The sequence below is a fragment of the Flavobacterium sp. genome (genome assembly GCF_036741995.1).
Lineage (GTDB): Bacteria > Bacteroidota > Bacteroidia > Flavobacteriales > Flavobacteriaceae > Flavobacterium.
Window position 1 is genome coordinate 1 of record NZ_DAINRG010000012.1, and the last position, 54,051, is coordinate 54,051.

Consider the following 54,051-nt stretch of genomic DNA (forward strand, 5'->3'; position numbering starts at 1 on the left):
CGATAGTGTATTTAGGGGCCAAACCTATTTTTATTGACAGTGAACTGGAGACTTGGAACATTTGTCCTACGGTACTTGAAGAAGCTATTAAGAACAGAATTGCCAATGGTAAAAAACCAAAAGCAATTATTGGTGTTCATCTTTACGGGATGCCTTTCCAAGTTGATGCTGTAAGAGCAGTTGCCGATAAGTATGAAATTCCATTGGTTGAAGATAGTGCCGAAGCTCTCGGAAGTACCTTTAAAAGTAAAAAATGTGGCACATTTGGCGATATTTCCATTTTGTCATTTAATGGAAATAAAATCATCACCACTTCAGGAGGTGGTGCTATCGTTACCAAAACCTTGGAGCAAAAAAATAAAGCAGTATTTCTGTCTACTCAGGCCAGAGATAATGCGCCACATTATCAGCACAGTGAAATAGGATACAATTACAGAATGAGTAATATCTGTGCCGGAATTGGAAGAGGTCAGATGGAAGTTTTGGACAAGCATATTGGTTTGAGAAGAAAAATGCACGAGTTTTATCTTGATTTATTCAAAGATATTCCGGGTGTAGCGGTTTTTAATGAGCCGAATGAGGATTATTTTTCGAATCATTGGTTAAGTTGCATTAGCATAGATTCAAGTAAGACTAACGGAGTTACAAGTGAGGTGATGCGATTGGCTTTTGAAAAGGAAAATATAGAATGCCGACCGTTATGGAAGCCTATGCACCTGCAGCCTGTTTTTAAAGATTGCCTGTATTTTGGTAACGATGTAGCCGAAAACCTATTTACAAACGGACTTTGTTTGCCTTCGGGTTCTAATTTGACAGATTTAGACAGAAATAGGATTTCAAATATGGTTAAAAGCTTGTTTGGGATATAGAATTTACTTTTTTTGGTTAATTTTACCAACCACAATAATTTTTTAAAATTGACAGTCATTACAAAAAATAAACTTTCCTCTGATTTAAAGAGTTTTTGGTCCAGAATGCAATTCGGTTTCAAACTTGAAAATCTGGGTTATTTGCCTAGATGGATGGTATTGTTTTTTGATGTTGTAATCCTCTTTTTAGCTGGATTCACCACGTATTTTTTCTTTAAAGGACTGAAACTCATTTATATAAAAAACGAACTGCTTCTTGTTTCGTCCATGATTTATTTTGTGGTTAACGTTTTTTTCTTTTGGGTGTTCAGAACCTATTCGGGCATTATTCGACATTCTTCGTATGTGGATGCTTTAAAGATATTCTTTGCTCAATTCTTTTCATTCGCCTTTTTATTGGTTATCAATTATTCCTGTATCTTTTTATTTGACAAGAAATTTTTCCTAACAACAGGCTTGATAATTAACGGTTGTTTATCATTTTCGTTTCTGTTTCTATATCGTGTAGTTGTTAAACAATCCTTTGAACGTTATTTTCACAATACCAATACCAATAAACTAACAAATGCTTTGATATTTGGTTCGGATGCGAATGCTATTGCTCTGGCAAATGCGTTGAAAGTAGAGCTTCCAAGACGGTTTAAAGTGACCGGATTTATTGATATTTCTGATCAAAACACTACTAAAAGATTACTGGATTTACCTATTTTTCATTATGAACAGAACATAGCTACCCTCTTTAATGATACTGAAACGGAAGCCTTGATTATTGCCGATAAGAACCTGTCTAAAGAAGAACGGTCTCAAATTGTGGAAGATTGTTTGGAGTATGATTTCAAAGTATATACTATTCCGCTTGTAGCAGATTTAGAAGGGCAAAACGAAATTTCAAAAACAATCAAAAACTTCGAAATTCTTGATTTGCTCGAACGAAAACCAATTGTTTTAGATACTAAAGCTATTTCGGGACAACTCAAAGGGAAAAGGGTTATGGTTACTGGTGCTGCAGGTTCTATTGGCAGTGAAATTGTTAGACAGATATTGTCGTTTGAACCTAAAAAGATAATTGTAGTTGATCAGGCAGAAACACCGTTACACCATCTTAGTTTGGAAATATTGAATGTAAATCCAAATGTAAGAATTGTTAATGTTATTTCTGATATCAGAATAAAAGACACCATTGAACAGGTATTTATTAAATACAAACCCGAAGTTGTTTACCATGCAGCGGCTTACAAACACGTTCCGTTGATGGAAGAAAATCCGGCTCAGGCTGTTTTTACCAATGTCATGGGAACTAAAAATATTGCCGATTTATCGTATCAATATGGTGTTGAAAGATTTGTCATGGTGTCCACGGATAAAGCTGTAAACCCAAGTAATGTTATGGGAGCCAGTAAGCGTATCGCTGAAAAATATGTTCAATCACTGGATTACAAACTCAAACTTCAAAACGATAATGCCAGAACGAAGTACATAACTACCAGGTTTGGAAATGTATTGGGTTCCAATGGCTCTGTGGTGCCTTTGTTTTCAAAACAAATACAAGAAGGTGGCCCTCTGACCATTACCCATCCTGAAATCATTAGGTATTTTATGACCATACCCGAAGCTTGTCAGCTTGTCTTAGAGGCAGGAATCATGGGGAATGGAGGAGAGATTTTTATTTTTGATATGGGGGAGCCGGTAAAAATTATCGATTTAGCCAAAAAAATGATACGATTAGCGGGTTACATACCCGATAAGGATATTAAGATAAAGATTATTGGACTTAGACCCGGAGAGAAATTATATGAAGAATTGCTCAACGACTCTTCTAAAAATTTGGCAACGCATCATGAAAAAATAATGATTGCGGAAGAAAATTACCATCACTTTGATGAAGTCAATAAATCGATAGATGAACTAATAGAAATTGCCAATTTAAAACGAATCACTCTATTGTTTCTAAAATGAAAAAAATAGTACCCGAATACAAAAGTTTAAATTCGGAATATCAAGCGCTGGACGTTTAATATGACTAGTAATCGCCATTACAAATATCTAATTAAATTCCTATAATCTTAATTAAAATACAAAATCAAATCGTAAATTTGCACTTTAAAAATAATGAATGCGACCGTATTCTTATTAATACTTTAAAAAATAAATGTACTAAAATGATAAAAAAGTTACTCCTTTTGATAATATTTTCCTTTATGATACAGTCATGTGCCAGCAAAAAGGATCTGCTATATTATCAAGATCTTCAAGACAACTCCCAAGATTCTATCAGCTATTTATCTAATTATGTTCAAATAAATGATATCTTATTTATCAAAGTATCCGCTTTAATTCCAGAGTCAGTAGAACCTTTTAATATTTTGGTTAATGCTTCTGGAAATATCAATATCGAAACCTATAAAGTACAAGGGTATTTGGTAGCACAAGACGGAACCATTGCATTTCCTGTTTTAGGCACCTTAAATGTTGCTGGTAAAACGATTCTTGATGTACAGAATATGATTGCCAAAACCTTAAACGATAACGGATATATTAAAAATCCAACGGTTAGTGTTAGAGTTATTAATAGCAAAGTGACTGTGTTGGGAGAAGTAAGAAGTCCCGGCACTTACAGCTTTTCAGAACAAAATATTTCACTAAACCAAGCTATCGGTTATGCTGGTGATTTGACCATCAACGGCGTTAGAAAAGATGTATTATTAATTAGAGAAATTAACGGAACTAGAACTTATATTCACCTTGATTTAACAGCTTCCACTTGGTTCAATGGGCCTTACTATTATGTGAAACAAAACGATGTAATCATCGTTAATCCGAACGGACCTAAAGTTATGTCTTCCGGTTATTTGAACAGTTTGGGTAGCATATTGGGTATAGTGTCATTTGGAATAACCTTGATTTTATTGTTAAAAAAGTAAATTAGTAATGGAAAATACACAAATTGACATTCAAGAAAACGATAATAATTTTAACATTTTCGAACAGATATACAGGTACCTACGCTATTGGCACTACTTTTTAATTTCGGTTCTGATTAGTTTTTTTGTGGTTAAAAATTATCTGAATCATACCATTTCTGTGTATGAATCTAAAACCAGAGTAAAAATTATTGATGACTCTAAGAATAGTTTTGCCTTGCCCAATAACGGAATTTCATTATTTGCGAGATCTAAAATTAATTTGGACAATGAAATTGAAGTCTTAAAATCGTACAGAATAAGTGAGCAAGTTTGTAAAAATTTAAATCTCAACACCCAATATTATAACGTTGGGTACTTCAATAATTTAGAGATTTGGAAGAACAGGCCTTTTACCATAGAGTGGTTAAATCCATCCTTAAACATGGATAACCGATCCGTTTCATTTGAAATGGAAATCGTTAGCGGTGGCTATAAAATCACCAGTTTCAACGGCTCAGAAAAAAACATGGTGCTTCCCTTTAATTCAATTCAAAAAGTAAACGGGATATCGTATAAATTATCACTACAGGTTGGCACCAATTTGGATAAACTTTTAGGGAAAAAGTATCTGATAAAACACATTCCAGTAGAATCTGCTGTGCTAAGCCTTTCCAATAGCTTGAAAATTGTTAACAGCAATGAAAACTCAGATATCTTAAGCCTATTTTTAACTGGAGCCAATAGTGACAAATCAGAAGCCATCTTAAATGAAGTTGTCAAACAATTTGATGCCGATGGTTTAAACGACAGACGTTTGGTTTCTCAAAGGACAATTGATTTTGTTAATAGCAGATTCAAATCTCTGGAAAGAGAATTAGACTCTATTGAAACCAATAAAGCTACCTATAAGCGTAATAATGAACTAACTTTTATAGAAGCAGATGCCGCGACGGCTACTACTGGTAAAGTTACTGCCAAAAGCGATGTTTTTCAAATTGAAACTCAAATTGCATTGTCTAAAATATTAGATCAGACTATACGTGCAGACAGAAAGTTAAATTTGTTGCCAACCAATATTGGTGTTATCAATACTAATATTAATCAATATATTACCGATTTCAATACCATTGTATTGGAACGGGACAGACTTTTAGTCAGTGCAGGGGAAAACAATCCTAATGTCAAAATCATTAATAGCAAACTGGTCGATATTCAAAGGAATATTTTAGAATCTATTAAAGCGTATCAGCAAGAATTAGAGGTTTCTTTATCCCAAAATAATTTTATTAAAAAATCCTCCATTGAAAAATTCAGTGCCATTCCGAATGACGAGAAGATTTTAAGAGGTATTGAACGTCAACAAAACATAAAAGAATCACTTTATCTTTTACTATTGCAAAAGAGAGAAGAAGCCGCTGTTAATTTAGCCATAACTTCTTCTTCGATTAAAGTGGTTGATTATGCTTCAACAGACGGTAATCCTGTTGCGCCAAAGAGAAGCGCTTTCTACCTGGGCGCACTAATAGTGGGATTGCTAATACCATTTTTAATACTGTATGTTGGATTTCTGTTAGATGATAAATTGCATACCAAAGAGGATATGCTCAGATACACCCGAAACAAAATTATCCTTTCCGAGATTCCTCACATCGACTCCGAAGAAAGATTAACCGGAGTAAACGATAGGTCTTTACTAGGCGAATCCTTCAGGATCTTGAGAACCAATTTATCCTATGTTTTACCTTTAAAAACGGATCAATTAGGGCAAACCATTATGGTAACTTCTACCATAAAAGGAGAAGGGAAAACATTTACGGCTCTCAACCTATCCATATCATTCTCTTTAATGAATAAAAGAATCTTATTGATTGGGGCTGATTTGCGTAATCCACAGTTGCATAATTATTTAAATATCAAAAAGAACGAAATTGGTCTTCAGGATTATTTGCATGAAATTACGATTGACTGGAAAAATATTATCAAGAAAAACCAACTGGACAATCCTAACTTAGATATCATCTTGTCGGGTAATATTCCACCAAACCCGGCCGAATTATTATCCAACGGACGCTTGGAAAAACTGGTACAAGAAGCCAGACATGAATATGACTTTATCATTATTGATACAGCACCAACATTACTGGTAACGGATACATTGTTGATTTCTCAATTGGTTGACACTACACTTTATGTGGTTAGAGCCGGATTTACACCTAAGAAAATATTAGAATTTTCAGTTAACTTAAGCGATAGAAAGAAACTGAAAAACATGGTGTATGTTATCAATAATATAGGCATGAATTATGGGTATGGCTATAAATATGGCTACTCTTACCGATACAAATACAGTTATGCTTACGGCTATGGTTATGGCTACGGTTCAGAGACAAATGCCAAAAAATCGTTTGTAAAAAGAATATTTTCTGTATTTAAAAAGAGTAAATAAGACTTAAAAATCAAAGAAAGAATTGTTTTGAAAAAGCGATGAAAAGTGTTCATGGTTTTTCAAAACAATCTTTTTTTGCAGACACTCCAAATGTCGGATATGATGAACATCAGAACCAAGAAAGTCAATTAATCCTTTTTCTATTAAGACATCACTTATTTTAGAAACTCTTTCGCCATAGTATCCTACGGCTGACAAAAGATTTAATTGAAATAAGCATCCCACTTTTTTTAATTTTTTATAATCACTCAGCGAATGGTGGTAAAAATTATAGCGTTCCGGATGAGCCAAAACCGGCTGGTAACCGGCCACTTGAAGCTCAAATAAAATGTCATATAGTTGAATAGGCGGACTCAAATAGGAAATTTCAACAAGCACATAATTATCTTTCAACGTTAAAAGAGGCTCTCGGGTGAAAAGCTCTTTAAATTCTCCGTCAATCATATATTCTGCTGCCGCTTTAAATCGAGGTTCAATGTTTGGAATGGTTAGCGCAGCCACTGTGCTATGCTGTTTTTCTTCAATTTGAGTTCTTGAATTGTTCCAAACTTCCCCCATGACATGAGGCGTTGTGATGAATTTTTTAAAACCAACTTTTTCTAATCCTTTGATTAATTTGGATGTATCTTCAATGTTTTCTGCACCATCATCTATTCCGGGCATCAAATGAGAATGAATATCTATAAAGTCGTCAGGAATTAAATCGCGTAAAAAAGGCTTTTTCTTGAAAAAATGTATCAAAGCAATTGATTTTAATTTGTAAAATTAGTGAAATTAAAAGTATTTATTTCAAATAAAAATTGTTTGCTAAATAAATCAAGTTAACCTTTTTTGCACCTTTTCTAATTTATATATTTGCAAATAAGAAACTTAAATCAAATTAAAAGCAATAATGAAAAACAGTAGTCAATCTCAAGATTGGGATTTAGTTATTAAAGGTCATACCTCGCTTTTTGATTTAAAATTTAAAGACCTTTGGCACTATAGAGATTTGCTTCTTCTGCTTGTAAAAAGAGATTTTGTCAGCTTCTATAAACAAACGATTTTAGGACCACTTTGGTTCTTTATTCAACCCATTTTCACCACTATTGTCTTTACGTTCGTTTTCGGAACATTAGCCGGAATCAGTGCCGATGGTTTACCACACCAACTTTTTTATTTAGCCGGAATCACATCGTGGAATTATTTTTCCGATTGTTTGACCAAAACCAGCACTGTATTTAAAGACAACGCCAATATTTTCGGGAAAGTATACTTCCCCCGACTGATTATGCCGTTGAGTATAGTGGTGAGTAATCTGGTCCGATTCGGAGTTCAGTTGCTTTTGCTGCTGTTAATGATGCTTTATTTTTATTTTTCCCCAATACCCAATACCAGTTTTCACATAACTAACGGAATCTTTTTATTCCCGTTATTGGTGTTGTTAATGGCTTTGTTGGGTTTAGGCATGGGATTGATTATCACGGCAGCCACCACAAAATATAAAGATTTAACATTTCTGGTTACCTTTGGAGTACAATTGCTGATGTATGCAACCACAGTGATTTATCCCTTGAGTGCGGCGCCGGTGGCCTACAAAAAATACATTGAACTCAATCCAATGACTGGTATTATCGAAGCATTCCGCTATGCTTTTTTAGGCAAAGGAGAATTCACGGTTTGGAGTATCGGTTACTCCACTTTAGTTACCGTTGTAATTTTGTTTTTTGGCGTGATTATTTTTAACAGAACCGAAAAAAACTTTGTCGATACTATCTAATGAGCCATCCAATTATACAAGTAGAAGATTTATCAAAAGCCTATCAGATTGGGCAAATTGGAACCGGAACCATTTCCAGGGATATTGAGCGTTTTGTAATTACCAAAATTCTGGGGAAGGAAGATCCCTTTTTAAAAATTGGCGAAACCAATGACAGAAGCCTCAAAGGAGAAAGCGATATCGTTTGGTCCTTAAAAGACATCAATTTCGAAATTCAACAAGGAGAAGCTGTTGGAATTATCGGTAAAAATGGAGCTGGAAAAAGCACCTTGTTAAAATTACTTTCGCGGGTTACAAGTCCAACAACCGGACAAATAAAAGTGAAAGGAAGAATCGCCAGCCTGCTCGAAGTAGGAACCGGTTTTCACCCGGAATTGTCAGGAAGAGAAAATATTTACCTGAATGGCGCGATTCTGGGCATGCGCAAAAAAGAAATCACCCGTAAACTGGACGAAATCATCGATTTCTCAGGAGTTGAACGCTATATTGATACGCCTGTAAAAAGATATTCTTCCGGAATGTACGTTCGTTTAGCCTTTGCCGTTGCGGCGCACTTAGAAAGCGAAATTCTTATCGTTGATGAAGTGTTGGCTGTTGGTGATGCTGAGTTTCAAAAGAAATGCCTTGGTAAAATGGGCGATATCAGCAAAGGACAAGGCAGAACCGTTTTGTTTGTCAGCCACAATATGGCCGCTGTAAAAAGTTTATGTTCCCGTGGAATTGTTTTGGAAAACGGCTTAATCAAAAAAATTGATACCGTAGAAAATGCCGTGGGTTACTACCTGAGCGGTGATTCCGAAGCTCAAAACCAAATTACCTTTTCCAATGCTTACGACAAAAAGGAATTTACGTTGCATCAGATTAGCATCAATCCCGTGGGAAGTACTTCCGATACTGTTTTAGACGAATACCAGGAAATCGAAATCAATACGGCCATCACGCTGAAAGAAGTCGATAACAGCCTTCATTTTACGTATGTGCTGAACAATGAATTTGGCGAAGCTTTGTTTACGTTTTCTCATACAGGTAGCGGGCTTAAGCTGCATCCCGGACTGAATAAAGTAAAATGCGTTCTGCCCAAAGGATTCTTAAATATAGGCTCTTATTTCTTATCGTTTTATGTAATTGAAAATGCTAAAAAAACCATCTTTGTCGAAAAAGACATCATGACCTTCAACATTCAGGAAGGCGAGCGGGCAATAGGATCGTGGATGGGAAAAGAACCCGGATTTATCAAACCAATTTTTGATTGGTCAATCAAATAAACAATGAAAAAAACTGCCAAAAATATATTCTTCAAACTGACGGCCAAACTCTTTAGTAGTCTTGGGTATGAACGAAAAAGAGACTTAAAGACCTTAGATTTATATACCAAAACCTTATTGCTGCAAACGTTTTTCAATAACTTGAAAGCCATGGGTTTGTCACCAAAACACATAGTTGATGTAGGAGCCAATCACGGAACGTGGACCAGAGAAACCTTGACGTATTTCCCGGAAGCTCACTACACGCTGATTGAACCTCAGGAATGGCTGAAACCTTCTTTTCAGGACTTATTAGAGGCAAATTCCAAAATAGAATATTTGCCGGTTGGTGCCGGTTCGAAACCAGGTTCGTTTAAGTTTACCATTGTAGATAGAGATGATAGTTGTTCCTTCCGGTATACCGAAGAAGAAGCAAAGCAAATGGGCTTCAAACAAGTCGATATTCCCATCATCACACTGAATGATTTGGTGAAATCCGATAACAAACCTTTTCCTGATATTGTCAAAATTGATGCAGAAGGTCTGGATATTGATGTACTGCAAGGTGCCAGTGAACTTTTTGGCAAAACCGAAGTCTTCATGGTCGAAGCCGGTGTAGTAATTAAAGAGTTTGAAAATAGCTTTCTGAAAATGATTAACTTTATGGATGAAAAAGGCTATCGATTATTCGAAATAACGGATCTAAACCGTCCATTTACGCCCAACGTCTTATGGTTGGTAGAACTTGCCTTCGTTAAGAAAAACGGAATAATCGATTCTTATAAAATGTAATTGTTGAAATGATAAATGTAACCAAAGCTTTTTTGCCGCCCATAGCCGAATACCAAGCCCAAGTGCAACGCGCCTGGAACAACGTTTGGTTGACCAATCGTGGCGAATTAGTTCTGGAACTCGAAGAAAAACTCAAGAATTATTTATCCATTTCCAACATCATAACCACCAATAACGGAACCATTCCGTTGCAAATAGCGATGAAGTTGTTTGGCAACGGTGGCGAAATTATAACTACTCCATTTTCTTATGTAGCTACTACAGCAGCCATTGTTTGGGAAAACTGCACCCCGGTTTTTGTTGACATTCATCCGGATTATTTGACGATTGATGAAACCAAAATTGAAGCAGCCATAACTTCAAAAACTACAGCCATTCTGGCAACGCATGTTTTCGGAAATCCGTGCCATGTGGAAGCGATTGAAGCAATTGCCCAAAAACACAAACTAAAAGTAATTTATGATGCCGCACATTGTTTCGGCGTGACTTACAATAACCAATCGATTTTCGATTTTGGCGATATGAGCACTTGCAGTTTTCACGCGACCAAGTTGTTCCATACAGCCGAAGGGGGCGCCATGTTTTGCAACGATGAAAAATGGTTTAAGCAATTGTATTACAGCCATAATTTTGGTCACAAAACCGCTTTAGATTTTCATGGACTCGGTATCAATGGAAAAATTTCTGAGCTCCAGGCAGCTATGGGATTAGCAGTGTTGCCGTATATGGAAACGATTTTGGGAGAAAGAAAAAAAGTAGTCGATTATTATAATTCGAACATCGATTTTTCAAAATTGAAAGGACTTAAAATAAGAGAAAACACTCAGTGGAATAACAGCTATTATCCCATCATTTTTGAAACGGAAGCTGAGTTGTTGCTTATTGAACAAAAATTAAACGAACTCCAGATTTTCCCGAGAAGATACTTTTGTCCGTCTTTAAATACCATTGAATACACCAATGGAAAGCCCATGCCGGTTTCAGAAAGCATCGCTTCCCGAATTTTATGTTTGCCGCTATACGTTGGCTTAACCACTCCCGAATTAGATACTATTATTTCAACAATAAACACCAACCTATAATGAAACTGGCTGTCATGCAACCTTACCTGTTTCCTTATATTGGCTATTTTCAGTTGATTAATGCTGCGGATAAATTTGTGGTGTATGATGATGTAAACTTCATAAAACAAGGCTGGATTAACAGAAATTCCATTTTGGTTGGTGGCCAAGCTTTTCTTTTTACGGTTCCTTTAGAAAATCAGAGCTCTTTTCAGAAAATCAATGAAACCTTTTTAAACCAAAAATTCTATCCGTCGTGGGCTGATAAATTTTTAAAAACCATCGAGCAGAATTATAAAAAAGCACCGTTTTTTACTGATGTTTTTCCAATGCTGAAAAAAATATTGCAAACCGAAAATCAATCCATAGCCGGTTTGGCGGTTAGCAGCATAAAATCAGTGGCGGAATACATCGGAATTGCTACTGAATTTGTGGATTCTTCTGTAAACTATAACAACCAAAACCTGAGTGCCCAAACCCGGGTTTTAGATATTTGCACCCAGGAAAAAGCCAGCCAGTACATCAATCTTTCGGGTGGAATGGCCTTATATTCCAAATCTGATTTTTCAGAAAAAGGAATCGAACTGCAATTTATTCAAAGCGAAAGAATAGAGTATAGCCAATTTAATGATAATTTTGTTCCAAATTTGTCGATTATAGATATACTGATGTTCAATGAGGTGTCGAAAATAAAAGACTTTCTCAACCACTACAAATTACTATGACCATGGAAAAGATTATAATATTCGGCGTAAGCCAATTAGCCAGTTTAGCCCATTTTTATTTTGAACACGATTCGCCGCATGAAGTGGTAGCTTTCACGGTTGACAAAGATTATATAGAGGAAAAGGAATTCAGAGGCTTGCCGGTAGTGGCTTTTGAAGACATCGAAAAAAATTATCCGCCATCGGAATACAAGATGTTTTTGCCGATTAGTTTTAAGCAAATGAGTTATTTCCGCAAAGCCAAATACGAAGAAGCCAAAGCCAAAGGATACCAATGCGTAAGCTATGTTTCCTCAAAAGCCACGACCTGGCCCGATTTAAACATTGGTGAAAATTGTTTTATTTTTGAAGACAATACGATTCAGCCTTTCGTAGAAATTGGTAATAATTGCGTGCTATGGAGCGGCAATCACATTGGGCATCATACGACCATTAAAGACCATGTTTTCATTACCTCACACGTAGTGATTTCGGGTTGTTGTGAGATTGGAGAGAATTCTTTTTTTGGAGTCAATGCTACCGTTAGAGATGAAACGGTAATCGGCAGAGGTTCCTTAATCGGGATGGGAGCCATTATTACTAAAGACACACCGGAATTCAGCATTTGGCTTGGAGCTAAATCAACCATGCGGGAAGGAAAGAGTATTGATATCGACAGTATTTCGCATAAAACAAAAGGATAAGTATGTGGTCAAAAAAAGGAGTCCTATGGCATATTGACAATTATAACGATTGGATGATTTCGCATGCCTGCGTGCCAACAGCCTTGCAGGTTGATAAGGATACTATTCGAATTTACTACGCACCCCGCAACTGCAAAGGGAAAAGCATTCCTACCTATTTTGATGTGGATGCCAATAATCCCGGAACGGTTAAATACATACACGACAAACCCATTTTAGAACTAGGCGAATTAGGCACTTTTGACGATGACGGCATCATGCCTTGCTCGGTGGTCAGAGTGTCGGAAACTCAGATTTATTTGTATTATGTAGGCTGGAATCCCAGTGTTTCCGTGCCTTACAGAAATGCCATCGGATTAGCCATCAGCCACGATAACGGAAAAACGTTTGAAAGAGCTTTCAAAGGCGCCATAGTAGAGAGAAACAAATTTGAGCCTTTTTTTACTGCTTCACCGTATGTTATCAAAGAAGAAGGGAAATGGCATTTGTGGTACGCTTCGTCAACCGGTTTTGTGGTGGTGAATGGTAAACCGGAGCCATTATACGAAATCAAATACGCCCATTCCACTGACGGAATAGAGTGGGTGAGAACCAATATTACCTGTATTCCACCAGCTCAGAAATACCAATGTACGGCCAGGCCAACCGTCATCAAAGAAGAGGGTATTTACAAAATGTGGTTTACTTATAGAGGTTCGTTTGATTATCGCGATGGAAAAGAAAGTTACCGAATTGGCTATGCCGAATCAACAGATGCCGTTAATTGGGAAAGAAACGATGAAAAAAGTGGCATTGCGTTATCGGAATCGGGTTGGGATGCAACCATGCAAACCTATCCTTCGGTGATTCAGATTGGAACTAAAAAATACTTGTTTTATAACGGCAACGGATTCGGGAAAACCGGAATCGGATGGGCAGAATGGATTGTAAAATGAGAAAGAAAGTCAGTTGTCACGTCATTACTTATAATCAGAAAGATTATATCGCTCAATGCATTGAAGGAATTCTGATGCAGCAAGTTGATTTTCCTATCGAAATCATTATTGGCGATGACAAATCAACTGACGGAACCAGAGAAATCCTTTTGCAGTATGCCAAAGATTTTCCTGAAATCATAAAACTTAATCTAAGAGAAGTCAGAGGAACCGGAATTCCCGGAAAGGAAAATTTTGTGTCCACGCTCGAAATGTGCCACGGCGAATACATTTCGCTTTGCGACGGCGATGATTACTGGACAGACCCATTAAAACTCCAAAAGCAAGTTGATTTTTTAGAAAAAAATAAAGACTATGTGTTGTGTTTTCACCAAGTGAAAATTCTGCAACCAGCCGGAACTATTGTTGATGATTTTATCACAGTGGTTCCTGAAAATTGCGAAACGATTGAAACCTTAGCGCGTCGCGGGAACTATATTCATACGCCTTCAGTGGTTTTTCGGAATGTGTTAAACGGACTTCCGCCAGAGTTTGAGCACGCGCCGATTGGTGATTTTTTTATGTATATGATGTTGGCCGAACACGGAAAATTGCACTATTTGCCTGAGCCAATGTCCGTTTACCGCTATGGCGTCGGCGTATATACCGGGGATTCCCATTTGCGAAACATAAAAAGCAATCTGAAACTGTTCACAGTATTGTTGTCTTATCTTAAAGATGACAGCATAAAAAAGATAATTTTAGAAAGACAATTGAGGTCGATTACGGTTTTAGAAACCTTTTTGCAAGGCGAAGCTAAAGTCTTTTTCTTTACCAAAAATCAGTATGCCCGGTTTTTCAAATTTCTGAAATTCAATTACAACAAGCCTTTCAAAATATTCCAGAAGGTATATCAAAAAGCAACTAAATAATCATGCTGGCCATTGTCATTCCATATTATAAACAGTCTTATTTTGAGAGCACTTTAGCTTCATTGAGCAGTCAGACGAATAAGAATTTTAAGGTTTATATTGGCGATGATGCCAGTCCTGAAAATCCGGATGTTCTACTCGAAAAGTACAGCGGAAAATTTGATTTTACTTATAAAAAATTTGATGAAAATCTGGGTTCCAAATCATTGACACAGCAATGGCAAAGGTGCCTTGATTTAGTGAAAGACGAATCATGGGTGATGATCCTCGGCGATGACGATGTGCTGGGAGAAAATGCTGTCGAATCCTTTTATAATGCTGCCGATGAAATTGCCAATAATAAGTGCAATGTAATTCGGTTTGCCACACAAAAAATCAACAAAGAAGGAGCTTTAATTTCGGAGATTTACAACCATCCTGTTATCGAAAAGGCTACTGCGTTTTTGGCCAGAATGTACTCCGGGAAAACCAGAAGTTCCCTTAGTGAATACATCTTCAACAAAAAGATATTGCTCGAAAAAGGTTTCGCCAACTTTCCTTTGGCTTGGCATTCCGATGTGGTTTTGGTTTTGGAAGTGTCCCATTTTAAGAAAGTATTTTCCATTAATCAGGCAGTTATAAAAGTGAGAATAGCCGAAAATAGCATCACGGGATCCGATAAATATAACAAACAGAAAAGCAAAGCCGATGAACGTTTTGGTATTTATTTGCTGAAACAATTGCCTAAGTTTGATAAAATGGAGCAAGAAATACTGATGGATAAGATTGAAAAATCCTATCTCAACAATAAGAAAGCGTTTGCTTTGGGATTTTCAGTTTTTTCATTTTATATCACTAAATTTAGACTCTCGGAGGCATTTGCTTTCGTATCTAAAATTGTAAAATCCATATAATCCAATGCGCCAAGGCATCAATCCTGAAAAAGAAAAAAACGAGAAGAATGTTTTAAAACCGCACCGGGTGGTGGTCGTTTTCTATGTGCCAGATGCAGATAATGAATTTTACAACGAATTGGATTTGGTGCTCGATAAATGCCTGGAGTCTTTAACCCAAACCATCAATCCGGAAACGACTTGCATCACGCTACTCAATAACAATTCTTCTAAAAAAGTAGAGACCATAGTGGAAAAGTACAAGCCACTTATTGACAAATACGTTTATTATACGGAAAATAAAGGGAAAGTATATGCTGTACTCAATGAAGTAAGAGGCGTTTACGAACCGTTTGTCACCATTGCCGATGCCGATATTTTATTCTACAGCGGCTGGGAAAAGGCGGTGTTTGAAATCTTCAAACAATTTCCGCAATCGGGTGTGGTGAGTCCGATGCCGTTACCATATCTGACGTTTCATTACAATCAAACTGTTTTTGGTTACCATTCCATCAAAGGCAATATTAAATACGGAAAGTTTGTCGATGACCAGGACATTTCACTGTATCTGGATGGCACCAATTTGCCAAAGTTAATCGACAGAAAATCCCAATACAATTGGCAGGAAAAACAATTCATTCTTAAAAACAATGATTTTTCAGCCGTTGTCGGTGCTTATCACGTGGTGTCCACATACAGAACAGAGCAATTCAGAAACACTTATACTTTTCCCGATTTGAAATTTGCCAATTCCTATGAGGGTGATTTTATAGATTCTCTGGCCGATAAAAACGGATTGTACAGGCTTTCAACGCTAAAAACGTTCGCCTATCACATTGGAAATAAACTGGATGCAGTTACGCAAAATCATCAGTATGATGCTGTGAAAAATATTGACCGTGCTGGTTTCGATGCCGTCAAACCTTTCCGGAAACAAAGCAGTTTGTCAATTTTTATCCAAAGAATCATCGGTCGAATTTTCATCAAGTTTTTATGGATAAAGTAAAAGTTGACATTTTAATTTCTACCAAAAACCGCTGCAATGATTTGCTTTTCACCCTTGAAAAAATAAAGCATTTACTCAATGAGAATGTGCAATGCGTGATTTTTGATGATGGTTCAGCTGACGACACTTCTCAAAAAGTAACAACCCTTTTCCCCGAAGTTGTGCTGCAAAGAAATGAAACTTCCAAAGGCTATCTGTTCTGCCGAAACAAAATGTTGAACGAAACCAAAGCTGATTTCGCCATTTCCCTCGACGATGATGCCCACTTTTTGACTGAAAATCCAATTGACCTTGTTACCGATTATTTTTCAAAAAATCCAACCTGTGGCTTAATTGCCGCCCGAATTTTTTGGAGCAAAGCAACTGCGGAATACATAGCTTCCAACGATATTCCGCAAACTGTAAAAAGTTTTGTGGGCTGCGGTCACGTATGGAGAATGAAGGCCTGGCGCGAAATTCCGAATTATCCCGAATGGTTTGAGTTCTATGGCGAAGAAAATTTTGCTTCCTTCCAATTGTTCAAACACCAATGGGCAATTCACTATGTTCCCGAACTTTTGGTACAGCACCGGGTGGATTTAAAACAAAGAACCCAAACCCATAACGATTTTGCTTTCCGTCACCGCCGGTCGCTTCGCGCGGATTGGTACAACTATTTTTTGTTTTTTCCAATATCGAAAGTCCCAAGAAAACTAGCATATTCCGTTTGGATGCAATGCAAAACCAAGATTTTTAAAGGCGATTTCAAAGTCATAAAACCTTTGTTTTTAGCCCTTTTTGATTTGATTGCAGCCGTTCCGAAACTGATTCAATTTCGCAAGCCACTCACTGCCGAAGAATATGACCGTTTCAACAAATTAAACGAAGCAAAAATTTATTGGAAACCGGAAAATAGTTACTTTTACTTCCGTATCAATGGATTTTTAATGAAAACCAAACCCTATTTAATTGCCGAAATTGCTCAAGCTCACGATGGAAGTTTGGGAATTCTCCATTCGTATATCGATGCTGTTGCCCAAACCGGCGTTCAGGCCATCAAGTTTCAAATGCACATAGCCGAAGCCGAAAGCAGTATTCACGAGCCTTTCCGGGTGAAATTTTCTAAAGAAGACGCCACGCGCTACGACTATTGGAAACGAATGGAATTTTCCCTCGAGCAATGGAAAGAAATTAAAAAACATTGTGATGAGGTAGGTTTAGACTTTATCTGCTCGCCATTTAGCAACTTGGCGGTGGATTGGCTAGAAGAAGTGGGCGTTCATACGTATAAAATTGGTTCCGGCGAAGTGACTAATTTACTGTTGTTGGAAAAAATTACGCAAACCGGAAAGCCCATCATTATTTCTTCCGGGATGAGCAACTATGCCGAATTGGATAAAACAGTTGCTTTTCTGAAAAGCAAAAATGCCAATTTTTCTATACTGCAATGTACTACCGCTTATCCAACAAAACCCGAACAATATGGTTTGAATGTCATTCAGGAATTGAAAGAACGCTATCGGGTTTCCATAGGTTTTTCCGATCATTCGGCCAAAATCGCTACCGGAATTGCCGCTGTAGCTTTGGGTGCTGAAATTCTGGAATTCCACGTGGTTTTTCATCGCGCTATGTTTGGTCCTGATGCCATTGCTTCTTTGACTTTAGAAGAAACCAAAGCATTGGTGGAAGCAGTAAGTGATATTCATTTGGCACAAAATCATACCATTGATAAAAATAGCAATGAGAGTTTCCAAGAACTAAAAACTATCTTTGAAAAATCATTGGCCATCAATAAAAATTTACCCAAAGGACATACTATAACTTTCGATGATTTAGAAAGCAAAAAACCCAAAGGCTACGGGATTTCGGCCACCGAATTTAAATCGGTTATCGGCAAACAATTAAAAAATGACAAATCCCAATGGGATTTTTTGAAGGAAGAAGATTTAGCATGAACAACAAACGAAAAATAGCTGTCGTTATCACAGCAAGACCTTCATACAGCCGTGTAAAAACGGTGCTGACTGCCATAAAAAAGCATCCCGAATTGGAGTTGCAATTAATTGTCGCTGCATCGGCTTTGCTTGATCGTTATGGTAGCGCCGTGAATTATATTGAAAAAGACGGTTTCGAAATTGCCGCCAAAGTGTTCAATGTTTTAGAAGGAGAAAATCTAACCGCAGCTGCTAAAACTACGGGCATTGGAATTCTTGAACTGTCAACGGTTTTTGATAACCTGCGACCGGATATTGTGGTTACGGTTGCCGACCGATTTGAAACGATGGCTACCGCTATTTCAGCTTCGTACATGAACATTCCGTTAGCGCATATTCAGGGTGGAGAGGTTACCGGAAATATTGACGAAAAAGTCAGACACTCCATTACCAAATTGGCCGATTACCATTTTGTAGCTTCGGAAAATGCGAAACAAAGAGTGATTCAACTAGGCGAAAATCCCGAAATGGTTTTCAATACCGGTTGCCCATCGATAGACATTGCGCAGGAAATTGCCAAGAATACCCAATTAGCTTTTAATCCGTATGAAAAATATGGTGGCGTTGGTTCAGAACCTGATTTGAGTAATGGGTACATTGTGGTGATGCAACACCCGGTTACCAATGAGTATCAGGATTCCAGAAAGCATATCGAAGCCACTTTGCGGGCGATTCAAAAAGTCAATAAACCCACGCTCTGGTTTTGGCCCAATGTGGATGCCGGAGCTGACGGGACTTCAACCGGAATTCGTTCGTTTCGTGAAAAATATAAATTGGAAAACGTTCATTTCTTTAAAAACATGGAAGGCGATGACTTCCTGAGTTTGCTCAATGCTTCTACCTGCTTAGTCGGAAATTCAAGTGTTGGGATTAGAGAATGCGCCTACCTTGGCGTTCCGGTTGTGAATATTGGTTCCCGCCAAAACCGCAGGGACAGAGGCCAAAATGTAGTGGATGTTTCCTATGACGAAAATGAAATTATAACGGCTGTTGAAGCCCTTTCAGCCAAAAACAACAGAGTAACATCTAACGTTTATGGTGGTGGAGATGCCGGAGCTGTAATAGCCAAATTGCTAAAAGAATTGCCTTTGCAATTCCATAAAACCATCACATACTAATGAGAATTTTAGGATTGATACCGGCACGTGGAGGTTCCAAAGGAGTTCCGAGAAAGAACATCAAACTTTTGGGCAAAAAGCCATTGATAGAATACACTATCGATGCCGCCAAAGAATCAAAATTCCTGACAGACATTCTAGTCTCGACTGATGATGAGGAAATTGCGATAGCTGCTGAACTATCGGGCTATAAACCGCCTTTTTTGCGTCCGCAGGAATTGGCAGAAGATACCTCTACGTCACTTGAAGTCGTGCAACATGCCGTCGCTTTTTTTGAAAGTCAAAATATTTTCTTTGATGCCGTTTGTCTTTTACAACCTACCAATCCCTTTAGGGAAATGGGTTGTATTGATAAAGCCATTGAAAAATTTATTGCTGCTGACGCCGATTGTCTGGTAAGCGTTTTGGCCATTCCTCATGAATACAATCCGCATTGGGCTTTCGAAGAAACCGGAAACGGACTGTTGAAAATTGCCACCGCAGACGAAACTATTATTCCGAGAAGACAGGATTTACCAAAAGCCTTTCACCGGGACGGCTCTATTTATATTACCAAAACCGAAGTCATAAAAAACGGAAGCCTTTTCGGAAAATCCATAGCTTATATCGAAAGTAATCCTCAGTTTCATGTCAATATCGATACGATGAAAGACTGGGAATTAGCAGAAAAACTATTGACTCAAATCCACTTATAAAATGTGTGGCATAGCCGGAATTATTGGCCCTAAAGCCAGCAAAGAAACCATTTCACGCATGTTGGAAACCCAAAAACATCGCGGACCCGATTTCATGGATTCGTATTGTGAGGAAAACAAAGTGGCTTTTGGACATAACCGACTCAGTATTATTGATTTGTCGAGCAATGCCAATCAGCCTTTTACCAGCGATTGCGGGAATTTTGTTTTGATTTTTAATGGTGAGATTTATAATTACATTGAATTAAAAAAAGAACTGCAAAACAAATACCAATTCAGGACGCAATCCGACACTGAAGTTTTGCTGAATGCTTATAAAGAGTGGGGCGAAAGCTGTTTAGACAAATGCAACGGCATGTTTTCGTTTGCCCTTTGGAACAAAAAAGAGCAATCTTTTTTTGCGGCGCGTGACCGATTTGGCGTCAAGCCATTTTACTATTTTTTCGACCAGTCTAATTTTTATTTTGCTTCCGAAATCAATACTATTTTTTCGGCGGGCGTTGCTAAAGTTCCGAAAGATAGTGTTTGGCTCCACTTTTTCTCCGAAGGAAGTTACGGTTTGCCCAATGAAACCTTTTGGCAAAACATTCAACAATTACCGGGCGGTCATTTTTTGACTCTGAAAAACAATACGCTGCAACTTAAAAAGTGGTATTCCTTTGAAGACAGAGCCCAATCGTTGTTCAATCATTTTGAAAAAAATGAAGAGGAATACATTACCAATTTGCTTTTAAAAGCGATAAATCTGCGTTTCAGAGCTGACGTTCCGGTAGGTTTTAACCTTAGCGGCGGGTTGGATTCGAGCACCCTTTTAGCTTTAATTGATCAGCAGGATATTGATAAATCGGCTGTGGAAGCTTTTACGTTTGTGACCAATGACGAGCACTATGATGAACTTATTTGGGTAAAATCGATGTTGGAAAACCGACCTTTTCATTTGACGGTTTGTCCGCTTTCAGCTAATGAAATTCCGGAGCTTTCTTTAAAAATTGCTCAGAACCAAGCCGAACCTTATGGTGGAATACCAACCATTGCATATTCTAAAATTTTTCAGGCAGCCCGGCAAAAAGGCACCAAAGTGTTGCTGGATGGTCAAGGTTCTGATGAAGCCTGGGCAGGGTATGATTACTATACCAATAATTCTCAAAATATCATTCAAGGTGTTGCCAGTTCGCCTTTTAGAAAGAATGTTCTCGATGCCGATTTTGCCAAAAACTTTGATAAAACGGTTTATGAAAAGCCCTTCGCCGATGATTTGCTGAATCTTCAGTATCGGGATTTGTTTTATACTAAAATTCCAAGAGCGTTGCGCTTTAATGATCGGGTTTCTATGCTTCACGGAACCGAATTACGCGAACCGTTTTTGGACTTTGAACTAGTGGAATACGTGTTCAGCAGACCAAAGGATTTCAAACTAAAAGACGGCGTTCAAAAATGGATGCTGCGAAAAATTGCGGAGAAGTTTCTGCAAAAAGACTTAGTTTTGGCACCCAAACGTCCTCTGCAAACGCCACAACGCGAATGGCTTTCGGCAGATTTAAAAGATTGGGTTCAGGCTGAGGTGGAGACTTTGTGTCAAAACAATTGGTTCGAGAAGAAGGAATTGCAACACGAATTGCAGTTGTTTTTTAAGGGAGAAAATCAAAGCAGTTTTCACATTTGGCAATGGATTAATGCCGCACAATTATTAAAATAAAATGCAAAAACTAGTTCAACTACATAGACTGAATTCTGAAAACAGGCGGCTCGTTTTGAAGTATCTTTTGAAACGCGTTCTTCGTTTGAAAACCACAGAAAGTGAGCGTTTGATTAATGAGTTTTATTTTCATTTAATCTGTTTTAACGGTTTTTTGAAACAGGAAAATGCCAAAGCTTTTGTTTCCTTTTACCCAGATTTTCACGCGACGATTAAACTCAGAAAACGACCTTCCAGCGATATGGATGTGTTCAGCCAGATTTACCATTACTTGGAATATAAACCAGTGGTGGAAACGTTTCAAAAGTATTTTCCCAACCATAAAAAGCTAAATATTATAGATGCCGGAAGCAATGTCGGACTGACTTCAGTTTATCTTTCCCCTTTTTTTCCGAATTCCAATTACATTACCATTGAGCCGGATAGCTCCAATTTTGAAAGCATGAGTTTCAACTTAGCAACCAACGGAATTCAAAATGCCGTAAAAATCAAAGGCGGTCTTTGGAGTAAAAATGCCAATTTGAAGTTGGTTAAGGATTTCAGAGACAAAAACGATTGGTCCATTCGAGTGGAAGAGACGACGGAAGAAGCAGATTTGAAAGCGTTTTCTATTCAGTATTTGGTAGAGCAGCAGCAATTTAAAACTATTGACATTCTTAAAATTGACATTGAAGGTTCTGAAAAAGAAGTGTTTACCGGTTCGAGTGCTGATGTTTCTTTTTTGGCGTACACCAAATGTATTGCCATTGAGATTCACGACGAATTTGATTGCAGAAAAGCTATTTACGCGATTTTAGACCACTACAATTTCAGCTATTTTGAATCGGGAGAATTGACCATTGGCATCAATCAAAATCTTATTTAATTTGGATGCTCATCAAATTAGACAGTTTTGACAGAGCTATTACATAAGCGTATATTTTAGTGTCGAATTACTTTTGTATTTAGGGGAAAATGAGGATATTTGACTCCTCTATTGAAAAGAAAAATGTCAAACAAAAAAATATTTATACTGCTTCCGGACGGAATTGGACTGAGAAATTTTTCTTTTACAAATTTTCATAAAATCGGCGCCGATAAAGGATTTGATATTACTTTTTGGAACACTACTTTTTTTGATTTAAACGAATTGGGAATTAAAGAGGTTAAGATTGAAAATGCCAGGTCACATCCCATGACGGTTTTTTTGAAAAATGCCTTGATTCAAGTGGAGTTAAATCAAAACATCAAGAAATCAAAAGACCCGATTTACAATTACTATCGTTTTCCTTTTTCATATAATTCTGTAAAAGCAGCTTTTAAAAGCGGTTTTACGGAATGGGTTGTTTTTTGGCATAATTCCAAAAAGGGACTGGCTACTCTTCGAAAAAAAATAGCACTGCAGGAAAGAAAAACAAAATTATACTTCGATAGTTTAGAAACGCTAAAAGCTGAAAAACCGGCTTTGGTATTTTGTACCAATCAAAGGATTACCACGGCTGTAGCATCTATTTTGGCAGCGCAGGATTTGGGAATTCCCACGGCCACCTTCATTTTTTCTTGGGATAATTTACCAAAAGGCACCAAAATTGTGGAAACTGATTTTTACTTTGTCTGGAGTGATCATATGAAAAAGGAACTGCAATATTATTATCCGTACATTGAAGAAAATCAAATATTGGTTACCGGTACACCGCAGTTTGAAACGCACTTCGAGACCGAATTACTGGAATCCAAAGCCACTTTTTTTGAAACCCATAAACTGGACTTAGCCAAAAAATACATTTGCTTTTCGGGTGACGATGTGACGACTTCGCCCAACGATGAGCAGTACTTGGAAGATGTGGCCAATGCCGTGACAGAATTGAATAAAAAAGGATACAATCTCGGCATCATATTTCGCCGTTGCCCGGTTGATTTTTCAGATAGATATGACTCTGTTTTGAAAAAATATGATGATATTATTGTGAGTGTCAATCCAAAATGGGAGAAAAAAGGAGAAGCCTGGAACGCCATTCTGCCAACCCGGGAAGATTTAGTACTTCAGATGAACACCATTTTTCATTCGGAGTTAGTGATTAATTTGGGTTCCTCTATGGCGTTTGATTATGCTGCATTCCGCAAACCTTGCGGGTTTATCAATTATGATGTTCCCAATAGTAAAAATCCGGATTGGTCTGTGAAAAAAATCTATAACTTTATCCATTTCAGGTCGATGCCAACTAAAGATTCAGTATTTTGGCTCAATAATGCTGAAGAAATGGTTCCAAAAATTGAAAAAATGCTAAGCGCAGAGGCTTCAGTAATAGTGGACAATGCCAAAAAATGGTTTGAAGTCATCAATCAGCATCCGCCTCAATTGGCCTCCGAAAGAATTTGGGAAGCGATGGCCACAATTTGTGAAAAGTAAAATGGTAAAAGAACTCCTCTTATCGGATTATAAACGCTGCGGCATTTCAAAAATTAGTTTTGGAATCCTGCTGAATGTCTTTATTTTTCAACCAAATCCGGGTTTGAAGTTCATGACCATTTTCAGATTGACCCAGCATTACAGAAGAAAAAACAGGTTGCTGTTTTATTTTTTCTTTCTTTGGTTGCGCCGTTTAAAAGTGAAATACGGTTTTGATATTTCTTACCGAACTCAAATCGGGAAAGGATTTTATATTGGTCATTTCGGAACCATTGTCATTCATGGCGATGCCGTTATTGGCGAGAATTGCAACATTTCGCAAGGCATGACCATTGGCGTCAGCAATTATGGCGAAAAAGCAGGTGTGCCTACCATTGGTAATTATGTTTTTATTGGTCCCAATGCCGGAGTTTTCGGGAATATTACGATTGGCAATCACGTGACTATCGGAGCCAATGCGGTTGTTACGGATAGCATTGCTGATAATCAAACGGTTTTGCCGGCAAAATCTATCATTATTGACAAAGATTTATCGCCGTTTTACATTCATAATACTAACGATTAATCATGAAGATTGCTTTCCTTACCTCGGAATTTCCTCATCCCAATCTTGGAGCTTCGGGTGGAATCGGTACCAGTATTTTGAACCTGTCCAAAGGATTATTGGAACAAGGACATGAAGTGATAGTGTTGATTTACGGCCAAAAGGAAGACAGCTCTTTTATCGAAAACGGCATTTCATTTTATCAAATAAAGAACCTTAAAATCAAAGGGTTTTCGAGGTTTTTTACTCAAAAAAAAATTCAAAAACTGGTCAACTCTTTAGTCAAAAACAACCAAGTCGATATACTGGAAGCTCCCGATTGGACAGGATTTACTTCCAACATAAAACCCAATTGTCCTGTGGTTATTCGTCTGAATGGATCGGATACTTATTTTTGCCATTTAGACCAACGACCGGTGAAGTTTTGGAACAAATTTCACGAAAAAAAAGCGCTTCAAAATGCCGATGCATTACTTTCGGTAAGCCAATATACTGCTGATGTTACCAAAGAAATATTCGGATTGCAGCGCCATTTTACGGTCATTCCGAATTGCATCGATGTTGCTAAATTTTCTCCCGATAGTCAAAGCACTATACAAGACAATACAATACTGTATTTTGGCACCTTAATTCGGAAAAAAGGATTACTCGAACTGCCACTCATTTTCAACGAAGTGTATAAAAAAAATAAGCAGGCGAAACTAGTGTTGATTGGCCGAGATACTTCCGATATTATTTCCGGAAATTCTTCGACTTGGGAGATGATGCAGGCATTGTTTGATAAAGAAGTCTTGCCGAATGTGAGCTATTTAGGCAGCGTTCCATATGATAAAATCAGAGGAAATATTAGTGCGGCAGCAGTTTGTGTTTTCCCTACTTTTGCCGAAGCCTTGCCCGTTTCGTGGATTGAAGCGATGGCGTTGCAAAAAGCAATTGTAGCTTCCGATATTGGTTGGGCTACAGAAGTGATTGATGATAACATTAATGGTTTTTTAGTGCATCCGAAGAACCATCTGGAGTATGCTGATAAAATTGTCGCATTGCTTGAAAATGAAGGGTTGAGAATTCAATTTGGCGCAGCAGCCAGGGAGAAAGTTGAACAAAAATTTAGTATAGCCGTTGTGGCCCAGCAAAGTGCAGATTTTTATCAAAAGATATTGAACGACAAAGAGCCAAAAGCATGATTATTATTTACCATAACCAATCCAAAATTACGGAAGTAGTAGCGGCTAAACCTATTGATTTTTCTAAGGAAATCAACCGGTGTATGGTAGCAGCGCTTCTTGATTTTGCGCAACGGTTTAATGATGAGATTTTGGTGTGGTGTCATGAAAGTGAGAAAGATAATTTGAATGTTGCTGCAATTCAAACTCTTTTTCATCACAAAAAATTACTGTTCTCCTACCATCCGTCTTCGGATAATTATTTTGGCAATGAGCTCGGTTATATTGAGGATTCGCCTTATATCAATGTTCCCAAAGCCGCCAAATATCCCACTTGGCAAATGAGCAGTCATGTTGGAGCCATTCATGCTTCGGTGTTGAAAGCCTGTAAAAAGGATTTAAACGAAAAGGACGCTTTCGATTATTTTCTGAATTCATTGGCCAGAAGAGCCATGAGTTTTGGATTGTTTTGCTATTCGGAACCTCAATTGTTACTAAACAGTATCAAAAGCAAACCTGCCAATAAATCCAATCTTTACGAACTTTTTAAATTCACTAAACAACATTACCGGGCCCGATGGATTTTGTTGTTGTTTTTGAATTTGTTGTTGTTTGAAAAGAGGTTTCCTTTGCTTCCTTTTTTAGCGGCTATTTTTTATAAAAAAAGAAATTTTAATTCAAAACCACTGGATGCTATTTCATTACAATCCAATAAAAAGATAATCGACAAAGGCACCATGGATGTGCTGATTCCAACCATTGGCAGAAAAACATATTTATTCGATGTACTGAAAAACCTGGCTTCGCAAACCCATTTGCCGGTCAACGTTATCATAGTAGAACAAAATCCGGAAGAAAGCAGTAAGACAGAATTGGATTTTATCCAAACGGAACCATGGCCTTTTAAAATAAAACACCACTTTACGCACCAATCGGGTGTTTGTAATGCGAGAAATATTGGTTTGAAGCTGATAGAAAGCGAGTTCACTTTTTTTGCCGATGATGATTTGGTTTTTGAAAATAATTTGCTCGAGAAAGCGATGGAAGCTTTCCAAACCACTGGGAATGAAGTTTTTTTGATTGCCTGTCACTTGAAAACCCAAAAAATAGAAGCACAATTGCCTAAGCAGTTTCCGGTTTTTGGTGCCGGTCATGCTTTTGTAAAATCGTCCTGCTTGGCCGGTATAAGTTTTAACATGGGCTTTGAATTTGGCTTTGGCGAAGATGCCGATTTTGGGATGCAATTGCGCTGCAAAGGTTTTGATGTTTTGTACATTTCAACGTCCACCATTTTGCATTTAAAAGCTCCAATGGGCGGTTTCAGAACCAAACCGGTGTTGCGATGGCAAACCGATGAAATTCTACCGAAACCTTCACCAACAGTGATGTTGTACCGATTGTTTTATGATACGAAAGAGCAATTGCTCAGTTATAAGATTACGCTTTTCTTTAAAAATTTGGATAAAAGTTTTTTCAGAAACCCGATTAAGTATTTGAAAGTATTTAGACAAAAATGGGACAGAAGTATTTTTTGGGCCAATGAATTAAGTAAAAAATAAAATGAAATTTTCACTAATCATCTGTACGTACATGCGTCCGGAATCGTTGCTGACCTTGTTGCAATCGGTTCGGGAGCAAACCGCATATCCGGATGAAATTTTAATTATAGATGGTTCTACCAATGCTTTAACGGAATCCATTTTACAGGAAAATCATTTTGATACTTTGCATTATTACTCAGTTCCTCCGGAGCATAGAGGCTTAACCAAACAAAGAAATTATGGTATTGCCAGAGTTGGAAAAGACATGGATGTCATTTGTTTTTTGGACGACGATATCGTTTTGGAGAAGGATTATTTTGAGCTGTTATTGCAAACCTATGAAACCCATCCCGATGCGTTGGGGGTTGGCGGATTTATTATCGATGAAGAAACGGTTTGTGAATTCGTAGGTTATGACTATCACCCCAAAATAGATGAGTTTTATTTTGATGGCTGGAAACGAAAAGACGGCAGCCGTTTTGTAATGCGCAAGCGCTTGGGGCTCGATAGCGATTGTCCACCGGGATTTTCGAGCTTGTATTCCCACGGGCGTAGTGTTGGTTTTTTGCCGCCGAGTGGTAAAGTTTATGAAGTAGAACAATTGATGGGAGGAGTTTCTTCGTTTAAAAAAACGGTTTTTCAAACCCTGCAATTCTCGACATATTTTGAAGGCTATGGCTTATACGAAGATGCGGATTTTTCGATACGAGTGGCCAAAACCGGTAAGCTGTATCTGAATACGGCTGCCCGATTGTACCATCATCACGATGCTTCGGGCCGACCGAATAAGTATCAGTATGGCAAAATGGTGGTGCGCAACGGTTGGTATGTCTGGCGCACCAAAAACCCGAAACCATTATTAGATGCTATAGTAAAATGGCATTCTATCACCTTACTTTTGACAGTTATTAGATTTAGTAATACATTTACAACCCCAAAAAGAAAAGAAGCTTTTACCGAAGCGTTAGGAAGAACTGTAGGCTGGTTTAGTCTTTTATTTAACAAACCAAAACAGTCTTAAAATAATTAAAACAGAAAGTAGTATGAATGCTTATACCCAGTGTAAAGTTTGTCAAAGCGATATTGAAAAAATAAACCAAAAGTATAATTTGGGTCAGTGTAAAAAGTGCAAATTGATTTTTTGCCTGACTATTTTTACGCAGGAAGAATTTATTGAAGTTTACGATAACTTATACAATAATGAAAATGCGCTTTACAATCATCACGCCGTGGTGGAGTATAACATGCTTTTGGAAAACAAAAACATTAAAGTAGGCTTTCACCGTGGGCAGCTTTTGAAAAAACACGTGCTGAACGGCAAATGCCAATCGGTTCTTGAAATCGGTAGTGGCGTAGGGTTGATTGGCTGCTACATTCGAAATCACAATGCCGGAATTAACTACCAAGGGATTGAGATTGACAAGGAATCTTTCGAAAAGTCGCAAAACTTAAAACTAAACACCATCAATGCTGATTTTAATGCGATGGCTACCCTCGAAGAAACTTTTGATGTTATCATGCTATGGGAAGTTTTGGAGCACTTGCAGGACTTGGATTTATTCATAAAACTAGCTTACAAAAGACTCAATAAAGGTGGGAAAATTATCCTTTCAACACCTAATTACGATAAGATTTATAATTATCCGAAAAGAGAAAAAGACGCCATTTACCAAGACAAACCGCCGGTTCACATCAACTTCTTTACCAAAGAAAACATTACCAATATTTTTGAAATCAACGGTTTCAAAGAGTGCAAAGTGACGGTGAAGAAATTCCCGTATCTTGATTTTAAACGAATCGGTTTTTATACCGAATTCCTAAGAGCTTTGTTTAACAACTACAATGGTTCCACCCTTCATTTTGAAGCTTCCAAAACAGACGATTAGTTTTAAATAAACTTATGAAAACAATACTGATTGCCCATAATTACAATGAGACTTCCTTTGCGGCCATGAGTTATCATTTGGCGCATCATCTTGCAGATATGGGGCATCGGGTTGTTTTTATGTCGCACAATCCGTATTTTTCGGAGCCGGTTGTGGTTCCAAAAGAGAAAGGCGAAATCATTGTTTTTTCGTGGGCAACTACCCAAAGACCAACATCGCTGAAAGACTTCGTTTGGTATGCCAAAATTCATTTAAAATACAAACCGGATGTCATTGTTGGGCACTTTGTGGGCAGTAATATCAGTGTGATGGTTTCTAAAATGTTGTCATTTGGAAAAACAAAAACCTTCGAATATTATCATACGCTGACCGATCAAATTCTGGCGGATCTCAAGAAAATGAGCCTGAAACAAAGACTTTTATTTCTGAGAAAGAAGCTGTTTTACAGTCTTTTTTGTGATGTAATTGTTTGCCCTTCCGATTTGGCCAAAAAGGATTTAGAAACTTTTCACGGTGTCAAAAAAGGAATCGTGGTGTTGAATCCAATGATGGATCGGTTTGTCAGCAAAGAAATTCCGGATTCGAATGCTATTGTAATTTCATTTTTAGGGAGATTGGATCCATCCAAAGGCGTACTCGATTTGATAACAGCCTATTTGAAATATAAAAAGCAAAATCCAAACACCAAAATCATTTTAAACATAGCCGGAAAGGGAAGACAGGAAACTGAAATTTCAGAGTTGGCCAAAAATAACGACGGCATCAATTATGTTGGTGGCTTGTCGTATGATAAAATCGACAGGTATTTGAATAAAAGCCATTTTGCCATCATACCCTCAAAATTTGATAATTTACCAACGGTTGGTTTAGAAGCATTGATGAATAAAACGCCATTGTTGATTTCCACCAAAACTGGGCTGACGCACTATTTAACTGACGGAAAGGATTGTTTTATCTTTGAACCAACAGTTGATGCGATTGCCTCGCTATTCAAAAAAGTAGAAGAAAATCAGGATGCTTTTGCCCAAATGAGCGTCAATGCCAGACAGACTTTTCTGGAAAAATTCAGTGTAAAGACCTATTGCGATACTTTTTCTAAAGCTATTTTATGAAATTTGCCATCATCACTCATGTGCCTCATATCCAAGAGCAAAAGCAATATTACGCTTATGCTCCTTATGTTCGTGAGATGAATATTTGGACAAAATATGTGGAAGATGTTATACTGGTAGCTCCTTTGCGAGATGATAATCCTTCTCCAATTGACATAGCCTATACCCATCCGGAAATTGATTTCAGAAAGGTGCCGGAATTTAATTTCCTGACGGTAAAATCAGCACTAAAGACGTTGTTTTTGCTGCCAAAGATTTCGTGGGTAATTTTCAGCGCTATGAAAAAGGCCGATCATATTCATTTGCGTTGCCCAGGGAATATGGGTTTACTGGCTTGCATGCTTCAGATTTTATTTCCAAGTAAAACCAAAACCGCGAAATACGCCGGCAATTGGGATTGGAAATCGAAACAACCTATGAGTTACCGTTTGCAAAAATGGATACTGAGTAATACTTTTTTGACTAAAAATATGCAGGTTTTGGTTTATGGCGAATGGGAAAACAGTACTAAAAACATTAAGCCATTCTTCACAGCGAGTTATTTTGAAAAGGATAAATCGGAAGTAAAGACCAGAGAACTGAAGGATAAAATTTCGTTTCTTTTTGTCGGAACACTTTCTAACGGGAAGCAGCCATTGTACGCCATTCAGTTGATTGAGCAATTGCACCAAAAAGGACATTCGGTTCAATTAACGCTGTATGGAGAAGGCAGTGAACGGGAAATGCTCGAGCACTACATTTCAGAAAAAGAGTTGGAAAACTTTGTGTTTTTAAAAGGAAATCAAAATCAGGAAACCATAAAAAAAGCCTATATCGAAAATCATTTTGTAGTTTTACCTTCCCTGAGTGAAGGCTGGCCCAAAGTTGTTGCCGAAGGAATGTTTTGGGGTTGTTTGCCTATAGCGACGGAGGTTTCGTGTGTTCCTAATATGTTAGAAAACGGGTACAGAGGATTGTTGTTAAAAATGAATTTACCTGCAGATATAAAACAAATTGAGGAGTTGTTAACCAATAATGATTTGTATCAGGATAAGGTTAAAAAAGCCATTGGTTGGTCAAGAGAATACACTTTAGATAAGTTTGAGAGTGAAATTAAACAGTTGCTGAAATCATGAGAATTGTTCAAATAATAGACTCACTCGAGGTAGGAGGTGCCGAAAAAATGGCCGTTAACTATGCCAATGCTCTTTCTGAAAGGATTGAGTTTTCGGGTTTAGTAACTACCAGAAACGAAGGTGATTTGAAAGTCCAGATAAGCGCTAAAGTCAATTATTTGTTTTTAGAAAAGCAAAAAACTATAGACTTCAGCGCAGCACTACGGTTAAAAAAATACTGCAAAACCAATCGCGTTGATTTAATTCATTCTCACAGTAGTTCTTATTTCATAGCACTTTTGGTTAAATTGCTTTATCCAAAAATTAAAATCATCTGGCACGATCATAATGGTATGAGCGAATACATCAGCACTAAAGAAACCTATGCTTTAAAATTAGCTTCCTTTTTTTTCGAAGGCATAATTGTGGTGAATCATAAACTTAAACATTGGGCTGAAAAAAGATTAAATTGCAGGAAAGTGATATACTTTCCCAATTTTACGAGTTACGGTGCCACCATAGCGCCAAATACTGTCTTGGAAGGAACTCCGGGGAAACGCATTTTGTGTTTGGCCAATCTTCGGGATCAAAAGAACCATTTTTTCTTGTTGAAAATTGCCGAAAAACTCAAAGAATCTAATCCTGATTGGACTTTCCATTTGATCGGAAAGGATTTTAAAGACAAATATTCGAAAGAAGTAAAGAAAAAAATCAAAGAAAAACAGTTGGATACCAACGTATATGTTTATGGCTCCAGAAATGATGTGTTTCATATCATCAATCAATCCGATATTGCTATATTGACTTCTAAATCAGAAGGTCTTCCGGTGGCATTAATTGAATATGGATTGTCAAAAGTACCGGTAGTATCAACCAAAGTTGGAGAAATTCCTTTAATAATTTCAAATGGAATCAACGGTTTTATTACCGATATTGATGATGTTGCTGTTTTTTTGGAATCATTGCAGAAATTGATAGCAGATGAAAATGTAAGGCGTAAATTTGGCAATGCTTTATACGATACCATTATGGAAAATCATTCTGAAGCAGGTGTCATTGAGAAATACCTAAACTGGATAAAAAGTTTAGCCAAGCTATGAAAGAAAAAAAATATATTTTACTGATTCTGATTCATGTTGCCATTGGCGTGCTGTCCTATATTTATCGTGATATCGCTAAGTTATATGGTCTTGCGATATTGTTATATGGGATTTATTATATTCTGAAAAAAGGAAATAAAAATAATGAAGTGCTTCATGTGGCTGCCTATGTGGTTGGTAGTGAGGTTTTTTTGAGAATGACGGGAGGGAATCTGCTGTATGAGTTTTCAAAATATGGAGTGATGGGCTTTTTGATAATGGGTATGTATTACTCGGGTTTTTCTAAAAAATCGATACCCTTTTGGATTTATTTATTGTTGCTAATGCCTGGAGTTGTAATTGCAACGTATACTTTGAATCTAGAATCAGATCTTAGAAAATCAATTGCATTTAATATCTCAGGGCCCATGTGTCTTGGGGTTGCAGCTATTTATTGTTATAATCGAAAGATACTATTCTCTCAACTCAACAACATTTTATTGACATTAGGGTTGCCCATCGTAACGACGACGACCTACTTGATTTTGTATACTCCGGATTTGAAAACTATTTTAACCGGAACGGGCTCTAACATTGAAACATCTGGAGGATTTGGCCCTAATCAGGTGGCCACAATTCTGGGGATAGGGATGTTTGTTTTCTTTTCGAGATTGATTTTTAATTCAGAGAGTAAACTAACAATGGCTATCAATTTAATTATTGTTTTGAACATTACTTATCGAGGCTTAGTTACATTTTCCCGAGGTGGTATGATGACAGGATTTGTAATGATATTAATATTACTGGTTTTTCTGTATCAAAATACCAAAAGCAAGGGAAGGTATAAGCTTTATGTCTTTTTCATGTTTATGCTCCTGGGATTGCTGCTAACCTGGCTATATACCTCCAATCAAACAGGAGGATTAATTGATAAAAGATACGCCAACAGAGATGCTATGGGTAGAGTAAAGGAAAGTCAGCTTACCGGGCGGGAAGAAATTTGGGATAGTGAAATAGCTGCTTTTGAAGACAATCCGGTTTTCGGAATTGGCGTAGCCAAAGGACTCGAACTCCGACAAGAAAAATCAGGTGGTCAGGTAATTGCGTCCCATAACGAGATTACCAGAACCTTTGCCGAGCATGGAACCTTAGGAATCATAGCACTAATGATTGTTTTTTTAACTCCTTTCTTTTTGTACTTAGACAATAAACAGCACATTTATATGTTTTGTTTCCTGTTTTTCTGGTTATTGACCATCAACCATGCCGCTATGCGAATTGCCGCTCCGGCTTTTGTCTATTCTTTATCCTTACTCAAAGTCTATTTTGACGACCCTAACGATACTTTAACGGTCTAAAATTTTGTCTTTGTTTGGTGCTTTTTATCGTGAAATAGTCTTTAAAACCTATTGAATATTAGTCAAAAGCGATGCTGTGATTTGCTGTTATAATTAGTAATATTTCTTAACTTGCGACTTCAAAAATGATTTTTTATCAAAAACATGAACAAATACAAGGATATTCACTTTGAAGTTTCTGAAAGAAAAATTCTTTTAAGAGTTTTCGATGTAATTTCTGTACTGCTTGCTTTGTATTTGGTTGGAATAGTTTTCAAATTCAACTATTTCAATATGTCAACTACAAATTATTATTGGACCATTGTTTTAGGATTGTATCTGATCTCTATCGGTTCTGTATTTGAAATGTATAATTTGCAGGTGGCCAGCAATCAGTTTCAAATTATAAAAAGTATTATTCTGACTTCGTCAACAACGGTTTTGTTGTATTTGCTAACGCCAATATATACACCGGTTCTTCCGTCAAATAGGCTCCAAATCCTTATCTTCTTCATTGCTATTTTCACCGCGTTATTTACTTGGCGGATGTTTTATGTCCGATTTTTGGCGTCCAACAGGTTTATGAAAAAAGTAATCCTGATTTGTGACAAAGAACAAGTAAAAGAACTCATTGGCGGATTAGAAAATGCCGATCCTCACTACAGAGTCATGGGTTTTGTCAATTCGGACAGTACCAATCTAAAAGATTTCAATATCGCGACTATCAAAAATATCCCAATCGATAGTTTAGAGGTTTTTGTAAAGAAAAATTCGGTTTCCGAAATTGTAATTGCTTCCCAAAAAACCGATGGTATCACGGTAAATCTCTACAATCAACTGATTCATTTATTAGAAAACGGTTATATTATTAGGGAATATACTCAGGTCTATGAAAACTTAACGCAACGTATTCCGGTGCAGTATGTTTCCCGTGATTTTTACCGCTATTTTCCGTTTAGCCGAAGCAATCAAAATCATTTGTATTTAATTATTGTCCGGATTATAGAAATTATTATTTCCTTAATCGGCATAGCCATTGGGGCAGCATTAATACCATTAGTTGCTCTAGGAAATCTGTTTGGGAACAAAGGCAAGTTGTTTTACACTCAGGAACGAGTAGGAAAGAATGGCAAGACTTTCAGTATATTGAAATTCAGAACGATGGTTAAAAATGCCGAAAAGGCTGGGGCAGTTTTTGCTACTTCCAATGATTCAAGGGTAACCCCTTTCGGGAAGATTTTAAGAAAGTCAAGAATTGATGAATTTCCACAATTTTACAATATCCTGAAAGGCGATATGGCGGTTATCGGTCCAAGACCGGAGCGTCCTGTTTTTGTGAATGAAATTGCCGAAGTGATGCCGTTTTATGAAACACGACACGTTATAAAACCAGGATTAACGGGCTGGGCACAGGTCAATTATTCTTATGGAGAAACTATTGAAGACAGTTTGATCAAACTGCAATACGACCTTTACTACATCAAACACCGAAGTCTTTTCCTCGACTTTAGTATCATGTTCAAAACTTTCAGTACGGTGTTATTTTATCGCGGCCAATAACGCCCGATTGCTTTTTCTTAAAAAATAAAACAGCATAATTAGTGAGCTGATTATCATTGGTAAGAACATTACCAAATTGGGTTTGTTAAGCAAAACTATGACCAATACCATGAGTAAAGCAATGCTGAGTTGCGCTATTTTTTTTACCCAAATAAAACTCTTCTTCCAGTAGCATACAATCAGAAGCAACAACAGCGGATTAAACAGTAATAGGTTGTAATTATAAGCCAATTCGTCATGCGAAGAGTATAGTCCGACTGCGGTTAAGAATACCCCTAGTAATCCTAAGATTCCAAAATACACTAAATAGACCCAAGCTTTTCGGGCAATAACAAACAGAAATAAAACCAAACAGAAAACATAAAAGTTATTCCATAGCGATTTTCCGGTTGCCGTTGGAGTAGCTTTCAGGATAGTTTTTGGTGCTCCGGAAATTGGTTTTCCGTGACATTTGGCTACTTTCAGGCTTTCCATAAACTGATTGGGAAGAAAAAGTTTTTCTCCCTTTTCATCTGTTTTTTTTCCGAAAATAATATTGATGCCCAGGTTTTCAAAGAAATGATTGGCTAAGTACGGAAACAGAATTTGACGGTAACTTTCATCCTTTTCGGTAGTTTTGACGATACAGTTTTGTCCCAACGTTTGATTGACTTTATCCACGACCATATTGGTACAGTTGCGGTCAATGAATTTATAAGTATAGTACTTTTCATCCGATTGCAAACTGGTATTTAAAACATCAAAAAGTTGTTGTTTTTGAGCCGCAGTCAAGTTTAACGGTTGCTCATAGATGGAACGGTTTTCCAAAGTGTACTCATAGTAAAATTCATTATAGGAATAGGCCGAAACAAAATAACGCAAATCTCCTTTGATGAATTTCAAATAAAAATTCTCGGTTTTAAAATCAAACGTTCCATAGTTATACACCACATCCAAAGCATTGGAAGTATCCTGAATTCGGATAGCGGTGTGACCAAAAAGGGAGTAAAGTTCATCGCCTTCCTGACAAGTAAGAATACTGAATTTGGCTGTTTTTGATAATGGCATTTGCCCAAAAACCATAGTGTTTGTCAGCAGTAAAAAAGCTAAAACAAGAAAAGAGACTTTGAATTTAAACATGGGTAGTTTTTAAATTTTATCTAAAAATACTCAAATCTACTTTAACAGAAAAAATGTTTGAGTACAACGCGGCGCTTTGATCGCCCAAATCAGTCAAAGCATAATCCACTTGGATGCCTTTGTATTTAAAACCCAGACCAATATTGGGTTGGAAGTTTACTTTTTTAGTTCCGTCAATTTGTTCTACATTCTGAAAATTGCCCACTCCAGCGCGAAGAAAAACCAAATCGGTATACCCAAATTCCAATCCCAAAGCCGGGTCAATGCTCACGGCATCAGAAGCGATAATATCGTTGGTTCTGGTAAATTGCATATTCAAATTTACGGCAGCTACTAAAGTATAATCGTAATGAAATTCAAATTTTTTGGCTATGCCTAATTGTGCTTTTGGCAAGGTGATTTCGGTACTTTCAGGCGGTTCCTGATTTTGCCCGGCTACGGCATCTTTGATGGCGTTGTATTTGTCTTCGTCTATGCTCCAAACGTTGTAGGTTGTAGTAATGTCGCGCAACATTAATCCGTAATGCCAATCGTTTCGATCCAATTGAAAACCGACATCAAAACCAAATCCCCAGGAATTAGCAAAATCCCCAATCACTCTTCGGATTACTTTAGCATTTACGCCATATTGAAAACCCTCTATAAGTGTTGGACGACGGGCATAGGAAAAAGTCAAGCCATAATCAGCGGTAGAAAAAAGACTGATTCGGTTGTAATCAATGTTGCCTTCGCTGTCAATTAACTGAGTCGTATTCAAAATGTCATCCACCCCAAATCGAATTAGAGAAACCCCCCAAGCGCTTCGGTCGTCTATTTTTTTGGCGTAAGCCGCATAGTCATATTGGGCAATATTGGCAAAATAACTGGCGTGCATTATCGCGGCCTCACTGTCTTCAATTTGCAATAAACCCGCCGGATTCCAATAGCCCGAATTGACATCGCCAGTCATGGCTACCACCGCATTGGACATGCCCAAAGCTGCCGCGTCTACTCCAATGTTCATAAATTCGTTGGAGTATTTTCTAACAGACTGAGCGTGAGTAAATAGGCTAGTGAAAAGTAGCAGAATAGCAATTGTTTTTTTCAAGGCAATTTTTCTTTTTACAAATATCAAATAAAAATCTCTAATATAAAACGCAGAAGTCTGTAACTTATTGTGCTAAATTTGCAAATTGGTATTAAAATCTAAAATATATGAAGTTAAAAGCCCAGATTCCCAACTTATTTACGATGCTTAACCTGTTTAGTGGTTGTATTGCCTTGGTTTTTGTAGCAAATTCTAAGTTTGAAATGGCTTTTTTCTTTGTGTGCTTAGGGATTTTCTTTGACTTTTTTGACGGCTTCTTTGCCCGAAAATTTAATGTGGCCGGACCGTTAGGTGTACAATTAGATTCCTTGGCGGATATGGTGACTAGTGGCGTAGTACCGGGGTTTGTGATGTATCAATTGATGTTGAATACGGATGTTTTCGGACCGGAAAGTTACTGGCCTTATTTAGGGTTTGTCATCACGCTTGGAGCTTGTTATCGCTTGGCTAAATTCAATATCGATACCAGACAATCGGATAGTTTTATAGGATTGCCAACTCCGGCAAACGCCTTGTTTTTCAGTAGTTTGCCATTGATTAATAGTGCCTTTTACGATGATGATTTTTCAGATGTTATTTATAACAAATGGTTTTTGCTTGTTTTGACACTGCTAAGCGCTTATGTAATGAATGCAGAAATTCCGTTGTTTTCGCTGAAGATTAAGGATTTCAGTTTTGCCAAATACAAACTACAGATTTTCTTTTTGGCAATCTCTGCCCTGATGCTGATTTTTCTTCAAGTATTGGCGGTTCCGTTGATTATCATACTCTATGTTTTATTGTCGGTTGGCAATAATGTAGTAAACAAAAAAGCTTCCGTTTAGGAAGCTTTTTTGTTAGTCTTTGGTAATCATATAAACAATAAACCCGAAAAATAGTGCCCCCAGCAGTAAGGCTAAAAAGGCTTTCGGATTGGCAAAGTTCAGCGTTACGCCATAATCCGGATTTCTCTTTTCAATGAAAACCCTTTTGTCTTTTTTGTTGTAATAAAAGAGTCCACCCAATTTCCAGTTGTTGTCATCATCATGCCAACTTTGTAGTGTTTCTTTGCTTGGATTCTCCATATTCTAAAAATGTAATTTCTTTTTACGAAGCTCAAAGTTTTGACCAAGATATACTTTTCTAACCATTTCATCCGCGGCCAATTCTTCCGGAATTCCGGCTTTTAAGATGCCTCCCTCAAACATTAGATAGGTTTTGTCGGTAATGGCCAAGGTTTCCTGAACGTTGTGGTCGGTAATCAGGATTCCGATGTTTTTATTTTTTAATTGCGCTACAATACGCTGAATGTCTTCTACAGCCACCGGGTCAACTCCGGCAAAAGGCTCGTCAAGTAAAATGAATTTCGGATCAGTGGCTAAAGCACGGGCTATCTCAGTTCTACGACGTTCGCCACCGGATAGTAAATCACCGCGATTGGTTCGAATGTGTTCTAAGCTGAATTCGGCAATTAAACTTTCCATTTTAGCTACTTGCTCTTCTTTGGAAAGCTTGGTTAATTGCAAAACGCTCAAAATATTGTCTTCAATACTCAATTTTCTGAATACGGAAGCCTCCTGAGCCAAATATCCAATGCCGTGTTGGGCACGCTTGTACATAGGAAACTCCGTGATATTCATGTCATCTAGGTAAATATTGCCCGAATTGGGTTTTACCAATCCAACAATCATATAAAAAGAAGTTGTTTTTCCGGCACCATTCGGACCCAAAAGCCCTACGATTTCCCCTTGATTTACTTCCACGGAAATGCCTTTGACAACGCTTCTGCCTTTGTAGGTTTTGACTAAATTTTCAGCTCTTAACTTCATTCTGTTGGTTATTCGGTAATTCGTGTATTTGGTTACTCGACAAATTAACGAATAAACAAATCACCAAATCCACCATTTAACAATTATTTATTTTCTTCCAGTGCTTCCCAAAACTCGTAAGCTTTTCGCAAATGTGGAATAACGATGGTTCCGCCAACTAAGGTAGCAATGCCCATGGCTTCCATCATTTCTTCTTTGGTAATGCCTTCTTTGTAGCTGGTTTCCAAATGGTATTTGATGCAATCATCACAACGCAATACCGTTGATGCCACTAATCCAAGAAGTTCTTTGGTTTTAACATCCAGAGCGCCTTCGGCATAAGCATTGGTATCCAGATTGAAAATCCGCTTTACAATTTTGTTGTTGTCAGCCAATAATTTCTCGTTCATTTTTGAACGATACTCGTTAAATTCGTTTACTAAATCAGCCATTTTGTTCTTGTTTTTTAACTACTAATGCAGAGATGATGATACTTGCTTCGTATAGGATTAACATCGGAATGGAAACTATAATTTGACTCGGAATATCCGGCGGTGTAACAATAGCGGCCAGAATAAGGATAATTACAATAGCGGCTCTTCTGTATTTTCTTAAAAAGACTGGAGTGACTAAGCCCAATTTGGTCAAAAAATAAATGATTATCGGCATTTCAAAAACCAATCCACTAGCAATAAGCGAGGTTTTAATCATGCTGATGTAGGAGTCAATTGTGAATTGATTAACAATATCGGAACTCGCTTGAAATGTAGCAAAAAAGTTGATGGATAAAGGCACCACTACAAAGTACCCAAACAAAACACCTATGAAAAACAGAATGGATGAAACGATGATAAAAAGAGCTGCTTTTTTACGTTCTTTTTCATACAGCGCAGGACTAATAAACCGCCAAAACTCCCATAAAATATAAGGAAATCCCAAAATAAACCCAGCAGTTACCAGCATCCAAAGATAAATGGAAAACTGTCCGCCAACTTCGGTATTCTGAATGATGAATTTGAATTCGGTAGCACAAGCATATGTGTCATCAACACCAAAAAAATGGGTAACTCCGCAAAAGAAACGATAGGTAATAAAGTTGGGGTCTTTGGGACCAAAAATAATAGTGTTGAAAATATAATCGTCAATAAAGTAACAGGCGCCAGCAACAATTATAATGGCAATCGTACTTCTAATTAACAGCCATCTTAACTCTTCGAGATGGTCTAAGAATGACATTTCCGTGTGTTTCTTCCTGGCCATTATACGATTCCTTCTTTTAAAATGTCATGCAAATGTAAAACTCCTTTGTATTCGCCATTATCCACCACTACAAGTTGGGTAATCGAAAAATCTTCCAAAATATTCAAAGCATCACTTACCAAGTCCGTTGATTTAATCATTTTCGGATTTTTCGTCATAATGTCCTGAGCGGTCAATCCGGTTATGGTGTCTGTTTTGTTCAGCATTCTTCGGATGTCACCATCAGTAATAATTCCGATTACTTTGTTGTCATCCACCACAGCGGTAACGCCTAATCGTTTTTCGGATATTTCTACAATTACGGTTTTAATATTGGAATCGGGAGCTACTATAGGTTTGTGTGTGGTGTCTAGCATTTCGCTTACACGAAGTAATAGTTTTTTTCCCAAAGCGCCACCGGGATGGTATTTGGCAAAATCTTCTGCAGTGAAATTTCGCAGTTGCATCAAACAAACGGCAATGGCATCGCCAATAACCAATTGGGCTGTAGTACTGTTGGTTGGCGCCAAATTATTCGGGCAAGCTTCGGTTTCTACATAAGTATTCAAAACAAAATCGGCTTCTTTTCCTAAGAAGGAAGTAGTGTTGCCGGTAATGGCAATCAATTTGTTTTCAAATCGTTTCAAAAGCGGTACCAAAACTTTAATCTCCGGACTGTTGCCACTTTTGGAAATGCAAATCACCACATCGCCGGGCTGCACCATACCTAAGTCGCCGTGAATGGCTTCCGAAGCGTGAAGAAATAGGGAAGGCGTTCCGGTAGAATTTAAGGTGGCTACAATTTTTTGGGCAATGATGGCACTTTTGCCAATTCCGGTAACGACCAAGCGACCGGTCGAGTTGTAGATGGTTTCGACAGTTTTCACAAAGTGGTCATCCAAAAAATCTACAAGCCTAGCAACTGCCTCACTTTCTGATAAAATCGTACTTTTTGCAGAGGCCAGAATGTTTTCTTTATTTATCAAAATTGTAACAATATAAAATTTGTGTGTGTAAAAGAAAGTCGTATCTTTATGTTTGCAAATTTATGTAAAAATACCATTAACCAAGAATGAATTCAAACGAAATTGACATACACAAAGAATTAAAAAAGTATTTTGGTTTCAACCAATTTAAAGGATTACAAGAACAAGTCATAAAAAGTATTATCACTCAAAATAATACTTTCGTTATAATGCCAACCGGTGGCGGAAAATCACTTTGTTACCAGTTACCTGCTTTAATACAAAACGGAACAGCTATTGTTGTTTCCCCTTTGATTGCTTTAATGAAAAACCAAGTGGATGCCATCCGAAGTTTATCTTCCGAAAACGGCATTGCCCACGTATTAAATTCCTCACTGACCAAAACCGAAATCAATCAGGTTAAAAAAGACATTACATCCGGAATTACCAAATTATTATATGTGGCACCGGAGTCTTTAACCAAAGAAGAATATGTAGAGTTTCTGCAGAGTGTGCCCATATCATTTGTTGCCATAGATGAAGCCCACTGTATTTCAGAATGGGGACATGATTTCAGACCCGAATACCGAAATCTAAGACACATTATCAAACAATTGGGAGATGTGCCGGTTATTGGCTTAACAGCAACGGCTACGCCAAAAGTGCAGGAAGATATTCTGAAAAACTTAGACATGTCGGATGCTACAACTTTTAAAGCCTCGTTCAACCGTCCGAATTTGTTTTACGAAGTACGTACTAAAACCAAAAATATAGAAGCGGATATCATTCGTTTTATCAAACAGCATAAAGGCAAATCAGGAATTATTTACTGTCTGAGCCGTAAGAAAGTGGAAGAAATAGCCGAAGTGCTACAAGTAAACGGTATCAGTGCGGTTCCGTATCATGCCGGATTAGATGCTAAGACTCGTGCCAAACATCAAGACATGTTCTTGATGGAAGATGTGGATGTGGTAGTAGCCACAATTGCTTTCGGAATGGGAATTGACAAACCCGATGTGCGTTTTGTCATTCACCACGATATTCCAAAATCACTGGAAAGTTATTACCAGGAAACCGGTCGTGCCGGTCGTGATGGTGGCGAAGGGCATTGTATGGCTTACTATTCCTATAAAGATGTAGAAAAATTAGAAAAATTCATGTCGGGCAAACCGGTAGCGGAACAGGAAATAGGTTTTGCCTTATTGCAGGAAGTTGTGGCTTACGCCGAAACCTCCATGTCGCGCCGTAAATTCTTATTGCATTATTTCGGAGAAGAATTTGACAGCGAAACCGGCGAAGGTGCCGATATGGATGACAATGTGCGCAACCCGAAAACGAAAGTTGAAGCCAAAGACCAAGTAAAAATGCTGCTCGAAGTGGTTCGGGACACCAAGTATTTATACAAGTCAAAAGAAATCGTATTTACGCTCATCGGTAGAGTAAACGCCACTATAAAAGCGCATAGAACTGATACACAGAAATTCTTTGGTTGTGGCAGCGACTTTGATGAACGCTACTGGATGGCTTTGATTCGACAAGTATTAGTTGACGGAATGTTGACTAAAGACATTGAAACCTATGGTATCTTAAAAGTATCGGATAAAGGGCATGAGTTTATTAAAAAACCAACCTCTTTCATGATGTCGGAAGACCATGAATATAGCGAAAGCGAAGATGAAGCCATAGTAACAGCTGCCAAATCAAGTGGTACTGCCGATGAAGTCTTGATGAATATGTTGCGTGATTTGCGAAAAAAAGAAGCCAAGAAACTGGGTGTTCCGCCATTCGTAGTTTTTCAGGATCCTTCCCTAGAAGATATGGCGTTGAAATATCCAATCACTATTGATGAATTGAGTAATGTGCACGGAGTTGGAGAAGGGAAAGCCAAAAAATACGGCACTGCTTTTGTTGAGCTAATTGCCCGTTATGTTGAAGATAACGATATTATACGTCCGGATGACTTAGTCGTAAAATCTACCGGAGCCAATTCGGCCAATAAACTTTATATTATTCAGAATATTGACAGAAAACTGTCGTTGGAAGATATAGCTAAAGCTAAAGGAATGAATATGGATGCGTTGCTCAAAGAAATGGAGCAAATCGTATATTCCGGAACCAAATTGAATATCAAATATTGGATTAACGAAATATTAGACGAAGAACAACAAGAAGAAATTCATGATTATTTCATGGAATCAGAATCCGATAAAATTGAAGACGCCCTCAAAGAATTTGACGGCGATTATGATATCGAAGAACTACGTTTAATGCGAATAAAATTCATCAGCGAAGTAGCCAATTAAAAAAGAGAAGCTTTTGCTTCTCTTTTTTATTCTGTATAAATTTCTCCACGATGCGGTTTTAAAGCATCCCGAACCGCAATCATATTTTCATCGGTAACGACCATAAAAGCGATGGCGTGCATCTCGTTTTTGATTTCAAATCCGGTAATGTTTACCGGAATCTTTTCAATAGCTATGTATTCCTTTAAATGAATTTCATGATGCTCAGCCGTCTTAGCAGAAGCTGATCCCCGAAAATCCCAGATTAATTTTATTTGTCGCGACATTCTTTTAATTTTTCAGTACTCTAAAAGTTTCCGTTTTGGTTTCGCCAATCACTTTAACAAGATAAACAGAAGCTTGTAATCCGATCATATTTACTCTCATTTCATTGCTGTTGTTTCCAAATTCATTCAAAACTTTTTGTCCAAGCATATTGTAAATCTCAATTGACCGTATGGTATAATTATTTGACACATTCAGGAAATCAACAACAGGAACCGGATAGTACTGCAACTTTGATAGATTGATCTCCGAATTTGATAAAGAGGTTTCATAAGCCGAAATCATAAAGGAACCTTGGGCAGTACTTTTGCCAAATGCCCGTACAACAATATTTTGTCCCGGAGTCAAACCGGTTAATTCCAATTTAGAAAACAGATTAGCGGTTTTACTATCGCCATCATTGTTATTGTTACAACCAATAGATACATTTGAATTGCAAGAGCTGAATGCTTCTAAAACGGTATCATCTAAACCACCATTGCCTTGAGTTTCTATGGTAATGTTTCCGGAACTTGGCACCGTTAGGCTAAACCAAATATCACGGGCTTCATAATATCCGTCACAAAAACTTGGGGTGTTGAAACCGTTATTGGTAGCTGCAAAATTAGTAGTGCTTATCGGAAAATCATCAAAACTATTTCCAACCGAAAGAGTAACGGCATCAGCACATTTATCATTAGAAGGTGCCGGAGGCGGGTTTAGCATAAAACTTTTAATTTCTACACATCCGGTTAGAGCACTTTCAGTAGCGGCATATAGTATTTCACCATCTTGACCAATATAATTCAGAGCATTCGCAATAGGATTGATATATTGTTGTGCATCACTTAAGCTATTGTAGTATGTGATAATATAATCCGAAGGATTTGCTCCGTTAAGAATAATGGCTGTATTGGTAGTTAAATCAAATACATTCCCCGAATTATTCAAATCTATAGGGTTGTTAATAGGAAGTGGATCGTAATATTGAATGCTCATAGTGTCTGATGAAATTTGGCACCCATTAGGCCCTGTTAGCGTCACTCCATATATTCCTGCTTGCGTTACCGTTAACGTTGAGGTGGTTATAGCAGGAAGTAGCTCTCCGTCTTGTGTCCAGCTATAGGTAACATTAGGGATAGTATATTGCCCGGCCTGAATTACTATTTCCTCATTAGGACAAGTATCAATTATGTCATTCATGCCATTATAAACTCCGGTTCCTGTCAATGGACTAATGCCAAAATCAAAAGAATTGGCCGCTAAAAAAACAGCCGAATCATACGAACTGTCATTTCTGTCAGCTATTACTAATTTCATGTGATAGGTATGCTGAGGAATGACACTCGCATTAGCATTTAATAAAATGGTCTCACCATTGAAATTATCAGCAGCAGTAGGAATATTGGTCCCTCCGTTGTAATTGCCAAAATAAGTAACATTTGAAGAACTACAAGAGTTGTTGTAGGCCATATCCCTTACGGTAACCACCGATATTGGCGTATTGGTATTTGGAATAAGCGCAAGATTTTGTGTAGGAGTTCCAGCCGTAACATCTGTAAGGAAAAAAGCAAAAGCATCCGAGTAAGAACATTGAAAAGTTCCGTATTCTTCTGAGGCAAATAAAAAGTCAAAGGAAATATGACTAACATAAGGAGCAAAGTCAAATTCTATAACCGTAGCGTCATTGTAACTTACAGCATTTGGGCCTTCAATTCCTAATCCGCTTATGTAATTAAACAATTCAGTGTCTCCGGGCCAACTGCCTTCAGAAAGTGTAGAAGTATTTGGGCCATGGGCACTTTCCGCGTTACCGGTACTCAATACCACACCAGAGTTGATGGGGAAATTTGGGTTTGTATTGGTAAAATAACCAATACCATTAGCCGAACCAAAATTGGTACCAGTGCTCCAAGTAACATTTGAAATTTGTCCCGAAAAACAAGAAGTTCCAGTGTTCCCAAATAAAACATCCTGAACCAATTGTGGTACCGTAAATTGTGTTGATGTTACTGAAATTGATTGGGAATGAATTACAAAAGAAGTAAACAGTACTAAAAGGAGTAATTTCTTTTTCATAGGAACTATTTTTAAAAAGCTAAATTTATAAAAAAATACTACATGAAGCAGCCGAAAGCTACAAATCTGAATTTTGAATTAAATTAAGTAAGTTTGCCGTACCAAAAAAAAATCTAGTCATGCCTCGCGAATTACAACTTCAGGTTTCTCCAGAAATAGCTGCCAACGAAAGTTTGCTTTATGAACATGTGGCTCAATTAGTTCGGGTTTCTACCAAATTGGTTCATAAAGTTGTAATCCTGAAACGTTCCATAGATGCACGGCAAAAAGCGATAAAGGTCAATCTTAAAGTTTCAGTCTATCTAATCGATGAAAAATATACTGAACAAAAAATTGAACTTCCGGAATACCAAAATGTTGCCAATAAACAGGAAGTGATTATTGTGGGAGCCGGACCAGCCGGACTTTTCGCCGCTTTGCAGTTAATAGAATTGGGTTTAAAACCAATAGTCATAGAACGTGGCAAAGATGTACGCGGGCGCCGTCGTGATTTGAAAGCCATCAATGTAGACCATATTGTCAACGAAGATTCCAATTATTGTTTTGGCGAAGGCGGAGCAGGAACTTATTCAGACGGGAAACTGTACACTCGTTCCAAAAAACGGGGCGATGTCGACAGAATTCTGCAGTTGTTGGTTGGTTTTGGTGCTACGCCTGATATTTTGGTCGAAGCCCATCCGCATATCGGAACCAACAAATTGCCGCAAATCATTCAGGACATTCGGGAGAAAATTATCGAATGCGGTGGAAAGGTTTTATTCGAAACCCGTGTGACCGATTTTATCATAAAAAGCAACGAAATTCACGGAATCGTAACACAAAATGGCGATACGATTTCGGCTAATAAAGTGATTCTGGCAACCGGACATTCCGCCCGTGATATCTTTGAATTGTTGGATAAAAAGAAGATTCTCATCGAAGCCAAACCTTTTGCCTTAGGCGTTCGCGCTGAACATCCTCAGGAGTTGATAGATAAAATTCAATACAGCTGTGATTTTCGTGGTGAGTATTTGCCACCCGCGCCTTATTCGATAGTGAAACAAGTTAACGGCCGTGGGATGTACTCGTTTTGCATGTGTCCGGGAGGTGTCATTGCGCCTTGCGCCACAAGTCCGGGAGAAGTGGTTACTAATGGCTGGTCGCCATCTAAGCGTGATCAAGCTACCGCTAATTCGGGCATAGTGGTCGAATTAAAACTGGAAGATTTCCAACCCTTTGCCAAATTCGGAGCACTCGCCGGAATGGAATTTCAAAAAAGCATCGAACAAAAAGCCTGGCAGTTGGCCGGACAAACTCAAAAAGTCCCAGCCCAACGCATGGTTGATTTTACCCAAAGCAAAGTGTCTTCTTCCATTCCGAAAACTTCTTATGTTCCCGGTACGACTTCGGTAGAAATGGGACAAGTATTTCCCGGATTTCTGACGCAAATCATGCGCGAAGGCTTTACTGAATTTGGAAAAGCAATGCGAGGATATATGACCAATGACGCCATTCTTCACGCTCCGGAAAGTCGTACTTCCTCACCGGTGCGGATTCCGCGTGACCATGAAACGCTGGAACATCTTCAAATTAAAGGCTTATATCCATGTGGCGAAGGAGCCGGATTTGCCGGTGGTATTATTTCCGCAGCCATTGATGGAGAAAAATGCGCCTTGAAAATCGCGCAAAGTTTGAAATAAGTGTTTCTTTTTATGGCGCTAAATTCAATTACAACGTTTTAGTTAATTTCTTTTTCCAAAAGGCTGTCGAAGGTTATAGCAGAAATAGTAATTTTATAAAAAATCATCTTTTTATGAGTACTGTTCCAAGTGAATTTCAGATCACCAATCTATTACATCAAGATACTTATTTAGTCAACGGAGAATTAAAAAAATGGACTGGCGAAACATCGCCCGTATATTCCACGATTTCTTCGACAGAAAATTATGAACCCACACTGTTAGGTTCCATCCCGACTATGGGAGAAACAGCTGCCGATGAGGTAGTAAAATCAGCTGTGGCGGCTTATGACAAAGGGCAGGGGATATGGCCGACGATGAAAGTCATTGACCGAATCAAATGCATGGAGAATTTTGTCACGCAGATGAAAGCCACCAGAAGCGAAGTCGTGAAGTATTTAATGTGGGAAATAGGGAAATCCTTAGGCGATTCTGAAAAAGAATTCGACCGAACCGTGGAATACATTTACGATACCATTGAAGACTACAAACAACTCGACCGAAACAGTGCCCGTTTTACCAAAAGCCAAGGAGTGAATGCCATGGTACGTCGCGGTCCGCTTGGTGTAGTGCTTTGTCTGGGACCTTATAATTATCCGCTAAATGAGACATTCGCCTTGTTGATTCCCGCGATTATCATGGGAAATACAGTCATTTTTAAACCGGCCAAACACGGAGTATTGTTGATTTCTCCATTGCTTGAAGCTTTCCGAAGCAGTTTTCCGAAAGGTGTTGTCAATATTGTTTACGGCCGAGGACGTGATATTGCATCGCCAATAATGAAATCCGGAAAGGTTGATGTTTTAGCCTTAATTGGGAACAGTAAATCAGCCATTGCACTTCAGGACCAGCATCCGAATAAAAACCGCTTGCGTTTAATTTTAGGTTTGGAAGCCAAAAACCCGGCGATTATTTTACCGGATGCCGATTTGGATTTAGCGATTCAGGAATGCATTATGGGAACGTTGTCGTTTAACGGGCAACGTTGTACCGCATTGAAAATTTTGTATGTCCACGAATCAGTCGCTGCGGAATTTAATAGAAGATTTGCCGAAAAAGTGGATGCCTTACCATTTGGAAATCCATGGGAGAAAGGGGTTTCCTTAACACCGCTTCCGGAAAAAGAAAAACCGAATTACATTCAGGAATTAATTGATGATGCTAAAGCCAATGGCGCCAATGTTATCAATGCCAAAGGCGGCGAACGAACCGAAAACTATATTTTTCCGGCCGTTTTATTTCCAATCAATAAAAAAATGCGGGTGTACCACGAAGAACAATTCGGGCCGGTGATTCCGATTTTGACTTTCAAAGACATACAGGAACCGTTGAATGATATGGCGGAATCGAATTACGGACAACAAGTGAGTTTGTTTGGCAAAGACATTAAAACCATCGCGCCACTCATTGATACGTTAGTAAATTTGGTTTGTCGAGTAAACCTGAACAGCTCTTGCCAACGAGGTCCCGATGTGTATCCGTTTACCGGAAGAAAAGATTCGGCCGTGGGAACTTTGAGTATACACGATGCGTTGCGTTCGTTTTCTATTCGAACGTTTGTAGCTTCCAAAGACAATGCCTATAACAACGCTATTCTTCAGGAACTGCTTAATAGCAAAGAATCCAATTTTATCAATACCGATTATATCTTATAACAAAAAAGTCCCGAGCAATCGGGACTTTTTATTAGTGCTTCTTTTTCAATCTATCTTTAAAGACTTTCTCGAATTTTTCCAATTTCGGCTGAATTACCAATTGGCAATACGGTTGGTCTTTGTTGTTCTCATAATAATTCTGATGATAGTCTTTCGCTTTGTAAAAAGCTTTGAACGGTTCCAAAGTTGTCACAATTTTACTGTCATAAACTTTAGCCATATTCAATTCGGCTATGATACTTTCAGCGGCTTTCATTTGTTCCGGATTTTTATAAAAAATCACCGAACGGTATTGGGTTCCTACATCGGCACCTTGTCGGTTTAAAGTCGTTGGGTCGTGAACCGTAAAGAAGACTTTTAAGATTTCGTCTAAATTGGTTTTGGTTTTATCGTATGTAATCTGAACTACTTCAGCGGCTCCGGTGTTTCCGGTACAGACTTCTTCGTAACTCGGATTTTCAACAGTACCGCCTGAGAAACCCGAAACTACTTTTGTTACGCCTTCCAGTTGCTCGTACACGGCTTCTACACACCAGTAACAACCGCCGCCAAGCACTATCGTTTCCAGATTGTTTTTGTTTTCAGCAATTACACCATCCGGAACAAAATCCAATGAAACTGCATTCATGCAATAGCGTTTTCCTGTTGGTTCCGGGCCATCGTCAAACAAGTGTCCCAAGTGGCTACCGCATCTGCCGCAAAGCGCTTCGGTACGTTGCATTCCGTAGGAGTTATCAGGTTTGAAAGTGATACTGCTTTTATTTTCCTGTTCGAAAAAACTTGGCCAACCACAGCTGCTCACAAATTTTTGTTCTGATTTGAAAAGCTTATAGCCACAAGCCGCACAATAGTAAGTTCCTTTGGTGTCCGATTTCCACATCGTTCCGGTAAAGGCCCTTTCGGTATCAGCATGACGGGCTATGGCATACAAATCGGGTGACAGCACTTTTTTCCATTCGGCATCAGGCAAATCCAGTTTTTTGGTATCAGTGTTAGAGTAATACGGATTTTCGGGTTTTGAAATGACGTTTTCCATAGCGTTGGGTTTTGATGTTAAGTCTTGTTTAGTATTGGTTTGGCCACAAGCATTCAACATGACTAGTGGCAACAAAAGTAAAAAGTTAAAAATGGATTTTCGCATGGTTATTGATTTTAAATCTACTACAAATTTACATCACATATACGAAGTGAAATGTCAGTTAGGTTGCAAATTGCAGCGATTTAAGGAAAGTTTAACGGTTGTTCGTTAGGCATACTTATTAAGGCTTATTTTTTTTCGTATTTTTGTGGGTTAATAAATGTTATGACAGAAGAAAAAGTAATCTTGGTCAACCCGCAGGATGAACCCATTGGTTTGATGAATAAATTGGAAGCGCATGAAAAAGCGGTGTTGCACCGTGCTTTTTCGGTTTTTGTATTGAACAGCAATAACGAAATCATGTTGCAACAACGGGCGCATCATAAATACCATTCGCCATTGCTTTGGACAAACACTTGTTGCAGCCATCAACGCGACGGGGAGACTAACATTGAAGCCGGAATCCGCCGATTGTATGAAGAAATGGGTTTCAAAACAGAGCTCAAAGAATTGTTTCATTTTATCTACAAAGCTCCATTTGACAACGGCCTGACCGAGCATGAATTGGATCATGTCATGATTGGCTATTATAATGATGAACCAAACATCAACAAAGATGAGGTAGAAAGCTGGAAATGGATGAAAATTGAAGATGTGAAAAATGATATGCTTCAAAATCCTCAGATTTATACGGTTTGGTTTAAGATCATTTTTGACGAATTCTATCATTACCTCGAAGACCACAAACTATAAGTATGAAAGTTACCGTATCACGAAAAGCACATTTTAACGCCGCCCACCGATTGTATCGTAAAGATTGGTCGATGGAAAAAAACGATGCCGTTTTCGGTAAGTGCAATAATCCTAATTTTCACGGACATAATTATGAGTTAACAGTTTCCGTAACTGGAGAAATTGACCCGGAAACGGGTTATGTGATTGATGTCAAAATACTTTCGGATTTGATTAAAGAACACATTGAACATGCATTTGATCATAAAAATCTAAATCTTGATGTTCCTGAGTTTGCCAATCTAAATCCGACAGCCGAAAATATAGCCGTAGTGATTTGGCAAAAACTCCGAAAGCATATTGATGCTGATAAAGAGTTAGAAGTAGTTTTGTATGAAACTCCGAGAAACTTTGTAACTTTTAAAGGAGAATGAGTTTGAAAGTGGGAGATGTAATCCCAAATTTCTCCGCCATTGACCATCACGGGAATGTCTTTGAAAGCGATACTGTTATTGGAAAAAAACCAACTGTCATTTATTTCTATCCCAAAGACGACACCCGAGTTTGCACCGAACAAGCCTGTTCGTTTCGCGATCAATACGAAGATTTTAAAGCTTTAGGAGCTGAGGTTATAGGCATTAGCGGTGACAGTCTGCAATCGCATATTGCCTTTGCCAACAAACACCAACTTCCTTTTATTTTGCTTTCGGATTCCGATAAAAAAATCAGGAAAACGTTTGGTGTTCCCAATGATTATCTCGGACTTATTCCGGGACGGGCGACTTATGTTGCTGATGCTACGGGTGTGATTCAATTGATTTTTGATAGTACATCGGGAAAAATTCATATCGAAAAAGCGCTCGAAATTCTGAAAACCATGTAAGTTTGCCGAAATGCCAAAAATGAAACTATATCCATTACAATTTGACCCGATTTTAAAAGAAAGAATTTGGGGAGGAACCAAATTGAACACCTTTCTCAATAAACCCATAACGTCCAATATAACCGGCGAGAGCTGGGAAATTTCCACGGTTGACAATGATGTTAGTGTCGTTGCCAATGGTGCTTTCAAAGGCAAATCACTAAACGAATTGATTGCGGAATTTCCGGAAGAAATTTTAGGAACCAGAGTATATCAGGTTTTTGGAAAGCAATTTCCGTTGCTTTTTAAATACCTCGATGCCCGCGAAGATTTATCCATTCAATTGCATCCGAATGATGCATTGGCCAAAAAGCACCACAATTCTTTTGGTAAAACCGAAATGTGGTACGTCATGCAAGCGGATACTGATGCCAGACTAATTGTTGGTTTCAAAGAAAAATCGTCACCGGAAGAATTTTTACAGCATGTAAATGATAAAAAGTTGTTGGATATTTTAGATACCAAAAAAGTGCAGCAAGGCGATGTTTTTTTCTTAGATACCGGAACGATTCACGCCATTGGAGCCGGAATTGTCATTGCCGAAATCCAGCAAACTTCGGATATTACGTATCGCATTTATGACTTTGACCGGGTTGATGCTAATGGCAATCAGCGCGAATTGCACCTTGATTTAGCTTTGGAAGCTATTAACTATGAGACTGTTGAAGCACAGAAAAGATATGCTAAAACTGCAAATGTTTCCAATGAGATTGTGCATTGTCAGTATTTTACAACCAATCTCATTCCGTTGAATGGCGCTGTACAAATTAGTAAAAATCAAAATTCCTTCACGGTGTATATGTGTGTGGATGGTGATTTTCAATTGCTTTCCAACGGAGAAAAATTTGATTATCAAAAAGGAGATACGGTTTTAATTCCGGCTTTTTTAACTGATTTTCAGATTAGTGGCAATGCCTCGATACTAGAAATTTATATTTCGTAGTTTGTATTCTAAAGATTTAATGTAATTTTGCGCCAAATTTAAAATTTACAAGAAAATGGGAAGTGTTAAGAATTTAAAAAAAGACATCAACTTTGTATTGGGTGATATTATTGAAGCAGTATACATTTATGAAATGACAACTTCAGGAAAACCATCTGACAAATCAAACGCTATCATTGATGAAGCGATTGCGTCTTTTGATGGTTTGATTTCAAAAGTGAATGCTAAGAAAGTTGAAAACAAAAAAGCGCATTTCAAACAAATCAATGTTGAATTAGAACAAACTGCAAATCAATTGGTTGAAAAAATCAACGCACTTTAAGCAGAAAAAAAAATAAAAAAGTGCCAAAATATTTTGGAGAATTAAATTTCACTTTTATATTTGCACACACATTGAGACGCCAGCATAGCTCAGTTGGCTAGAGCAGCTGATTTGTAATCAGCAGGTCGTGGGTTCGAGTCCCTCTGCCGGCTCAATAAAAAAACCATCACTTTACAGTGGTGGTTTTTTGTTTTTGTTAATAATCTTCGCTCGTACCTTTTAAGAATGGCAGTTGGCTTTTAAATCGGCCTACCGCGTTACTGTTAATAAGTTTATTCCGGGTTAAAGTGTCTCTTTTTGATTTTTTATAATTTTAGGATACTAACCAATCATGAACTACCATGATTAAAAACTAAACTTATGAGAAAACTATTCGCAGAATTTTTTGGCACCTACTGGCTGGTCTTCGGCGGTTGTGGTAGCGCCTTATTTGCCGCAGGAATTCCTAACTTGGGAATCGGATTTG

At 37.9% G+C, this 54,051-nt stretch carries 50 protein-coding genes, 1 tRNA gene and 1 pseudogene; 41 read left to right on the forward strand and 11 right to left on the reverse strand.

What is annotated here, in order from left to right; translation table 11 throughout:
* The 4 genes from V7D82_RS05870 to V7D82_RS05885 all read left to right on the forward strand — a co-directional run.
* A partial coding sequence (locus tag V7D82_RS05870) for a DegT/DnrJ/EryC1/StrS family aminotransferase (protein WP_333600044.1) occupies nt 1-869 on the forward strand: 869 nt, incomplete at its 5' end.
* A 141-nt stretch (nt 870-1,010) separates the two neighbouring features.
* Entirely contained in the window at nt 1,011-2,825 is a 1,815-nt protein-coding gene (locus tag V7D82_RS05875; protein ID WP_333600045.1) for a polysaccharide biosynthesis protein, read from the forward strand.
* 242 nt (nt 2,826-3,067) lie between these two features.
* Complete coding sequence (locus V7D82_RS05880) at nt 3,068-3,790, forward strand: polysaccharide biosynthesis/export family protein (RefSeq protein WP_333600046.1); 723 nt, start codon at nt 3,068-3,070, stop codon at nt 3,788-3,790.
* A gap of 7 nt (nt 3,791-3,797) precedes the next feature.
* On the forward strand, nt 3,798-6,218 hold the full coding sequence (locus V7D82_RS05885; RefSeq protein WP_333600047.1) for a GumC family protein: 2,421 nt from the start codon (nt 3,798-3,800) through the stop codon (nt 6,216-6,218).
* A gap of 3 nt (nt 6,219-6,221) precedes the next feature.
* Here the strand turns inward: V7D82_RS05885 and V7D82_RS05890 are convergent, their stop codons facing one another.
* On the reverse strand, nt 6,222-6,959 hold the full coding sequence (locus tag V7D82_RS05890) for a tyrosine-protein phosphatase (protein ID WP_333600048.1): 738 nt from the start codon (nt 6,957-6,959) through the stop codon (nt 6,222-6,224).
* 151 nt (nt 6,960-7,110) lie between these two features.
* Between V7D82_RS05890 and V7D82_RS05895 the strand changes: the two genes are divergently transcribed.
* The 26 genes from V7D82_RS05895 to V7D82_RS06020 all read left to right on the forward strand — a co-directional run bounded on the left by V7D82_RS05895 (nt 7,111) and on the right by V7D82_RS06020 (nt 35,393).
* Nucleotides 7,111-7,977: an ABC transporter permease gene (locus V7D82_RS05895; RefSeq protein ID WP_333600049.1), complete on the forward strand. Its 867-nt coding sequence runs from the start codon at nt 7,111-7,113 to the stop codon at nt 7,975-7,977.
* On the forward strand, nt 7,977-9,242 hold the full coding sequence (locus tag V7D82_RS05900; RefSeq protein ID WP_333600050.1) for an ABC transporter ATP-binding protein: 1,266 nt from the start codon (nt 7,977-7,979) through the stop codon (nt 9,240-9,242). The genes V7D82_RS05895 and V7D82_RS05900 overlap by 1 nt, the downstream gene beginning before the upstream one ends.
* A 3-nt stretch (nt 9,243-9,245) precedes the next feature.
* Nucleotides 9,246-10,013 (forward strand): FkbM family methyltransferase, encoded by a 768-nt coding sequence (locus V7D82_RS05905; RefSeq protein WP_333600051.1) that lies wholly within the window; start codon nt 9,246-9,248, stop codon nt 10,011-10,013.
* An 8-nt stretch (nt 10,014-10,021) separates the two neighbouring features.
* The gene (locus V7D82_RS05910; protein WP_333600052.1) at nt 10,022-11,095 is read left to right on the forward strand and encodes a DegT/DnrJ/EryC1/StrS family aminotransferase; all 1,074 of its coding nucleotides are present in this window, start codon (nt 10,022-10,024) and stop codon (nt 11,093-11,095) included.
* The gene (locus V7D82_RS05915) at nt 11,095-11,799 is read left to right on the forward strand and encodes a WbqC family protein (RefSeq protein ID WP_333600053.1); all 705 of its coding nucleotides are present in this window, start codon (nt 11,095-11,097) and stop codon (nt 11,797-11,799) included. Before V7D82_RS05910 ends, V7D82_RS05915 begins: the two co-directional genes overlap by 1 nt.
* A gap of 2 nt (nt 11,800-11,801) precedes the next feature.
* Entirely contained in the window at nt 11,802-12,482 is a 681-nt protein-coding gene (locus V7D82_RS05920; protein ID WP_333600054.1) for an acetyltransferase, read from the forward strand.
* A 2-nt stretch (nt 12,483-12,484) separates the two neighbouring features.
* Nucleotides 12,485-13,417 carry a hypothetical protein gene (locus V7D82_RS05925; protein ID WP_333600055.1) on the forward strand — a complete coding sequence of 311 codons (933 nt, stop codon included), beginning with the start codon at nt 12,485-12,487 and terminating at the stop codon, nt 13,415-13,417.
* The gene (locus tag V7D82_RS05930) at nt 13,414-14,328 is read left to right on the forward strand and encodes a glycosyltransferase (protein WP_333600056.1); all 915 of its coding nucleotides are present in this window, start codon (nt 13,414-13,416) and stop codon (nt 14,326-14,328) included. The genes V7D82_RS05925 and V7D82_RS05930 overlap by 4 nt, the downstream gene beginning before the upstream one ends.
* A gap of 2 nt (nt 14,329-14,330) precedes the next feature.
* Nucleotides 14,331-15,221, forward strand: a complete 891-nt coding sequence (locus V7D82_RS05935) for a glycosyltransferase family 2 protein (protein ID WP_333600057.1) — start codon at nt 14,331-14,333, stop codon at nt 15,219-15,221.
* Between the two features lie 4 nt (nt 15,222-15,225).
* Nucleotides 15,226-16,206, forward strand: coding sequence for a glycosyltransferase (locus V7D82_RS05940; RefSeq protein ID WP_333600058.1), 981 nt, complete (start codon nt 15,226-15,228; stop codon nt 16,204-16,206).
* The gene (locus V7D82_RS05945; RefSeq protein ID WP_333600059.1) at nt 16,194-18,140 is read left to right on the forward strand and encodes an N-acetylneuraminate synthase family protein; all 1,947 of its coding nucleotides are present in this window, start codon (nt 16,194-16,196) and stop codon (nt 18,138-18,140) included. The genes V7D82_RS05940 and V7D82_RS05945 overlap by 13 nt, the downstream gene beginning before the upstream one ends.
* Nucleotides 18,137-19,297, forward strand: a complete 1,161-nt coding sequence (gene neuC / locus V7D82_RS05950; RefSeq protein ID WP_333600092.1) for a UDP-N-acetylglucosamine 2-epimerase — start codon at nt 18,137-18,139, stop codon at nt 19,295-19,297. Before V7D82_RS05945 ends, neuC begins: the two co-directional genes overlap by 4 nt.
* Nucleotides 19,297-19,992, forward strand: coding sequence for an acylneuraminate cytidylyltransferase family protein (locus V7D82_RS05955; protein WP_333600060.1), 696 nt, complete (start codon nt 19,297-19,299; stop codon nt 19,990-19,992). Before neuC ends, V7D82_RS05955 begins: the two co-directional genes overlap by 1 nt.
* Nucleotide 19,993: 1 nt before the next feature.
* The gene (gene asnB, locus V7D82_RS05960) at nt 19,994-21,688 is read left to right on the forward strand and encodes an asparagine synthase (glutamine-hydrolyzing) (RefSeq protein ID WP_333600061.1); all 1,695 of its coding nucleotides are present in this window, start codon (nt 19,994-19,996) and stop codon (nt 21,686-21,688) included.
* An 85-nt stretch (nt 21,689-21,773) separates the two neighbouring features.
* Nucleotides 21,774-22,553 carry an FkbM family methyltransferase gene (locus V7D82_RS05965; protein WP_333600062.1) on the forward strand — a complete coding sequence of 260 codons (780 nt, stop codon included), beginning with the start codon at nt 21,774-21,776 and terminating at the stop codon, nt 22,551-22,553.
* Nucleotides 22,554-22,676: 123 nt separating this feature from the next.
* Nucleotides 22,677-24,077, forward strand: coding sequence for a UDP-glycosyltransferase (locus tag V7D82_RS05970; protein ID WP_333600063.1), 1,401 nt, complete (start codon nt 22,677-22,679; stop codon nt 24,075-24,077).
* Nucleotide 24,078: 1 nt separating this feature from the next.
* Nucleotides 24,079-24,642, forward strand: coding sequence for a serine acetyltransferase (locus V7D82_RS05975; RefSeq protein WP_333600064.1), 564 nt, complete (start codon nt 24,079-24,081; stop codon nt 24,640-24,642).
* A gap of 2 nt (nt 24,643-24,644) precedes the next feature.
* Nucleotides 24,645-25,805 carry a glycosyltransferase family 4 protein gene (locus V7D82_RS05980; protein ID WP_333600065.1) on the forward strand — a complete coding sequence of 387 codons (1,161 nt, stop codon included), beginning with the start codon at nt 24,645-24,647 and terminating at the stop codon, nt 25,803-25,805.
* Complete coding sequence (locus V7D82_RS05985; protein WP_333600066.1) at nt 25,802-27,343, forward strand: glycosyltransferase family 2 protein; 1,542 nt, start codon at nt 25,802-25,804, stop codon at nt 27,341-27,343. Before V7D82_RS05980 ends, V7D82_RS05985 begins: the two co-directional genes overlap by 4 nt.
* A gap of 1 nt (nt 27,344) precedes the next feature.
* A complete protein-coding gene (locus V7D82_RS05990) occupies nt 27,345-28,346 on the forward strand; it encodes a glycosyltransferase family 2 protein (protein WP_333600067.1) in 1,002 nt (333 codons plus the stop codon).
* A gap of 22 nt (nt 28,347-28,368) precedes the next feature.
* The gene (locus tag V7D82_RS05995) at nt 28,369-29,211 is read left to right on the forward strand and encodes a class I SAM-dependent methyltransferase (RefSeq protein ID WP_333600068.1); all 843 of its coding nucleotides are present in this window, start codon (nt 28,369-28,371) and stop codon (nt 29,209-29,211) included.
* A gap of 14 nt (nt 29,212-29,225) precedes the next feature.
* Nucleotides 29,226-30,323 carry a glycosyltransferase family 4 protein gene (locus V7D82_RS06000; protein ID WP_333600069.1) on the forward strand — a complete coding sequence of 366 codons (1,098 nt, stop codon included), beginning with the start codon at nt 29,226-29,228 and terminating at the stop codon, nt 30,321-30,323.
* The gene (locus tag V7D82_RS06005; RefSeq protein WP_333600070.1) at nt 30,320-31,438 is read left to right on the forward strand and encodes a glycosyltransferase family 4 protein; all 1,119 of its coding nucleotides are present in this window, start codon (nt 30,320-30,322) and stop codon (nt 31,436-31,438) included. The genes V7D82_RS06000 and V7D82_RS06005 overlap by 4 nt, the downstream gene beginning before the upstream one ends.
* Nucleotides 31,435-32,517, forward strand: a complete 1,083-nt coding sequence (locus V7D82_RS06010) for a glycosyltransferase (RefSeq protein WP_333600071.1) — start codon at nt 31,435-31,437, stop codon at nt 32,515-32,517. Before V7D82_RS06005 ends, V7D82_RS06010 begins: the two co-directional genes overlap by 4 nt.
* The gene (locus tag V7D82_RS06015) at nt 32,514-33,854 is read left to right on the forward strand and encodes an O-antigen ligase family protein (protein WP_333600072.1); all 1,341 of its coding nucleotides are present in this window, start codon (nt 32,514-32,516) and stop codon (nt 33,852-33,854) included. The genes V7D82_RS06010 and V7D82_RS06015 overlap by 4 nt, the downstream gene beginning before the upstream one ends.
* 144 nt (nt 33,855-33,998) lie before the next feature.
* A complete protein-coding gene (locus tag V7D82_RS06020) occupies nt 33,999-35,393 on the forward strand; it encodes an exopolysaccharide biosynthesis polyprenyl glycosylphosphotransferase (protein ID WP_333600073.1) in 1,395 nt (464 codons plus the stop codon).
* On the opposite strand, the gene V7D82_RS06025 is transcribed toward V7D82_RS06020, so the two are convergent.
* Nucleotides 35,373-36,512, reverse strand: coding sequence for a lipoprotein N-acyltransferase Lnb domain-containing protein (locus V7D82_RS06025; RefSeq protein ID WP_333600074.1), 1,140 nt, complete (start codon nt 36,510-36,512; stop codon nt 35,373-35,375). The two genes, V7D82_RS06020 and V7D82_RS06025, sit on opposite strands and share 21 nt — an antisense overlap.
* Before the next feature lie 16 nt (nt 36,513-36,528).
* A complete protein-coding gene (locus V7D82_RS06030) occupies nt 36,529-37,515 on the reverse strand; it encodes a PorV/PorQ family protein (RefSeq protein ID WP_333600075.1) in 987 nt (328 codons plus the stop codon).
* Between the two features lie 191 nt (nt 37,516-37,706).
* Between V7D82_RS06030 and V7D82_RS06035 the strand changes: the two genes are divergently transcribed.
* The gene (locus V7D82_RS06035; protein WP_333600076.1) at nt 37,707-38,423 is read left to right on the forward strand and encodes a CDP-alcohol phosphatidyltransferase family protein; all 717 of its coding nucleotides are present in this window, start codon (nt 37,707-37,709) and stop codon (nt 38,421-38,423) included.
* A 12-nt stretch (nt 38,424-38,435) separates the two neighbouring features.
* On the opposite strand, the gene V7D82_RS06040 is transcribed toward V7D82_RS06035, so the two are convergent.
* From V7D82_RS06040 to V7D82_RS06060, 5 genes are all read right to left on the reverse strand, one after another.
* Nucleotides 38,436-38,663: a hypothetical protein gene (locus V7D82_RS06040; RefSeq protein WP_333600077.1), complete on the reverse strand. Its 228-nt coding sequence runs from the start codon at nt 38,661-38,663 to the stop codon at nt 38,436-38,438.
* Between the two features lie 3 nt (nt 38,664-38,666).
* Nucleotides 38,667-39,407, reverse strand: coding sequence for an LPS export ABC transporter ATP-binding protein (gene lptB, locus V7D82_RS06045; protein WP_333600078.1), 741 nt, complete (start codon nt 39,405-39,407; stop codon nt 38,667-38,669).
* 83 nt (nt 39,408-39,490) lie between these two features.
* The gene (locus V7D82_RS06050) at nt 39,491-39,838 is read right to left on the reverse strand and encodes a carboxymuconolactone decarboxylase family protein (protein WP_333600079.1); all 348 of its coding nucleotides are present in this window, start codon (nt 39,836-39,838) and stop codon (nt 39,491-39,493) included.
* A complete protein-coding gene (gene tatC / locus V7D82_RS06055) occupies nt 39,831-40,646 on the reverse strand; it encodes a twin-arginine translocase subunit TatC (RefSeq protein ID WP_333600080.1) in 816 nt (271 codons plus the stop codon). Before tatC ends, V7D82_RS06050 begins: the two co-directional genes overlap by 8 nt.
* The gene (locus V7D82_RS06060; RefSeq protein ID WP_333600081.1) at nt 40,646-41,611 is read right to left on the reverse strand and encodes a KpsF/GutQ family sugar-phosphate isomerase; all 966 of its coding nucleotides are present in this window, start codon (nt 41,609-41,611) and stop codon (nt 40,646-40,648) included. Before V7D82_RS06060 ends, tatC begins: the two co-directional genes overlap by 1 nt.
* 86 nt (nt 41,612-41,697) lie before the next feature.
* Between V7D82_RS06060 and recQ the strand changes: the two genes are divergently transcribed.
* Entirely contained in the window at nt 41,698-43,893 is a 2,196-nt protein-coding gene (gene recQ / locus V7D82_RS06065; RefSeq protein WP_333600082.1) for a DNA helicase RecQ, read from the forward strand.
* A 26-nt stretch (nt 43,894-43,919) separates the two neighbouring features.
* Here recQ and V7D82_RS06070 read toward each other — a convergent pair whose 3' ends face one another.
* The gene (locus V7D82_RS06070) at nt 43,920-44,159 is read right to left on the reverse strand and encodes a hypothetical protein (protein WP_333600083.1); all 240 of its coding nucleotides are present in this window, start codon (nt 44,157-44,159) and stop codon (nt 43,920-43,922) included.
* A gap of 4 nt (nt 44,160-44,163) precedes the next feature.
* Complete coding sequence (locus tag V7D82_RS06075; protein ID WP_333600084.1) at nt 44,164-46,215, reverse strand: choice-of-anchor L domain-containing protein; 2,052 nt, start codon at nt 46,213-46,215, stop codon at nt 44,164-44,166.
* Nucleotides 46,216-46,334: 119 nt separating this feature from the next.
* Here V7D82_RS06075 and V7D82_RS06080 point away from each other — a divergent pair, with 119 nt between their 5' ends.
* Nucleotides 46,335-47,894, forward strand: a complete 1,560-nt coding sequence (locus V7D82_RS06080; protein ID WP_333600085.1) for an NAD(P)/FAD-dependent oxidoreductase — start codon at nt 46,335-46,337, stop codon at nt 47,892-47,894.
* Between the two features lie 113 nt (nt 47,895-48,007).
* Nucleotides 48,008-49,588, forward strand: a complete 1,581-nt coding sequence (locus V7D82_RS06085) for an NADP-dependent glyceraldehyde-3-phosphate dehydrogenase (protein WP_333600086.1) — start codon at nt 48,008-48,010, stop codon at nt 49,586-49,588.
* A 31-nt stretch (nt 49,589-49,619) separates the two neighbouring features.
* Here V7D82_RS06085 and V7D82_RS06090 read toward each other — a convergent pair whose 3' ends face one another.
* Nucleotides 49,620-50,684: a bifunctional methionine sulfoxide reductase B/A protein gene (locus V7D82_RS06090; RefSeq protein ID WP_333600093.1), complete on the reverse strand. Its 1,065-nt coding sequence runs from the start codon at nt 50,682-50,684 to the stop codon at nt 49,620-49,622.
* 207 nt (nt 50,685-50,891) lie between these two features.
* On the opposite strand from V7D82_RS06090, the gene idi reads away from it, so the two are divergent.
* The 7 genes and pseudogenes from idi to V7D82_RS06125 all read left to right on the forward strand — a co-directional run.
* Complete coding sequence (gene idi, locus V7D82_RS06095) at nt 50,892-51,419, forward strand: isopentenyl-diphosphate Delta-isomerase (protein WP_333600087.1); 528 nt, start codon at nt 50,892-50,894, stop codon at nt 51,417-51,419.
* A gap of 2 nt (nt 51,420-51,421) precedes the next feature.
* Nucleotides 51,422-51,832, forward strand: a complete 411-nt coding sequence (locus V7D82_RS06100; RefSeq protein WP_333600088.1) for a 6-pyruvoyl trahydropterin synthase family protein — start codon at nt 51,422-51,424, stop codon at nt 51,830-51,832.
* The gene (locus V7D82_RS06105) at nt 51,829-52,281 is read left to right on the forward strand and encodes a peroxiredoxin (protein WP_333600089.1); all 453 of its coding nucleotides are present in this window, start codon (nt 51,829-51,831) and stop codon (nt 52,279-52,281) included. The genes V7D82_RS06100 and V7D82_RS06105 overlap by 4 nt, the downstream gene beginning before the upstream one ends.
* A gap of 19 nt (nt 52,282-52,300) precedes the next feature.
* Nucleotides 52,301-53,263 carry a type I phosphomannose isomerase catalytic subunit gene (locus V7D82_RS06110; protein WP_333600090.1) on the forward strand — a complete coding sequence of 321 codons (963 nt, stop codon included), beginning with the start codon at nt 52,301-52,303 and terminating at the stop codon, nt 53,261-53,263.
* 55 nt (nt 53,264-53,318) lie between these two features.
* On the forward strand, nt 53,319-53,585 hold the full coding sequence (locus V7D82_RS06115; RefSeq protein WP_333600091.1) for a hypothetical protein: 267 nt from the start codon (nt 53,319-53,321) through the stop codon (nt 53,583-53,585).
* A 78-nt stretch (nt 53,586-53,663) separates the two neighbouring features.
* Nucleotides 53,664-53,737: transfer RNA gene (locus V7D82_RS06120), tRNA-Thr, on the forward strand.
* 208 nt (nt 53,738-53,945) lie between these two features.
* Nucleotides 53,946-54,051 (forward strand): annotated as a pseudogene (locus V7D82_RS06125) (aquaporin); the annotation flags it as partial.

Excerpts from the sequence above, each read along its gene's own strand:
- V7D82_RS05885 (WP_333600047.1), top strand. The coding sequence starts at position 3,798 with ATGGAAAATACACAAATTGACATTCAAGAAAACGATAATAATTTTAAC.
- V7D82_RS05920 (WP_333600054.1), top strand. The coding sequence starts at position 11,802 with ATGGAAAAGATTATAATATTCGGCGTAAGCCAATTAGCCAGTTTAGCC.
- tatC (WP_333600080.1), bottom strand. The coding sequence starts at position 40,646 with ATGGCCAGGAAGAAACACACGGAAATGTCATTCTTAGACCATCTCGAA.
- V7D82_RS05995 (WP_333600068.1), top strand. The coding sequence starts at position 28,369 with ATGAATGCTTATACCCAGTGTAAAGTTTGTCAAAGCGATATTGAAAAA.
- V7D82_RS06015 (WP_333600072.1), top strand. The coding sequence starts at position 32,514 with ATGAAAGAAAAAAAATATATTTTACTGATTCTGATTCATGTTGCCATT.
- V7D82_RS05880 (WP_333600046.1), top strand. The coding sequence starts at position 3,068 with ATGATACAGTCATGTGCCAGCAAAAAGGATCTGCTATATTATCAAGAT.
- recQ (WP_333600082.1), top strand. The coding sequence starts at position 41,698 with ATGAATTCAAACGAAATTGACATACACAAAGAATTAAAAAAGTATTTT.
- V7D82_RS06020 (WP_333600073.1), top strand. The coding sequence starts at position 33,999 with ATGAACAAATACAAGGATATTCACTTTGAAGTTTCTGAAAGAAAAATT.
- V7D82_RS06070 (WP_333600083.1), bottom strand. The coding sequence starts at position 44,159 with ATGTCGCGACAAATAAAATTAATCTGGGATTTTCGGGGATCAGCTTCT.
- V7D82_RS06085 (WP_333600086.1), top strand. The coding sequence starts at position 48,008 with ATGAGTACTGTTCCAAGTGAATTTCAGATCACCAATCTATTACATCAA.
- V7D82_RS06010 (WP_333600071.1), top strand. The coding sequence starts at position 31,435 with ATGAGAATTGTTCAAATAATAGACTCACTCGAGGTAGGAGGTGCCGAA.
- V7D82_RS05985 (WP_333600066.1), top strand. The coding sequence starts at position 25,802 with ATGATTATTATTTACCATAACCAATCCAAAATTACGGAAGTAGTAGCG.
- lptB (WP_333600078.1), bottom strand. The coding sequence starts at position 39,407 with ATGAAGTTAAGAGCTGAAAATTTAGTCAAAACCTACAAAGGCAGAAGC.
- V7D82_RS05990 (WP_333600067.1), top strand. The coding sequence starts at position 27,345 with ATGAAATTTTCACTAATCATCTGTACGTACATGCGTCCGGAATCGTTG.
- V7D82_RS06115 (WP_333600091.1), top strand. The coding sequence starts at position 53,319 with ATGGGAAGTGTTAAGAATTTAAAAAAAGACATCAACTTTGTATTGGGT.
- V7D82_RS05930 (WP_333600056.1), top strand. The coding sequence starts at position 13,414 with ATGAGAAAGAAAGTCAGTTGTCACGTCATTACTTATAATCAGAAAGAT.
- V7D82_RS06075 (WP_333600084.1), bottom strand. The coding sequence starts at position 46,215 with ATGAAAAAGAAATTACTCCTTTTAGTACTGTTTACTTCTTTTGTAATT.
- V7D82_RS05935 (WP_333600057.1), top strand. The coding sequence starts at position 14,331 with ATGCTGGCCATTGTCATTCCATATTATAAACAGTCTTATTTTGAGAGC.
- V7D82_RS05910 (WP_333600052.1), top strand. The coding sequence starts at position 10,022 with ATGATAAATGTAACCAAAGCTTTTTTGCCGCCCATAGCCGAATACCAA.
- V7D82_RS05895 (WP_333600049.1), top strand. The coding sequence starts at position 7,111 with ATGAAAAACAGTAGTCAATCTCAAGATTGGGATTTAGTTATTAAAGGT.
- V7D82_RS06080 (WP_333600085.1), top strand. The coding sequence starts at position 46,335 with ATGCCTCGCGAATTACAACTTCAGGTTTCTCCAGAAATAGCTGCCAAC.
- V7D82_RS05940 (WP_333600058.1), top strand. The coding sequence starts at position 15,226 with ATGCGCCAAGGCATCAATCCTGAAAAAGAAAAAAACGAGAAGAATGTT.
- V7D82_RS05915 (WP_333600053.1), top strand. The coding sequence starts at position 11,095 with ATGAAACTGGCTGTCATGCAACCTTACCTGTTTCCTTATATTGGCTAT.
- V7D82_RS06000 (WP_333600069.1), top strand. The coding sequence starts at position 29,226 with ATGAAAACAATACTGATTGCCCATAATTACAATGAGACTTCCTTTGCG.
- V7D82_RS06035 (WP_333600076.1), top strand. The coding sequence starts at position 37,707 with ATGAAGTTAAAAGCCCAGATTCCCAACTTATTTACGATGCTTAACCTG.
- V7D82_RS06110 (WP_333600090.1), top strand. The coding sequence starts at position 52,301 with ATGAAACTATATCCATTACAATTTGACCCGATTTTAAAAGAAAGAATT.
- V7D82_RS06050 (WP_333600079.1), bottom strand. The coding sequence starts at position 39,838 with ATGGCTGATTTAGTAAACGAATTTAACGAGTATCGTTCAAAAATGAAC.
- V7D82_RS05970 (WP_333600063.1), top strand. The coding sequence starts at position 22,677 with ATGTCAAACAAAAAAATATTTATACTGCTTCCGGACGGAATTGGACTG.
- V7D82_RS06040 (WP_333600077.1), bottom strand. The coding sequence starts at position 38,663 with ATGGAGAATCCAAGCAAAGAAACACTACAAAGTTGGCATGATGATGAC.
- neuC (WP_333600092.1), top strand. The coding sequence starts at position 18,137 with ATGAACAACAAACGAAAAATAGCTGTCGTTATCACAGCAAGACCTTCA.
- asnB (WP_333600061.1), top strand. The coding sequence starts at position 19,994 with ATGTGTGGCATAGCCGGAATTATTGGCCCTAAAGCCAGCAAAGAAACC.
- V7D82_RS05955 (WP_333600060.1), top strand. The coding sequence starts at position 19,297 with ATGAGAATTTTAGGATTGATACCGGCACGTGGAGGTTCCAAAGGAGTT.
- V7D82_RS05975 (WP_333600064.1), top strand. The coding sequence starts at position 24,079 with ATGGTAAAAGAACTCCTCTTATCGGATTATAAACGCTGCGGCATTTCA.
- V7D82_RS06025 (WP_333600074.1), bottom strand. The coding sequence starts at position 36,512 with ATGTTTAAATTCAAAGTCTCTTTTCTTGTTTTAGCTTTTTTACTGCTG.
- V7D82_RS05980 (WP_333600065.1), top strand. The coding sequence starts at position 24,645 with ATGAAGATTGCTTTCCTTACCTCGGAATTTCCTCATCCCAATCTTGGA.
- V7D82_RS05945 (WP_333600059.1), top strand. The coding sequence starts at position 16,194 with ATGGATAAAGTAAAAGTTGACATTTTAATTTCTACCAAAAACCGCTGC.
- V7D82_RS06005 (WP_333600070.1), top strand. The coding sequence starts at position 30,320 with ATGAAATTTGCCATCATCACTCATGTGCCTCATATCCAAGAGCAAAAG.
- V7D82_RS06100 (WP_333600088.1), top strand. The coding sequence starts at position 51,422 with ATGAAAGTTACCGTATCACGAAAAGCACATTTTAACGCCGCCCACCGA.
- idi (WP_333600087.1), top strand. The coding sequence starts at position 50,892 with ATGACAGAAGAAAAAGTAATCTTGGTCAACCCGCAGGATGAACCCATT.
- V7D82_RS05900 (WP_333600050.1), top strand. The coding sequence starts at position 7,977 with ATGAGCCATCCAATTATACAAGTAGAAGATTTATCAAAAGCCTATCAG.
- V7D82_RS06030 (WP_333600075.1), bottom strand. The coding sequence starts at position 37,515 with ATGAACATTGGAGTAGACGCGGCAGCTTTGGGCATGTCCAATGCGGTG.
- V7D82_RS06090 (WP_333600093.1), bottom strand. The coding sequence starts at position 50,684 with ATGTTGAATGCTTGTGGCCAAACCAATACTAAACAAGACTTAACATCA.
- V7D82_RS05905 (WP_333600051.1), top strand. The coding sequence starts at position 9,246 with ATGAAAAAAACTGCCAAAAATATATTCTTCAAACTGACGGCCAAACTC.
- V7D82_RS05925 (WP_333600055.1), top strand. The coding sequence starts at position 12,485 with ATGTGGTCAAAAAAAGGAGTCCTATGGCATATTGACAATTATAACGAT.
- V7D82_RS06105 (WP_333600089.1), top strand. The coding sequence starts at position 51,829 with ATGAGTTTGAAAGTGGGAGATGTAATCCCAAATTTCTCCGCCATTGAC.